Genomic DNA, 56857 nt, shown 5'->3' with positions numbered 1-56857 from the left:
GAGGGCTCTCGACCGGAGCCCCCGGCGGCGGTGAACGCCGGTGGTGTTCGGCTTCGGGAGCCCATGGATGAGGCACGCACGACGACGGATCGTCCAACGGGGGGCGCGGATAGCGGCCGTCGGGGGGCTGCTCTGCGGGGGCCTGATGGTGTCGCGCGCTATGGCGAGCGAACCGTCCGACCCGTCGGGTGCCACGGAGAGTTCGGCCCAGGCCGCCGCGGACAGAGGGGCTCAGCTGGTGTCCACGCTGGGAGCCTCCCGTACGGCCGGCAGCTGGATCGCCGACGACGGGCAACCTGTCGTCGCGGTGACCGACACGGGCGCGGCGGCCGAGGTGAAGAAGGCGGGTGCCCGGCCCAAGGTCGTGGACCACAGCATGCAGGACCTCAAGTCCGCTACGCAGACCTTGAGTTCGGCGCCCCGGGTGGCGGGCACCGCCTGGGCCGTCGACTACACGAACAACGAGGTGGTGGTGCGGGCCGACAGCACGGTCTCCGCCTCCGACTGGTCGCGTATGACGACACTGGCCGAGGACCTCGGTGACTCCGTGCGCATGGAGCGGACCGAGGGCACGTTCACCACACGGCTGAACGGCGCCGATCCCCTTCTCTCGACCGGCGGCCGCTGTTCGGCGGGCTTCAACGTGACCAACGGGCAGGGCGAGTTCATCCTCACAGCCGGGCACTGCGGGCCGGCCGGGTCCCTGTGGTTCGCCGACAACCAGGGCACGCAGCAGGTCGGCCAGACGATCACGACATCGTTCCCCGGCGACGACTACTCCCTCGTTCAGTACGCCAACGGCCAGGCCCCGCAAGGCGACAACATCGTGGGCATCGGCGGCGGAAAGGGCGTACGGATCTCTGGCGTCGCCGATGCGACCGTCGGCCAGCGGGTCTTCCGCAGCGGCAGCACCAGCGGGCTCCGCGACGGTCAGGTCACGGCGTTGAACGCGACGGTGAACTACCCGGAGGGCACCGTCTCCGGGCTCATCCAGACCACCGTGTGCGCCGAACCGGGCGACAGCGGCGGCCCGTTGTTCTCCGAGGGCATCGCGCTCGGCGTGACCTCGGGTGGCAACGGTGACTGCACGGCGGGCGGTACGACGTTCTTCCAGCCGGTCACCACGGCGCTGACGGAGCTCGGTGTGACGCTGGCCGGACTGCCGCAGGCCTCCGCCGATCCCGCGGCCCAGGCATCCACCCCGCCGTCCACCTCGGCCCCGCAGGGGGCGGCTGCCGCGCCGGGCTCCGCCGCGCCAGGTTCTGTCGAGTCGGTGGGCGCGGCCGGCGCCGCCGAGACGCTCATCACACGCCTCACGGATCCCAGGAACATTGGCCCGGGACTCCTGGTCATCGCGGGAAGTATCGTCGCGCTGGTGGCCACCCGCTATATCCGCTCGGAGCAGGACCGCAGTCGCTATCGGCGGCAGTACTCGCAGAGTTGGGGGTGACTCGGCTCACATGGGACAGCGGGCGGTTCGCAGTACGGGGGCTGATGCCCGGCTCGTCACGCGGCCCGGGTGGGCGTGTGCGGGGCGGCTTCCGACCACTCAAGGACGAGCCGCTGGTACTCCCGGCGCTCGTCCATGCTCAGCGTCCCGCCGGTTCGGAACCAGAGGGCTCGGATCTCCTCATTGACCTCGGTGGCGGACCGCTCGGAGGCGGGTTCAGGAGTGGTGGACATGGTGTGAAGCATACGGAACCTGGCGTGAAGACGATGTGAGTAAAGGTACGCCGGGCGACATTCCGGACCGTGAAGCTCATCACTCACGCCTCCGCCGACCCCAGGACCAGCACCTGGATCGCCAGTACCGCGGCTCCGCGCGCCCAGTCGTGGAAGTCGGACACCTTCGTCTCCAGGTGGACCGGATCGGCCTGCGGATGGCGGCCGGCGAGGATGGTCTCCTCGACCAGCGGGCCCGCCACGTCGACGAGCCCGACGCCCTCCCCGGCGAGGAGGATCTTCTGCGGCATGACGAAGTTGGCGATCTGTGCGACCAGGGTGCCGAGGGCCCGGGCCGCCTCGTCGACGACCCGGGAAGCCATGGGGTCACCGGCGGCGGCGCCGGCGAGGATCTCCTCGTAACTCATGTCGTGGCCGGTGGCGGCACGGAGCTGATAGCGGATGCTGGGGATGGTGAGCAGTGAGACGGCGCTGCCACGGCCACCGTCGGGGGTGAGCGGGCCGTCAGGATTCACCGGCCAGTGGCGGCCGACGCCCCTGCCGTCCTCGGCGCTCGCGACTCGTTTGCCGCCGAGGACAAGGCCGTAGCCGATCCCGGCGCCGATGGTGAGGACGACGAAGCGGTCCAGGCCACGCCCCGCGCCGAACCAGCTCTCCGCTTCGACCAGGGCGGCGACGTCGTTCTCGACGACCACCGGCAAGCCGGTGCGTTCCTCGACGAGTTGGGCCAGCGGGACGTCGCTCCAGCCGAGGAAGGCCGACTCGGCGACGACGGCACGCTTCTCCGCACGGCCGCCCACGCCGATGCCGATTCCGGCGAGGCGGGGAAAGTCACGGGCGAACCCCTCCGTCATCTCCCTTAGCAGATCGGCGACTTGGCTCGGTTCGTGCGTGGTGAGCGGACGGTCGCGGCGAGCCACGATGTCGCTCCTGAGGCTGGTGACGACGCCGTAGACCATGTCCCCGGTGATCTTGAATCCGGCGAAGAAGCGGGACTCGGCGACGACGTCCAGTGGCTGCGAGGGACGGCCCTGCCGTATTTCGGGGGGTACGGAGTCCTCCGCCGACCCGATCAGCAGGCCCGACTCGATCAGCGGTTTGGTCAGCCGGGTGAGGCTGCCGGCCGAGAGGTTGAGCCGGCGCGCGATCTCACTGCGGGACAGCGGACCGTGGACGAGCACCTCGATCGCCACCGCGCGCTCGCCGGGACTCAGCGGCGGCCAACCGTCGGCAGATGTGGTCATCGGCGTCTGACTCCCCGAGTTTTTCTTTCGCCTTGGAAGTAACGAGGTCACCATAAGTCGCCTATCCAGGTCAGGCAAAGACTCCTACCTGACTCTTGACGCCAGGATTCTTCCGAGTCAAAAGTAAGTAGCCGGGGCGAGTCGCGGTCTGCCTACTCGGCGGGCCGGCCCGGTCCCACCCGTAAGCAGGCGACCACAGCGAAGGGTGTCACCCGCATGACGTTCTCTCTCGGCATTGTCGGAGCCGGGCAGTTCTCGGGCCAGTTCGCCAAGCTGTTCCTCGCCCATCCGGGCGTGGACGAGGTGTTCGTGACGGATCTCCTGCCGGAGCGGGCGGAGCAACTCGCGGCCGCCGAAAGGCTGTCGGGCACCTTCCCCTCGTACGAGGCGATGCTGGAGTCGAAGTCGGTGGACGCCGTCGCGATCTTCACCCAGCGCTGGACCCACGGGCCGCTGGTGCTCCAGGGGCTGAACGCCGGAAAGCACGTGTACTCGGCGGTGCCCATGGCGATCACCACGGACGAGATCGCGGCGATCATCGACGCCGTGCGGGCGACCGGACTGACGTACATGATGGGCGAGACCAGCCAGTACAACCCGGCGACGGTCCATGCCCGCAACCAGATCGCCGACGGCGCCTTCGGCCGGATCTTCTACGCCGAGGGCGACTACGTCCACGACATGGATCTCGGGTTCTACGAGGCGTACCAGTACAGCGGCGGCGAGAACTGGAAGGCGACCGCCAGCTATCCCCCGCTCCTGTACCCGACGCACTCGGTGGGCGGGGTGCTCGGAGCCTGGCGGACGCACGCGGTGAGCGTGTCCGCGATCGGGGTGCGCGACCAACGCGGCGACGGTGTGTTCGACGAGGAGGTCAGCCAGTTCGGGAACGACTTCTCCAACGCGACCGCCCTGTTCGAGGTCGCGGGCGGCGGCGCGTTCCGTACGAACGAGTTCCGGCGGGTCGGCTATCCCTCGCACATCAGGGAGTCGCGTTTCCGGTTCTTCGGCACGGAGGCGAGCATGGAGCAGCTCGCCACGGTGGCCCTGTGGCAGGACAAGAAGGGCGTGCGGGACATCAGCGAACTCCTGGAGCCCAAACAGACGTTGGCGCCTGACGATCCCTCGCTCCAGCACATCGCGCCCGCGCTGCGAGCCGTCTTCACGTCCGGGTCGGCGCCCGTGCACGACCGGGCGCGGCTGCCCCGGGAGTTCGACCACCTCCACAACGGACACGAGGGCAGCCACCACTTCCTGGCGGACGATTTCGTGACCGCGGTGAACACCCGGAGCCTGCCGTCGGTGAACGCGTGGGTGGCCGCCCGTTACACCCTGCCGGGCATCGTCGCGCACGAGTCCGCGCGGCAGGGTGGGGTCAGGCTGGACATCCCGGACTTCGGGGACGCCCCGGTGTGACCTCCGGTCGGTGTGGCGTCGGCGTGACCTTCGGACGGTCTCGGGCCGGTGTGACCTCCGGGCGGTCTCGGGCCGGTGTGACCTTCGACCGGTCTCGGGCCGGGTGCCGTCAGGTGCCCGGCTTGCGGCCGTACACGTAGACGTCGTCGCCGTTCTTCAGCAGCGACCAGTATTTCTTGGCGGTGGCCGTGGTCATGTTGACGCAGCCGTGCGAGCCCGGCGGATTCCACATGCTCAGGCCGACCGAGTGGAAGGCCTGGCCGCCGTCGAAGAACTGGCTGTAGGGCATGGGCACGTCGTAGATGCTGGAGACGTGGTCGATGTCCCGCCAGTAGATCTTCTTCAGCCCGGTGCGGGTCTCGTAGTTGTTGCGGCCCGTGCGGACGGGCACCGGCCCGTAGACGAGCCTGCTGCCGTCCTGGATCCAGCTGAGCTGGAGCGTGAGGTTGACGCAGGCGATGCGGCCCTTGTTGACCGGGCACTTGCCGTCCTTGTTGGGCTTGTTTCCGACGGCCTTCTGCTTGTTCATCAGGTCCATCACGCCCCAGGTGACGGATCCCGCGTACCCGATGTTCGGGGTGATGCCGTGCTTGTTCTGGAAGGCCTGGATCGCCTTGCAGTCGGCGGTGGACTGCCGTCCGTCGACCGGGCGGCCGAGGAACTTCTCGACCTGCTTCTGGTACGGGCCGACGCTCGTCGTACAGCTCGCGGCCTGCGCGGGCGCCGCGCCCAGCACGAGTGTCAGCGGCGCGACCAGTCCGGTGATGCCGAGCGCGATGGCTCCGCGTCTGCGTATGTCCCCCATGACGGACCTTTCCCTTGCGTTCTCTTCGCATCTTTCGCGATGTCCGACTGCTAGACCCGCGTCGGCGGGTGTGCGTTGTAGGGGCTGGTCAGGCTGCGACGAAACGGTGACATTGTCCGGCGCCGAGCAGCCCCTGAGCAGATCCACCGCCCGCGTGAGCCGTGCCGTGCACTGGACCAGTTTCCCTCAATTGGACCGGGATTCTCGCGTGCCGTCCGCCTACCCTGCCGCCATGCATCGCACACTCGCCGACGACCTCGACCGGCTCCCCGAGCTTCTCCAGTCCGCACGTGACTTCGCCGCGGAGGAGGTGAGCGGGCTGGCCGACCGTCCTGTGGCGCAGCTCGGCAAGGCGCCCGACCGCGAGCCCCTGCCTGCCGAGGGGACCGGTACCGAAGGCGCCCTTGCCCGTTTCGCCGAGCGCTGGGCCCCGGGCTTCTCCGGCTCAGCCGGCCCGCGCTATCTCGGCTTCGTCACGGGTGGCGCGACGCCGGCCGCGCTCACCGGGGACTGGCTGACCAGTGCGTACGACCAGAACGCGTCCGGTGGCGGTGACTCGTCCGCGACCGCCCTGGAGCACGAGACGCTGGGCTGGCTGCGCGAGCTGTTCGGGTTGAGCGAGGAGCACAGCGGTGCCTTCGTGACCGGGGCGACCGTCTCCACCACGGTCGGTCTGGCCATCGCGCGGGAGTGGCTCGGCGAGCGCCAGGGGGTGTCCGTGTCGGAGCAGGGCGCGGCTGCGCTCGGTCCGGTCGATGTGCTGTCCGGCAGTCCGCACTCCAGCGTCACCAAGGCGCTGTCCGTGCTCGGCATCGGGCGGGACCGGTTGCGCTCGGTTCCCGTGCTGTCCGGGAATCGCGAGGCGATCGATGTCGAGCAGCTTGCCGCCGCCCTCGACGCGCTGGGCAGCCGCCCGGCGATCGTCGTGGCGAACGCCGGGACCGTGAACACCGTCGACTTCGACGATCTGCGGGCCATCGCCGCGCTCAAGGAGCGGTACGACTTCTGGCTGCACGTGGACGCCGCGTTCGGCGGCTTCGCCGCGCTCTCGCCCTCGTACGCGCATCTCGTCGAGGGCCTCGACGCGGCCGACTCCGTCTGTGTCGACCTGCACAAGTGGCTCAACGTCCCCTACGACGCGGCCGTCCAGTTCACCCGGCGCCGGGACCTCCAGGTGCGGGTCTTCCACAACGCCTCGCCCTATCTCGGCCTGCCCACCGGCGACCCGGACTTCCTCCATCTCACACCGGAGAACTCCCGCCGGCTGCGCGCCCTGCCGACCTGGTTCGCGCTCACGGCGTACGGACGTGCGGGGCACCGCGAGATCGTCGAACGGAACGTCTCACTCGCCCGGCAGCTGGGCGAACGCATCGCGCAGGAAACGCGGTTGAGACTCCTCGCGCCGGTCCGGCTCAACGTCGTCTGCTTCACGCTCGCCGAGGACGCGGGCAAGGAGCGGGTGCATGAGTTCGCCCGGTCGATCGCCGCCTCGGGCGAAGCCTTCGTCACGCCGACGTTCTACGCCGGGACTCATGCGCTGCGGGCGGCGTTCAGCAACTGGCGTACGTCCGAGGCCGATGCGGATCGGGTGTTCGAAGCCCTGAAGGTCCACAGTGGTGTCGGACGGTCCTAAGAGTCGCCCCGTTGCCGGATCGCCTGCCGGAAGCCGGTGTTGACCGCCAGCAGACCCCCGTCCACGCACAGCGTCGTGCCGGTGATCCAGGCCGCGTCCCGGGAGGCGAGGAAAGCGACGGCGGCCGCGATGTCCTCCGGCTCGCCAACCCGTCCCAGTGGATACAGCCCGGCCGCCGTCTCAAGATCGGCTTCGCGTCCTTCCCACCCCCTGGTGCGGACCGTGCCCGGTGCCACCAGGTTGACGCGCACACCACGCGGGGCCGCGTGCCCGGCCAGGGTGCGGGTGAGTGACACCAGGCCTGCCTTGGCGGCGCTGTAGGCGTGGTTGCCGAAGTCCTGGAGGCCGTTGACCGAGCCGATGCTGACGACGGCGCCGTGGCCCGAGGCCACCAGGTGCGGGAGGGCCGCGCGGGAGCAGCGGTAGGCACCGGTCAGGGTGAGGTCGAGGTCGCGGGCCCACACCTCGTCGGGCTCGTCCTCGAAGAGCGGGGCATCAGGGGTGCAGCCGTACGCGTTGTTGACCAGCACATCCAGCGAGCCGAAGGCGTCCACGGCGTACGCGACAGCCGCCTCGACCGACGTCCGCTCCCCCACATCACAGGTGAACGCTTCGGCCCGCGCGCCCAGTTCGCGGATCGCCGCCGCCGTCTTCTCCGCCTCGGCCAGGTCCACATCGGTGACGAGTACCTGGCCACCCTCCTCGGCCAACCTACGGGCGGTGGCCGCGCCGATACCCCGGGCCGCCCCCGTGATCAGAACCCCATAGCCCTCGAAACGCCTCATCGCAGTCATGCGACGGACGGTAGTGCCGAGATCGTCAGGGCGACAGATACCCTGCGCTCAAGTCCACGGATACCGTGCGCCCATGTCCGCGTTCATACAACAACTCCCGGCGCTGATCGGCGTGGTCGTCGGTGCTCTCGGCTCCTATCTGGCCGTCATGCGAGGCGAACAGGTCCGCTTCCGGCGCGAACGGGCGGCGCGCTGGGAGGAACGGCGGCTCGCGGTGTACTCGGACTACGCGACGTCCCTCAAGAAGGCCGTCACTCTGACGTACCGCATCGCCTCCCACCTCGGGAACGACCCTCACCCGCACCCTTTGTCCCCCGAGGATGCCGCCCCTCTGCTGGCCGAGGCCACCGTCGGCCGGGACCCGGCGGGCGAGACACTGTTGCTGCTGGGTACACAGGAGGTGGTGGACAAGGCGCGGGTCTGGGTCCTCTCGGTCATCGAGATGGAACGGTTCCTGAGCGAGCGCGTCCACGATCCGCAGGCATGGCAGGTCCTGCTGGACCGCCGGCGCGCCGGGCGCGAGGAGTACTACGCGGCGGTCCGCAGGGATCTGGCGCTCCCGCCCGGCCACTCGGCACGATGGGAGGTCCCGCCGCCCAGCGCACGCGCCTGACCTCAGCGGTACCCCGTCGTGTCTGCCGTCTTGCCCGCGTCCTGGACCTCGACCATGTAGCGCCAGGCGTCAGGGCGGCTGTCGTCGTGGTCGGTGAAGCCGTACACCTGGGCGAGTTGTCCGCTGGAGAGTGAGTCGCCGTTCCAGCGGGCGACGTCCGGGTCGGCGGCCAGCGCGGCGACGGCGCGGCCCACGTAGAAGGGTGTTTCGGAGATACCGAAGTGCGGGACGCGCTCCAGGGCGTCGCGCCAGTTCTCCTCGGTCACGCCGAAGGTCTCGAGCATCATCTCCGAGCGGAGCCATCCGGGAGTGAGGGCGACCGCGGTGGCTCCGCGCGGGCCCAGTTCGTGGCCCAGTGCGAACGCCATGCGCAGGACGGACGACTTGGCGAGGTCGTAGAAGAAGGAGACCCGGTAGGTGTTCCGGTTGTACTCGGCGGTGCCGTCGGTCATCTCCACGACCAGGCCGCCGGGGTTGCGGAGCAGCAGGGGCAGCGCGTGATGGCTGGTGATCGCGTGGGTCTCGACGGCGAGGCGCAGCAGCCTGAGGCCCTTGTCGAGGTCGTGTTCCCAGACCGTCGACTCCCACTCGAAGAGCGTCTCGCCGCCCCAGATGTCATTGACGAGGACATCGAGGCGGCCCTGTTCGTCCGCGATACGGGCGACCAGGGCCTCGACCTCGGACGGGACCAGGTGGTCGGTGGGGATCGCGATGCCGCGGCCTCCCGCCGCCGTGACCAGCTCCGCCGTGTCCTCGACGGTCTCGGGGCGGTCGTACTCCGATCGCTTCGCGCGCGTGCTGCGGCCGGTCACGTAGACGGTGGAACCGGCCGCACCGAGCTCCACGGCGATCCCGCGACCGGCGCCCCGCGTCGCCCCGGCGACGAGTGCGACCTTGCCTTCCAACGTGTTCTGCAGCGGCCCCGACATGTCCGACCTCCGTGCTCGTAGATCTCACGCGATGCCTTCACGCATGCGTCCCTACGAGGGTCCCGCGAAAGCCGGACATCTCCTGTCGTCTTTTCCGGCGCGTCGAAGCCGATGCCACTTGGCCGGTTCGGTCAGTGGCCGCGCGCGATCCACTCCTCCAGGTGTGGGGCCTCGGCTCCGATCGTGGTCGAGTCGCCGTGTCCCGTACGGACGACGGTGTCGGCGGGAAGGGCGAGCAGCCGGTCCCGGATCGAGTCGACGATCGTCGGGAAGTCGGAGTACGAGCGGCCGGTGGCACCCGGGCCGCCCTGGAAGAGCGTGTCGCCGGTGAAGACGGTGCCCAGGCCCGGGTCGTACAGGCAGACCGCGCCCGGGGCGTGTCCCGGGGTGTGCAGCACGGTCAGGTCCGCGCCGGCCGCCTCGATCACCTGGCCGTCCTGGAGCCAGGCGTCGGGGAGGCGGTCCGGGTGGGTCTGCTTCCACAGCGGCAGATCGTCGGGGTGGAGCCAGATCGTGGCGCCGGTGCGCTCCGCGAGGGCGGGAGCGGCGTCGATGTGATCGTTGTGGGCGTGTGTGCACACGATGGCCAGCAGGCGCCGGTCGCCCACCGCCTCGGCGATGGCGTCGGCGTCGTGGGCGGCGTCGATGACGATCGCCTCGTGATCGTTTCCGACGATCCACACATTGTTGTCGACGTCCCAGGTGCCGCCGTCGAGCGAGAACGTGCCGGAGGTGACGAGATGCTCGATGCGAGCGGTCATCACAGCACCACCACCGAACGCAGCACGTCGCCGTGGTGCATCCGCTCGAAGGCGGGCTCCACCGCGTCCAGGGCGATCGTCTCGGTCACGAACGCGCCCAGGTCCAGGCGCCCTTGCAGATGCAGGTCGATCAGCAACGGGAAGTCGCGGGAGGGCAGGCAGTCGCCGTACCAGGACGACTTGAGGGCTCCGCCGCGCCCGAAGACGTCGAGCAGCGGCAGTTCCAGTTTCATTTCCGGCGTCGGTACGCCGACGAGCACGACCGTGCCCGCGAGGTCACGGGCGTAGAACGCCTGCTTGTACGTCTCCGGACGGCCCACCGCCTCGATGACGACGTCGGCGCCGAAACCGCCGGTGAGCTCGCGGATCGCCTCGACAGCGTCCGCCTGGGCGGAGTTGACGGTGTGCGTGGCGCCGATCTTCGAAGCGGTCGTCAGCTTCCTGTCGTCGATGTCGACCGCGATGATCTTCGCGGCGCCGGCGAGGCGGGCCCCCGCGATCGCCGCGTTGCCGACCCCTCCGCAGCCGATGACGGCGACGGAGTCGCCCCGGCCGACGTTCCCGGTGTTGATCGCGGCGCCGATGCCCGCCATGACTCCGCAGCCGAGGAGCCCGGCCACCGCCGGGGACACGGCCGGGTCGACCTTGGTGCACTGTCCGGCGGCGACCAGGGTCTTCTCGGCGAAGGCGCCGATGCCCAGGGCCGGGGACAGCTCCGTGCCGTCGGTGAGCGTCATCTTCTGCTTGGCGTTGTGCGTGTTGAAGCAGTACCAGGGCCGCCCGCGCAGACACGTACGACAATTCCCGCACACCGCACGCCAGTTGAGGATGACGAAGTCGCCCGGCGCGACGTCGGTGACGCCGTCGCCGACCGACTCGACCACGCCCGACGCCTCGTGGCCCAGCAAGAAGGGGAAGTCGTCGCTGATACCGCCCTGTTTGTAGTGCAGGTCGGTGTGACAGACCCCGCAGGCCTGGATCTGTACAACGGCCTCTCCCGGCCCCGGATCCGGCACGACGATGGTCTCGACACGCACCGGCTCGTTCTTGCCCGGTGCGATCACGCCCCGTACTTCCTGCGCCATGTTGATCAGCCTTCCGTAGGTCGAGGTCCACGTTCCCTCAGCCGACCCTACGGCGTGACCGACTGGTAGAAGGCCAGGTGGTGCGCGGCGGCCTCGGTCCAGGTGTGGCGGGCGGCCAGCTCCCGGCCGGCCGCCGTGCGGGCGGGTTCGTACGAGTCGAGCGCGCGGCCGAGTTCGGCGGCGAGGGACTGCGGTGAGTCCGCGAACCGGGCGGCCGGGCCGAACACCTCACGCAGCACGGGAAGATCCCGGACGACCAGCGGGACCCCGGCCGCGAGTGCCTCCATCGCGGCCAGCCCGAAGCCCTCCTTCAGGGACGGGAAGGCGAAGGCGTCGGCGGCGGCGACGAGTGAGGGCAGTTCGTCGTCGGCGACGGCTCCCAGCACCAGGGGCTGCACGCCCAGCTCCGCCGCCCGGGTTTCCCAGCGGGTTCGGTAGTCGCGGTAGTCGAAGAGGGTCTCGCCACCCGCGATCACCAGCCGTATGCCGGGGTGTCCGGTACGCATCAGCGCGTACGCCTCCAGCAGGTCGAGCGAGCCCTTCCGCGGCTCGATGCCGCCGACGGTGAGGACATAGGGGCCGAGTCGGGAGCGCCAGGCCGCGCGCGCCGCCCGGTCCGTGGTGGCGAAGCGCTCGTACGCCACTCCGTTGGGGATGACCGCGGGTTTCAGTCCCCACCCGTCGGCGAGTTCGTCGGCGACCGACCGCGAGACGCAGATGTGCGCGTACGGCTCGACGACGGCCCGTTCGTGGCAGGCGGCGAGCTCGGGGGTGGTGAATTGGTCGAGGTGGTGGACGGTGCGGATGCAGCGGCCCGCGGCGTTGGCGCTGATGCAGTCCTGGGCGTGGACGATGTCGTACGGGGCGGGGTCGAAGGCGTCGCGGAGGGTGGCGATGGAGCGCAGGATGCGCGCGCCGACGGTCTCGGCCGGCGGGCCGTCGGGGAACGGTACGACGCGCAGGCGCACGGCCGCGTCCACGGGCCGGAAGAAGCCGGAGTCGCCGCCCCGGCCGAGCGTCCAGACCGTGACGTCCTCGCCGGCCGCGGCCAGCGCCTCGGCGAGGGCGAGGGTGTGTACGACGCCGCCGCGCGGCTTGGTGGAGTAGCTGAGCAGCGCGATCCTCACGAGGAAACCTCCCGGTAGGCGGCGGGGCGTTGCTCGCCGAGGTGGCGGTCCATCCCGACGACGACGCTGATCAGCGCGGTCCTCACGAAGGAACCTCCCGGTACGCGGCCGGGCGGCGCTCGCCGAGGTGGCGCAGGACGCGGCGGGCGCGGTCCATCTCGGCGGCGACGTCGACCTCGGCGACCGCGAGGCCCGCCTTGGCCCAGGTGCGGGCGAGGATGTCGCCGCCGGGGCCGACGACCTTGGACTGGCCGAGGAAGCGCATGCCGCCCATGGCGCCGGTCTGGTTGGAGGAGGCGAGGACGACCTGGTTCTCGGCGGCGCGGGCCTGGTCGTACAGGTCGAAGAGTTTGGCCTGCCGGTCCTGAGCCATGCGCGGGGCACGGTTGGTGATGCTGGTGGGCCAGGCGGAGAGGCAGGCGAGGATCTCGGCGCCGTCCAGGGCCAGTGAGCGGGCGGACTCCGGGAACGTCTTGTCGTAGTCGATGAGCATGCCGATCCGGCCGACGGGGGTGTCGAAGGCGTCGAAGCGGTCGCCCGGCGCGTACGCGGCGACCTCACCGGCCGGGAGGTGGACCTTGCGATGGCGGCCGAGGACGCCGTCGCCGCTGACGCACACGGCGGCGTTGTAGTGCTCGGTCCCGCCGTCCTCGCAGTAGCCGACGCAGACGACCATCTCGGCGGCGAGGCGGGCGACTTGGAGGATCAGCGGGTCGTCCGGCTTGAGCGCGGGCGGCAGGGCGTCGGGGTCGGGGTGGCGCAGGTCGGCGAGGTAGCCGCCGAGCGCGGCGTCGGGCAGGACGAGCAGTCCGGCGCCCGAGCCTCGGGCGTCCTCGATGATCTTCGCGATGCGTGCGAGGTCGAACTCCAGGTCGCGGCCGAAGTGGGCGGCGGCGGCCGCGATCCGGATGGTGCTCATGGGCTGACTGCTCCTGCGTACGTGTAGGTTTCCGGGCGCCGGTCGCGCAGGTGCCCCATCGAGCGGCGGGCGGTCTCCAGGGCCTGCGCGACGTCGAGTTCGGCGATCGCCAGACCGGACCCGACCCCCGTGTCGGCGAGGATCTCACCGCCGGGGTCGACGACCTTGGCGCTGCCGACGAAGCGTAGCGACCCGAAGGTACCTGCCTGGTTGGCGGAGATCCACACGATCTGGTTCTCCAGGGCACGAGCCCGGTCGAAGAGATCGAAGCGGCGCTTCCAGCGGTCGTTGACCAGGTCCGTGGTGGCGTGGGTCCTCGCGCCGGGCCAGGCCGAGACACAGACTCCGATCTCGGCGCCGTCCAGCGCCAGCGCCCGTGCGGACTCCGGGAACGCCTTGTCGTAGCAGATCATCATGCCGATCCGGCCGACCGGTGTGTCGAAGGCGTGGAAGCGGTCTCCGGACGCGTAGCTGGCGTCCTCACTGAGCGGCTGGTGGACCTTGCGGTGATTGCCGAGCACGCCGTCGCCGTTGACGCAGACGACGCTGTTGTAGCGGGCGTCGCCGTCGGCCTCGCAGTAGCCCGCGACCACCGTCAACTCCCCGGCCAGGGCGGCCAGTCGGCGGATCTCGCGGCCGTCGAGGGCGAGCGCGGGCGGACCTTCGTCGGACGCGGAGTCGTCGAGGCTGAGCAGATAGCCGCCCAGGCAGGCCTCCGGCAGGGCGAGAAGCCCTACGCCCTCGGCCCGCGCCTCCTTGATCAGCCGCTCCACGACGGCGAAGTCCTCTTCGAGGTCACGGCCGAACTCGGCGGAGACGGCGGCCATACGAAGAGTGCCGGTGCGAAGGGTGCCGGTGCGAAGGGTGGCTGGGCGGGGGGTGGCTGGGCGGGGGGTGCTCGTCCGGCTCACGCTTGTGCGGTCGGTGCTCATGCGATCGGTGCGCGTGCCGTCCGTACTCACGCCGTCCGTACTCACGCCGTCGGTACTCGTGCCATCCGTACTCATGCCATCCGTGCTCACACGGTCCCGGCTCACGCCGTCGTGCCTCGTGCCGTCCGTACTCATGCGGTCCCCATTCCGGTCACCGGTCCGGTGACGGCTTCGGTGATCTCTCCGTCGGGCCAGCGCAGCCCGACGCCGTGTCCCGCGGTCAGCTCTCCGCAGCGGGCCCCTGTGGCGGGACCGGCGGGGAGGGGCGGCGCGTCCGGCTCGTCGGCGGTGAGCATCGCGAAGCCGGGGAAGCAGGTGAGCCAGTCGCCCATGGCCGCCGCTGCGGGGCGCGGCACGGCGGCCACGTCGAGCACGGCGCCGCAGCCGCTCGCCTCGGCGAGCATGCCCAGGGTCCCGGCGATCCCGGCCATCGACACGTCCTTCGCGGCGGCGGGCCGAACCGCTGCCACCGCCCCCGTCATGGTGCGGAGTTCGTCCCTCCGGCGGTGACTGGACGAGTCCCACTGGCGCCCCCGGTACCCCTGGCGCCAGCCGCCGCCCAGGTCCGCTGTGAGCCGCACCGCGTGCCCCGGACGCCCGCCGCCGCCCGGCACCGGGTGGTCCGTGCGGCCGAGCGCGGTCACGGACAGGGCGGCTGGCACGCCGAGTTGGGTGTGCCCGCCGAGGACCGGGACGCCGTACGCCCGCGCCGCCCGGCCTAGCCCGGCGAGGATCCGCGCCGCATGCCAGGCGTCCTTCGCGCCCACCGCGTCGAGCAGCCCGACGGGCGAAGCGCCCATCGCCGCAAGGTCGTTGACGTTGACCAGGACTGAGCACCAGCCCGCCCAGTCGGGGTCCCGCTCGACCATGGACGGCACGATCGCGTCGCAGGCGGCGATCACATCCGTACCGGCGACGGGTGCGCCGTCGTCGCCCACGTATCCGAGTGGCGCCGGCGTCAGTGCGCGGAGCAGGGGGCCGAGCGGGGCCTTGGTGGCCGCGGTCTGCGCGGCGATGCGTCCGATCGGCCACCGCATGAGGACATGCGGACGATCCGCGACGACGACCTCCCTGACGGGCTGCCAGCCAAGTCGCTTGAACAGCAGCTGATTTCGGACCTGGACGGTGGCGTCGAAGCGCAGGACGCCCTCGGCCTCCGCCCGTGCGCAGGCGGCCCGCACCAGGGCGGCGCCGATCCCCCGCGGGCCCCTGGCGCCGGGCGCGACGACCAGCCGGCCGCCCGCCCACCAGCCGAGGTCCGGGCCGTCGTCCACTGGGCCGAGCCGAACGCCTCCGAGGACGGCGCCTGATCGGTCCTTGGCGACCAGGACCAGGGTGCGGGAGTCGTCGTCGCGGTCATCGAGGTCATGCCCCGCGAAGATCCCCTGTTCGTGGACGAAAGTGTCCCGGCGCAACCGCCCATAGGCTCTCAACTCACCTTTGGACGACGCCTCTTCGATATGGAAGCCAGGCTGCCGTGCGAGTGTGCTGAGGTCGCCGAGCAGCGCGAGGATGTCCTCCGCGCGTTCCTCCGCCACAGGCACGGTCGTTGTCGCTCCGTCGAGGTACACGGCTCACCCACCCGCCGTCCTGAGCACACTGCACGCCCCGCAGGCCGCACAACCGGCCTGCTGGTCCGCGCCGTTCATCTCCGCCGCGCGCAGTTTCGCCGCGACGCCCTCGGTGACGTACCGCAGCAGCGCGGCGCTCGGGGCCTCGGCGCCGTCGCGGGCGGCCAGCGTGCCGCCCATCGGGCGGAAGGGAACAACGAACGGATACACGCCGCGGTCGATCAACCTCCCTGCTCCCGCGATGAGTTCGTCGGGATCCTCACCGAGACCGACGAGCAGGTACGTGGAGACACGGTTGGGCCCGAACACCCGGACCGCCTCGTCCCACGCGGCCTCGTACTCCTCCAGGGGCACGGTCGACTTGCCGGGCATCCAGCGCCGCCGTACCGCGTCGTCGAGGGACTCGACATGGATACCGATGGCCGTCGCCCCGGCGTCGTGCAGCTCTCGGATCCACACCAGGTCGCCGGGTGGTTCGCACTGCACCTGGACGGGCAGTCCCGGCACGGCTTCGAGGACGGCACGCACGGACCGTACAAGATTGCGGGCGCCCCGGTCCGGCCCTGTCGTCGTGCCGGTGGTCATGACCATCTGCCGTACACCGTCCAACCGGACCGCCGCCTCGGCGACTTCGGCGAGCTGCGCCGGGGTCTTGGCGGCGACCGTCGCACCGGAGCGCAGGGACTCCTCGATGGTGCAGAAACGGCACCGGTCGGACTCGGCATAGCGGATACAGGTCTGCACGACGGTCGTGGCGAGGACGTCGGCGCCGTGGAGGCGGGCGATGTGCTCGTACGGGGTGCCGTCGGCGGTGGTCAGGTCGTAGAACTTGGGACGCTGGACGGCGGTCAGCGTCAGGCCGGTGTCGTCGTCGCCGAGCCATACCCGGCCGTCCCGGACCGAGTACGGGCTGTCGGGGTTGCGGGGCAGCGCCGCGTTGGCACCGTCGACAAGGACGTGCCCGTCGTCGCTGGGTCCGGCGCCGTCGGGACGCCGTACGGGAGCCTCCAACCGGACTCCGTGGAGGGCGAGTTCGGCGCGGGTCGTGATCCGCACGTCGACCGGACCCGTCCCCTTCGTCTCTGTGTCGGTGCCAACGCTCACGGCTTGCCTCTCAGAGCTGGTAGGTCGAGTTGATGATGGCGCCCTTGCGCGCGTAGTGGATCAGCGCGTCCTGGACGTCGAGCGGGTGGGTCGGGATGACGCCCTCGATCAGGTCCTCCTCGCGGGCGCCGTGCAGGGACAGACCGAAGCGGCAGCAGTAGACCTTGCCGCCCTCCCCGAGGAACGTCTTGAGCTGGTTGTTGATGTTGTGCTCGCCCGGGAAGGCCGAGTTGCCGACGGTCGGAAAGCCGCGCGTGGCAAGGCAGTTCAGCGAGCCTGGCCCGTAGAAGTAGATGGCGGTCTCGAAGCCCTTGCGCAGGGCGCGGGTTGCCTGCAGGACGGCGACGAAGGAGACCGAGGACTCGTGAGCGATGCCGTGGACGAGGGTGAAGTACGTCTCGCCGTCCTCGGCCTTGTAGTCGGGGAAGACCTTGGTGTCGCCGTAGATGCTGGTGCCCTCGGGGAGGGACGGGTGCGGGATCTCGGTGAGGGACTTCTGCTCGATCTCGCTGAGTTCGACGGTTTCCGACATGGCTGTCTCCTTGGGACGTGTGGGTGAGCGAGGGTTGTACGGGGTCGGAGAAGGTCGTACGTGGGTGAGGGGTGGGCGGGTCAGTCGTAGAGCGTGGCGAACGTGTCCCGGAAGACCCGCTCGCCGAGTTCGCCGCCGCCGGCCGCGGCGGTCATCCGGGCGTACTCGCCCGCGAAATCGCCCCAGGGCTGGTCGCTGGCGAAGAGCACCCGGTCGTGGCCGATACCGCGGTGCTCGATCTCCCGGGCCAGCCAGTACGGGGCGAAGCCGATGGCCCAGGAGAGGTCGGTGTAGACGCGCTTGCCCGACTCGATCCAGTCGAAGAAGCGGGAGCCCACGAGTTTGATGTGACCGCTCATCCCGCCGCCGAAGTGGACGAGATGGACGGGGACTTGGTCGGCGTACCAGTCGACGAGGTGGCCGACCTCGTCGATGTCGGAGGCGGCGCCGGGCGAGGTGTGCACATGCACCACGAGATCCAGGCGCTCGGCTTCTTGGAAGATCCGGTCGAGGAGCGGACGGCAGGCGGGGTCGGTGGGGCGCCCGCCGAGGAGAAAGCTGAGCTTGAGGGCGCGTACGCCGTCCTCCCTGGCCAGAGAGAGGGCGTGCGTGGTGCGGTCCTCGTCCGCGGGGCGCGGGGAGACCCACAGGCCTGCCCGGATGCGGTCGTCGGTCTGGGCGGCTTCGATGGCCAACTCATTGAAGGAGAAGGCGATGTCGGGATCGGGGACGCCGTAGTTGGGGAGGACGAGGGCGCGTTCGGTGCCCTCGGCGTCGAGGTCGGCGAGGAGTTGCTTGACGGTGGCACGGGCGGTGGTGTCCGGGTTGACGGGCGGGCCGCCGTAGAAGGGGTACGCGGGCAGGACACCGATGTGGCGGTGTGCGTCGAAGACCATGTCCGTGCTTTCAGCCGACGGGAAGGGCGGAAGCGAGCTCGGTGGGGGCGCCGGTGAGGGTGCCGCAGACATCGGCGAGGCGGCGCGAGGCGTCGATGTGACCTGCGAGGAACTCGGCGTCCCGGCCGACGGCTTCGAAGCGCCCCGAGCCCCACGAGAACTGCCAGGGCAGGCCCAGGAAGTACAGGCCGGGCGTGCTGGTGACGCCTCTCCAGTGCATGGGGTAGCCGCGGCCGTCGAAGACGGGTATCTCGATCCACCGATGGTCGCGGGTGAAGCCGGTGGACCAGATGACGGAGGTGATCCCGACCTCGGCCAGGTCGAGCGCGGCCGGCTGCTCGGCCGGCTCCCACACGGGTACGTAGCGGGCCTCGTCCGGCGCCGACAGGCCCCGCGTCGTGATGTGCGCGTCGATGGCGTCCTTGATGCCCTCGGCCACGGCATCGGCCCGGTCGAGGTTCACCTTCAAGTCGTCGGCGAACTCCAGGATTCCGCTGTCGATGCCGGTCAGCCGTCCGTACAGGCGCATTCCGTCGCGGGCGAAGGCACGGAGGTCGATGTCTCTGCCTCCGTCGCGCCCGGTGACGTAGTGGTTGACGCGCATCCGGACGGCGGCCGCGTCGTCGAAGTGGTCGATGCCCTTCGCGTAGTGGCCCATCTCGTCGAGCCAGGCGACGCAGTCCCGGCCGCGGTAGAAGCGGGCCACCCGGGGTGCGCTGCCGACGGCCAGGTGGACCTGGCGCCCCGCGAGGTGCAGATCCTCGGCGATCTGGCAGCCGGACTGTCCGGTGCCCACCACCAGGACGGCCCCGGCGGGGAGTTGGGCAGGGTTGCGGTAGCGGGAGGAGTGGAACTGCTCGACCCTGCCGGGCAGCCGCTCGGCCATCCGCGGGACGGAAGGAGTGTGGTAGGGGCCGGTGGCGACCACCACCTGATCGGCGGTGAACTCCCCCGCACTGGTGGCCAGTTCGAAGACGCCACTCGGAGAGCGGCGCAGCCCGGTGACGGACACGCCCTCGACCAGCGGCGGTTCGAAGCGGGCGACGTACTCCTCCAGATAGCGCACGATCTCCGTGCGCACCATGAACCCGTCCGGATCGGGCCCGGCATAGGGGTGACCGGGCAGTCTGCACTGCCAGTTGGGAGTGACGAGGCAGAAAGAGTCCCAGCGCCGCTCGCGCCACTCGTGGCCGACCCTGTTCGCCTCGATCACCACGTGCTCGATACCACGCTCGCGCAGACAGTGACTGACGGAGAGTCCCGCCTGGCCACCACCGACGACCGCCACCGGATAATGGGCTCCGTACAGCTCAGGCATGAAGTCCTCCATGCGCGGGGCGAGGTTGTCGGGGGCGACCCTCTCGGGTCTCGCACCTCGCCGCTGCTTGTGAGGACCACTTCAGCCACGGCCGATTGCCGAATGACTTCATCCGGAACAAAGCGGGGTTACCAAAACCTCACTTGTTGCCTGGCAGGCAAGTTCTCGGCACTGCTCCTCGTCGCCGGCCTTCGTTCCCCGCTTTCGTTCCCGGCTTTCGTTCCCGGCCTTCTTCACTGACGCCATCGAGATGCCGCGCGCGCAACGTCGACCCGTCTCACCGACGTAGCCTGAACGCACCGCACAGACCCCGCACAAGGAGCGCCGTGAGCACTACCGCAGCCAAGCCCGAGGCACCCGCGTGGCGCCTGCTGTTCGGGTATGTACGACCGCATCGATGGGCGCTCCTTGCGGGCGGGTTGCTGGCCCTCACGACCGGGGCCACCGGGCTGGTGCTGCCGCTGGTGGCGCGCGGACTCATCGACGATCTGTCGCACGACCGCCCCATCACCGGGGCGCTTTTCGGCATGGCTGCGCTGGTGGTGACCAACGCGGCGGTGGGCGCGTCGGGTTCGTACGTTCTGCGGCGCACCGCCGAGTCGGTGGTGCTCGGCGCGCGGCGCGCCCTGTCGTCGTATCTGCTGCGGCTGCGCATACCTGCCGTGGACCGCAGCGAGCCGGGCGACCTGATGGCCCGGATCACCTCCGACACGACATTGCTGCGCGAGGTCACGACGGATTCACTGGTCGGCTTCGGCACCGGAGGACTCACCCTCGCCGCGACGGTGGTGATGATGGGCCTGGTCGACCCGGTGCTCCTTGGCGTCACGCTGGCCGTGATCCTGTGTGCGGGCACCGTCCTCGGCGTGATCGTGCCGCGCATCAACCGGGCGAGCAAACGGGCGCAGGACGCGGTCGGCGTGATGGGCGCCTCGTTGGAACGGATCCTCGGCGCGCTCCGCACGATCAAGGCGTCCGGTGCCGAGCACCGCGAGGAGCAGGCCATCCACGCGGCCGCCGAGGAGTCGTGGCGGCAGAGCGTGCACGCCGCCAAGTGGTCGGCCGCCGCGGGCAATACGGCCGGTCTGGCGATGCAGATCGCGTTCATCACGGTGCTGGCGGTGGGCGGCGCCCGCGTCGCGACCGGCGCCATCGACGTCGGCACGCTCGTCGCGTTCCTCCTCTACGTCTTCTATCTGATGTCGCCGATCCAGCAACTCGTCGGTGCGATCACGCAGTACCAGACCGGCGCCGGCGCACTCGCCCGCATCCAGGAGGCCCTGCGGCTCCCCGCCGAGCCCTCCGCCCTGCCCGCGCCACTGCCGTCCCCGAACGCCGAACCCGCCGCGCTCACCTTCGACGACGTGCGCTTCCGGTATGCCGACGATCTGCCGTACGTCCACCACGGTGTGACGTTCGCCGTCCCGGCCCGCGGCATGACGGCGTTCGTCGGACCCTCCGGCGCGGGCAAGACGACCGTCTTCTCCCTCATCGAGCGGTTCTACGACCCCGAGGCGGGCGCCATCACGTTCGACGGCCGCCGGTTGGAGGACTGGGATCTGCCCGAGCTGCGTTCCTCGATCGGTTACGTGGAGCAGGACGCGCCCGTCCTTTCGGGCTCCCTCCTCGACAACCTGCTGCTCGGCAACCCGGACGCCGACGGCACTGACGTCACACGCGTGCTGAAGACGACACGTCTCGACGGACTCGTCGCCCGGTTGCCGCTCGGCCTGGACACTCTGGTCGGCCACCGCGGCACCAAGCTGTCCGGCGGCGAGCGTCAGCGCGTCGCCATCGCCCGCGCCCTGCTGCGCCACCCCCGCCTGCTGCTCCTCGACGAGGCGACATCGCAGCTCGACGCCGTGAACGAGGCCGCGCTGCGCGACACGGTCGCCGATGTCGCCCGTACGACGACGGTCCTCGTGGTCGCGCACCGGCTGTCCACGGTCACGATGGCCGACCGGATCGTCGTCATGGACGCGGGCCGCGTCCGCGCGGTGGGCACCCACCGCGAACTCGTGGCCGGGGACCCGCTCTACGCGGAACTGGCGGCCACGCAATTCCTCGCCACCGTCGGCTGACCGGCCGGCCCGGCCCCCGGTGCACCTGCCCGGGGGCTCCCGCTCCCCGCGTCTAGAACGGGAAGTGCGCCTGCTGCGTGGCGATGGTCACCCAGCGGGTGTTGGAGAACGCCTCCAGGCCCCAGCGGCCGCCGAAGCGCCCGTAGCCGGAGGCCTTGACGCCGCCGAAGGGCGCGTGCGGCTCATCGGCGACGGACTGGTCGTTGATGTGCACGATGCCGGTGCGGATCCGGCGGGCCACGGCCAGCCCGTGCGTGGCGTTCTCGGTGATGACTCCGCAGGTCAGGCCGTTGTCGGTGTCGTTGGCCACGGCGACGGCGGCGCTGTCGTCGGCGAAGGTCTCGATCACGCAGACCGGGCCGAACGCCTCCGCGTAGTAGATGTCCGCGTCCTTCGTGACACCGGTGAGGACGGTCGCCGGGTGCACCGCACCCTCCGGCTCCCCGCCACCGGTGAGGACCGTGGCGCCCTTGGCCACCGCGTCCTTGATGAGCGCGGCGACCCGCTGTGCGGCGGCGGCGCTGACCAGCGGACCGACCACCGTGTGCGGGTGGGCGGGGTCGCCGGCCTGTAGCGAGGCGACCTTCGCGGCGAACTTCTGCGTGAACTCCTCGGCGAGCGACTCGTGTACGAGGATGCGGTCGCCGGACATGCAGATCTGGCCGGAGTTCATGAACACGCTGAAGGTGACGGCGTCGACCGCGTAGTCCACGTCGGCGTCGTCGAGCACGACGACCGCGTTCTTGCCGCCCAACTCCAGTACGGCGGGCTTGAGATGCGTGGCCGCGTGCGTACCGATGATCCGGCCGACGCCGGTGGATCCGGTGAAGTTGACGGCGCGCACCCGCGGGTCGGCTATCAGCACCTCTGCGATCTCGGCCGCGTCCTCACGGGCGTTGGTGACCACGTTCAGCACACCGTCCGGCAGCCCGGCCTCGCGCAGCACATCGGCGACGAGCAGCGCGCACGCGATCGGCGCGTCCTCGCTGGGCTTCACGACGACGGTGTTGCCCGCGGCGAGGGGAGCCGCGACGGCACGTACGCCGAGGATGACGGGCGCATTCCAGGGCGCGAAGGCGGCGACGACTCCGAGCGGTTCGCGGATCGCGAGGCCCAGGGCGCCCGCCTCCTGGGCGCTGAGCACCTCACCGCGCGGAGCGGTGATCGCGGCGGCCGCCTCGCGCAGGATGTTCGCGGCGAGACCCACGTTGAAGTACGCCCACGGGCGGGTACCGCCTGCCTCGTGCGCCATCAACTCGGCCACCTCCTCCCCCCTGGCGTCAAGGAGGTCGGCGGCCTTGAGGAAGATCGCACGGCGCGCGAAGGGCGCGAGCGCGGCCCACTCGGCGAAGGCCGCGTCGGCGGCGTCCACGGCGCGGGCGACATCCTCGGGACCGGCCGCGGCGACGGTCGCGTAGACCTCTCCGGTGTAGGGGTTGATGTCCTCGGCGGTGCGGCCGGAGGCGGCGGGCACGTCCTTGCCGCCGATGAACAGTTCACGGGTGATGGCCATGGCGGGTTCCTTCGGTACGTAGCGACGGCGGTACGCAGTTATCAACAAAATCAGTAGAGAGCTCACGTCGGCAACAGTCGTTCGTCACGTGAAGCCTAATTCACTAACCTACTAGGTAGGATGCTCGGACCGGACCCCGCGAAAGTCAAGGGCATACGCGTCTGCCCCCGGCACCGGGGTGCCGGGGGCAGACGAAGCTGTCGAGCGCCGGGAGACTACGGCTGAATGGCCGGGAGCACCCCGGTGACGGGAGCGACCAGGTCGGTCAGCTGGTGCATCTCGTTGAGGCCCTCGTTCAGACCGTTGAGCCCGGCCAGCTGGCTGGAGACCTTCGGAAGTGCGGCCTGGTACTCCGCGGGAATTTCGCTCACAGCGAGCCGGTCGAGCTCGGTGATGGGGTTCAGCGGCTTCGGCGCCTCGGAGACGGCGGCGTTCGCCATCGGCGCGGCAAGGCCCGTGACACCGACGGCGAGACCAACGGCGGCGACAATACGTCGTGTTGAGATCATGCTTTCAGCAACGGCTCGGGGCCCCGGGCGGACACGGCTGTTCCTCGCCGCTCACCCGTGAGGCTCACAGGTCCTGCTGCGCTTGCCGCGCACCCCGTGGCGGAGGAGTCTCGAAGGAGAGGCCCTTCGCGGCCCGCTCCTCGTTGGGCCGCGGCCTTCCAAGGAGGTCATCATGGGCACCGCGGCAGGCCCCGCCTTCGACACCGAAGCGCTACGCCGGGGCATTGAAGGACACAGCGCGGCAGATCTGCTGTCGCTCTACGCGGACGACGCGGAGCTCCGTGTCGTCGACCACAACACCCAGCCCAGCCATCCGATGGTCAAACACGGTCGCGACGAGATCGCCGGCATGCTCAACGACGTATACAGCCGGGACATGACCCACAAGCTGGAGCGGTGCGTCGTCCAGGGCGACCAGGTCGCCTTCACCGAGTCCTGCCAGTACCCGGACGGCGTGAAAGTACTGGCCAGCTCAATGGTCTCGCTGCGCGACGGCAAGATCGTCGAACACACGTTGCTGCAGGCATGGGACGAGTAGGAAAGACCTGGCCGAAGGTCCGGATCAGATCGAATCTGACCTGGACCTTCTCGGCGAGCGCGGGGATGGGCCGGTCACGGGCGCACCGGAATCGGTGGCCGCGGCCGCTGTCCGCGGCGGGGGTACGGGTATCCGCTTCCGTGCTGCGCTCAGCACTGCACGGAGCACGTACTCCCTCGCCCCGAACACGCCGGAGCCAGCCGCACTGAACTACGCTGGCCGGCGGGCCGTGACTGGCGCTGAGGTGGAGTACCACCGGGGAGCGGTCTGACGAACGGGTCTTTGCCGCGCGCCTGGGCGATCGTGTCAGTGACGCTCAGGAGTGGCTCATGTCCCAGGCCCAGCTCATGGACGGCGCCGGTCTCGCGCGCCGCATCGTCGAGGAGACCGCGAAGCGCGCGGCCGACCTCAAGGACCGCACGGGTGTGTCGCCGTGTCTGGCGACGGTACTGGTCGGCGAGGATCCCGCCTCCGTCACCTACGTCCGGATGAAGCAGAACCGCAGCCGCAAGGCCGGTATCGAGTCACGGCACGTCGCCCTGTCCGCGGGCACCACGACGGCGGAACTGGTCGGCACGCTGGGCGCGCTGTCCGACGACCCCACCGTGCACGGCATCCTGCTCCAGCACCCCGTCGGTCCGCACATCGACGAGCGCGCCGCCTTCGAGGCCATCGCGCCGGAGAAGGACGTCGACGGGGTGACCCTGAGCTCGTACTCGGCGATGAGCTTCGGGCTGCCCGGCTTCGTGTCCTGCACTCCGGGCGGCATCATGCGCCTCCTCGACGAGTACGACGTGGACCCGGCCGGCAAACGCGCCGTCGTCGTGGGCCGCAGCGCGATCCTCGGCAAGCCCGTCGGCATGCTGCTGCTCGGCCGCGACGCGACGGTGACGTACTGCCACTCCCGTACGACCGAGCTGTCCTCGGTCGTACGGGAGGCGGACATCGTGGTGGCCGCCGTGGGGCGACCGCGGCTGATCCGCGGCGAGGACATCAAGCCGGGCGCCGTCGTCATCGACGCGGGCTACAACCCCGGGAACGTCGGCGACGTCGACTTCGACACCGCCCGCGACCGGGCCTCGCTGATCACGCCGGTGCCGGGTGGCGTCGGCCCCATGACGATCGCGGTCCTGCTGGAGCAGACCGTCACGGCGGCGGAACGATCTCGCTAGTGCGGTGAGCCCAAAAGATCCAGATGCGCGCGCAACTCTTGCCCTCGCCCTCCCCGTCGGCCGAACTATGATTCGGCCTCGGGACTCCAAAATCCTTGGAGAGTACGCATGAGTGATGTGAGCACCGGCACCGGCACCGGCAAAGTGGTCGTGAACAGGGCGATGTCGCTGGACGGCTTCATCGCCGGTCCTGGCCACGCGATGGACTGGATCGCCGAGTACCTGACTGCGGACGTGTTCCCGGAGGTCATGGCGGCCACAGGCGCCATGCTCGTCGGCCGGGGCACGTACGAGGTCGCCAAGGGCATGGCCGAACAGGACACCACCTACGACGGGGGTGCACAGTTCGTCCTCACCCACGAGCCTCCCGACGAACCGGACCCCACCGTCACGTTCCTCACCTGTGGAGTTGAGGAAGCCGTCGCCACGGCGCGCAGCGCCGCGGGCGGCAAGAACCTGGAGATCCTCGGTGCCGACGTGGCCGCCCAGTGCCTACAGCTCGGGCTCGTCGACGAGATCCTGGTGTATGTCCTGCCTGTGCTACTCGGCGACGGTGTCCGCTTCTCGCCCCCCAGCCTCGACAAGATCGAGCTGGAGCCATTCAGCAACACCCAGTCGGGTGCCGTCACGATGCTCCGATTCCGCGTGCGAAAGCAGGCGCGGCCCTCAAGCAGCCAGTAGGACTCGGTCAGGTGACCAGCGGTCCTAGGGCGAGTGCTATCTGCGCGGATTGATGCTGGATGGGCGGCACGAGTCGATCCAGGCGATGGCTGCTCGGCTGCCACGAACAGGGCCGGGACGAGCCCGCTACGGAGGATCCCGCCGGAAACAGACGGCACCGCCGGCGCGCTCGACGCGGGCCGGTTTTATTCGGTTGCAGCTCCCCGTGTCCGCCCCTCAGCATGGGCGAGACACCGGGAGCTGCCCGGTGCTCCACGAGAGGAGGCACGACCGTGAACACGACTGTCCTCGGCCTGCCCGCAGACCGCCTCCCTCTCACTTCATGGAGCACCTCCAGCGATGTCTCACGACGATCTCTCGCAACACCCTCAGCACCCGGCATTTCCTGACGCCCTCATCACCGACGCCCACCGCTCCGGCCCGCCGCCGGACGACTTGGGCGACGTCGACGACCGGTTCGTCTTCGACTTCCGTTCCTACGACGACCTCGAGGACGGCCAGCGCTGGTCGACCTGGCTCAGCGTCGAACCCCTCTGCCGCGGCCCCGAGCCGCTCCCGGACTGGGTGGTGACCTCGCAGGGCGCGATCGACACCGAGCTCGGCGTCCTCAAGACCGGCAAGGAGGCCGACGTCCATCTCGTCGAGCGCGCCGACCCGCTCGACGCCGCCGCCGGCGTGGTCATGGCGGCCAAGCGGTACCGCTCTCCAGAGCACCGGACCTTCCACCGCTCCGCGTCCTACACCGAGGGCCGCTCGATGAAGCGCTCGCGTGACGAGCGGGCCGTCAAGCGGAAGAGCACCTTCGGTCGGCAGGTCGCGGCCGGCGAGTGGGCGGTGTCCGAGTGGGGTGCGCTGGTGCGGCTCTGGGAACTCGGGCTGCCGGTTCCCTACCCGGTCCAGATCGACGGCACCGAGATCCTGATGGAGTGGATCACCGTCGTCGACGAGGACGGCACCGTCGGGACCGCCCCCCGGCTCGCCCAGACCCGACCCTCACCCGAGCTGCTGACGGCGTACTTCGAGCAGCTCACCGATGCGCTCGCGACGATGGTGCAGAACGGCCTCGTGCACGGCGACCTCTCGGCGTACAACATCCTCGCCGCGGGCGAGCGGCTGGTCATCATCGACCTGCCGCAGATCGTCGACCTGGTCGGCAACCTCAACGGAATGGGCTTCCTCCAGCGCGACTGCGCCAACATCTGCGCCTGGTTCCGCTCGCGGGGCCTCGACGTCGACGAGCACGCACTGTTCGCGGAACTGATGGCGCACGCCTTCTGACGGGCGGCCAGCCAGTGCTTTGATCGCACAGGTTCGCCGGGTCGTTCAGGCTTCGGTGGCGAGAAGGGCGTCCGCCCCAGCGGACGCCCTTCTCGCTGCCGAAGCGCGCGCGGTCCCCTGGGCAACCTAGGCGGACAGGCGCTCCGGGTTCGGCTCCGCCCGCTCGACCGTGCTGCCCTCCGGGGCCGACGTCGCGGCCGTGGTCCGCCGCTGGGCGATACGCAGCAGGGCAAGGAGGGCGATGAAGCACATGCCGTAGACGGTGAGCAGGACCGAGGACTCGTAGATGTCGGCGGTGCGCCAGGTCACGCCGGCAGCGTCGGTGACGGTGGTGTGCCTGCCGGTGACGAACTCCGAGAAGAACGAGATCGTCGTCGCCGCGTAGAGGAGTACCCCCTGCAGATCACTGACCGTGGTCGACTCCAACTGCGCGGTCGGCAGCGGACCGCGGCTGCGCAGGTAGAGGGCGAAGACCTGCATGAACAGGTAGACGGTGAAGGTCCACCCTAGGAAGTTGCCCAGCGGGACTCCGAAGAATCCGCCGCCGTTCTCCCACACCCAGTGGCCCTCGATGGTCGAGAAAGTGGGGTCCATGGCAAGGTCCCAGGCAGTCATGGCGAACGCGCCGACCACGGGGGTTCCGATGGTGGTCAGCCAGGACGAGTTGCGACGCACATCGCCGAGCAGCACGGTGGCCACGATCCAGGCGAGGTAGCCGGTGGCCAGATAGGCCGGGCCGATGAACCAGGGCACCTGGAAGATCTTGCCGTCGCCGGTGTAGTGGTACTGGCCGAACGGGAAGCCGGTCTGGATGCTGAGGTTCTCCAGGAGGTTGCTGATCACGAGTCCCGCCACGACGAAGACCCCGATCGCGCGCCGGCCGTAGCGTTGCGCCCCGTGCAGGAACACGAAGCCGACCTGCACCACGATCACCAGCATCGTCAGACCGTGAAAGAAGACCGACAGGACCAGACCGAGGAGGACAACGGCGGTGAGGCACAACACCGTGGTGTTCTTGTTCGAACGTTGGATGGCGGTCATCGAGGAACTCCGGCTTCTGTCGGGCGGTCGTGCATGAGCAGGCCGTTGAGGATCAACGTGCTCATCAGCGTGTGGTCGTCGGCGTCGTCGGTCCGGCCCAACATCCGTGCCAGCGGTGCCTGGCCGTACAGGGCCATCGGCTTCGTGACGGCGAAGTGGAACAGGTACCAGGGGATGTCTCGCAGCGTCCCCGCGCGCACGAGCCGGTCGAAGGCCGGCCGGCCCAATTCGTGCAGCGGGCTCATCAGCGTGTAGAGGTGGGCCAGGCGCGGTGAGTCGCGGCCGGCTTCGTAGTCGATGACCCGCGTGAGGTGGGGACGGCGGGCGGCAGCCTGGTGGAAGGCCCGCACGCCGGCGATCAGCAGGGCGAGGTCGTCGACGGGCTGCTCCTTGGCAAGGGCGGCCATGACCTCATCGGTCTCGTCCTGGATGGCGGTTTCCATGACCGCCCGCCAGAAGGCTTCCTTCGATCCGTACCGGTCGTGGATAAAGGTGTGCCCCATGCCGAGGCGCTCGTTGAGCTGCCGTACGGACACCGCCTCGTAGCCCAGTTCCGCGAAGGCCTCCAGGCCACGCTGGTGGATCTCCGCCAGGTCGGGCCGCGGCGCGTCCGCCGGCGGTCTGCCCGGCCCGCGTTGTGTCTGTGCACTCCGCCTGGTTGCCATGGAACCCCCTGCGCTCGGCGAGGCACCATTCACTTTAATCAGGCAGGTGCCTGATTAACAACTCGGGGCGCGTCCCGCCCACCGGCGCTCCAGTCGTGGAGCGCCGGCATGGAGGCAACCTGTCGGGCCCCTCGGTCAGCCGAACTCCGTCGCGGCCCATGACGCCAGCTCGGTCCGGGCCGAGCTCAGCAGACCGGCGGACGGTGCGGTCGCCCCGTTCGTGACCAGCGCGTAGTGCAAGGTCCCCGAGCCGGGAGCCGTGAGCAGGAGGCGGCGGCTTCCCGTGCCGCCCGGTTCGGGGGCCACCGCGATCGGGGTTGTCGTGGTGTACGCGGGTGGAGTGGTCGTCGTGCCGAGGTCGGAGACGACGGTGGTCGCCGAGGTCGGGAAGGACGCCGGGAGATGGAGTTCCGTGGGAGCGCTCGTGCCGTCGGAACGCCAGACCAGCAGGCTGTACTGGCCCGACCCCACGAGCTGGGAGACGTTGGGCAGGGAGCTCGGGACCGGGTTCCAGGTCAGGGTCGTGGAGCCGTCCCGGGAGCGGTCCTCGTAGGTGAAGGCGACCGTCGTACCCGCCGTGGCGCTGGGGTAGACACGGTCCAGCAGGCGGGCGTCCTGGCGCAGTACGGCCGTCCCCGAGTCGTCGAGGCGCACGGCGGAGAGATCCTCGTCGTTCCAGGCGTCGCCGGTGGTCACGACCTTGTCGGGGTTGTCGTTCATCAGCTCGTGGTGGCGGCTGTTGTAGATGTCCCACTGCCACTGACTGCCGGACAGGACCGGGCCGGAGGCAGCCGGGTTCGACCACCAGGTAGAGCCCTTCTGGCGGGAGTCGAGGGCCTGGTACATCGCCTTCAGGACCGTCGGCGCCTTGTCCGCGACCGATCCGGCCAGCGGATGGCCGAACTCGCTGATGATCGCTGTCGTACCGGCGGCCGAGGCCCGGTCGCGTACCGTCCCGAAGTCGGTTACGTACTGGCCGTCTTCCGCCTTGCCCCACATGAAGATGCCCGAGATCGCCTTCTGGTCGTAGAAGTGGGTGTTGAAGACATAGCGCGAGCCCAGCGTGCCCGCGTCGAGCAGGCCGCCCTCCTGCTTCTGGAAGTCGATGTTGGCGTTCCAGAAGAGGTTCGGTTCCACGAAGGCGGGCTTGGCCTGCCAGCCGGCCGCGTCCATCCGGGCCCGGAACTTCGCGTAGAACGGCCAGAGCACGTCGCGTTCCCAAGTGCGGCTCGTCTCACCGGAGTCGTACGTGCCCGCGTGCGGTTCGTTGAAGGGATCGAAGCCGACGACCCCCGCGAACTGGTCGGCGGTGAGGTGCTGTTTGACGTAGGCCATGGTCGCCTGGGCCGTGGTGAGGAAGGCGTCCTGGAGGCCGTACTCGTTGTGCCAGAAGTCGTACGACGCCTGCTTCACGGCCTCGTTCGTGGTGATGTTCTGGCCCCAGAGGATGCAGATCCCGCACGACTCCTGGGGGTAACCCCCGGCATCCACTGCCCACTTGGGGGCGCCGTCGCCGGTGTACCAGCTGCCCGCGTTGAAGAGGTAGCGGGAGTAGAGGTCCTGGTGGAAGTCCGGGTACACGCGGATTCCCGCGTCGAGGAAGGCGCCGATCTGGGCGGTGGCCGCCGCGAGATAGGTGGAATCGACCTGGCCGCGTACGGGTTCGGCCTGCGCCCAGGAGAGCAGGAAGCGTACGGAGTTGCCGCCACCGAGAGCGCGCAGCGCCGTCGCCGACTTCCTGGCGTCGGCGACCGACGCGAAGGGCAGTCCGCTGTTCTCCTCCAGCTTCGTCTCGCCGGAGACGTTGTAGCCGCGCAGTACGACCTCGCGGCCGAGCCCGTCGGTGAAGTGGCCGTCCTCGACGGTGAGGGTGGCGGCCGCGGATTCGTCGAACCAGAGGGAGTCGGGGAGTGGAGCCGCGGCGGCGGGCTGTACGCCCGCCGCCGTGACGAAGCCGGTGAGGAGCACGAGGACGCCGAGCAGACGCGCACGTAACTTCGACATGTTCATTACAGTGCGCGGGCGCATGTCGGACCGTCAACACCCCATGACTCATGAGTAAGCTCCCGGCGCACCCGCCCGGTGTTTCTTGTTTCACCTGCCACCGCGACGCCTTTCGCACCCAGCCGCGACGCCCTCATCACCAGACAGGCGCGCGTCGCGTTCAAACCCCGCGCATGTCACGTTCAGACCCGGCGTTTCACGTTGAGCAGGTACTCCTTCCGGTCGAGCGGATTGAGATCGGTCCGCGGCCGGTCCGGTACCGTCCCGCGGACGACCGGCGCGTAGTGGTCGAAGGCGCACTCCAACTCGCCCTCGCCACGCGTCAATCCGGGTAGCTGCTGCTCCAGTTCATGCACCTTGGCGACCGGGACCCGGCCCTCCAGGACGCTCGTCGCGCCACGCATCTCCGTGGTCTGCGGGGCGGCTCGCTGCTTCGCGAGCACCGGCAGCACGGCACCCAGGGTGTCCGCCGGGGCCTCAAGCCGGAACCGGTGCATCGGCTCGTACACCCGCGTGCCCGCCTCCCGCAGCGCGCTCATCACCACGAGCGGCGTCAGGCCCCGGAAGTCGGCACCCGTGGTGGACATGCTCTTGTCGAAGCCCTGGTGGGCATGGCTCTGCCGTGGCGAGTAGCCGGAATGCGTCATGGTGACCGTGCAGTCGATGACCTGCCATCCGTGGATTCCCTGCTCCAGCGTCTGCCTCACGGTGTCCTCGACCGCCTTGAAGAACGCGTAAGGCATCGCCCCGAGTTCGACCTCAAGGCGGAATTCCACGCCGGAATCGACGGGCGCCGGATCGATGCGCAGTCCGACGGTCGCGAGAAAGGGATGCGAACCCTTTCCGTTGAACTCGACCGCCGTACCGGTGCCGACCAGCCGTTCGATGCACAGGGGTGTTGTCTCACGGAAGAGGACATCAATGCCGAATTCGTCGGCAAGTGTCGCCTGGATGACCTCCTTCTGCACTTCGCCGTAGAGCGACACGGACGTTTCCCCGCGCACTTCGTCCTGACGCAGATTGATCAGCGGGTCCTGCTCGGCGAGTTGGGTGAGCGCGAGATGCAGAGCCCCTTTGTCGTGCGGACGGCTCGGGGCTACCACCGTTTCCAGCGTGGGCGGCGAGAAATAGTGCTCGGCCGCCGACGACTTCCGCGGTACGCCGATGGTGTCGCCGATCCGGATGTCTCCGAGGCCCCAGAGTTTGCCGATCCGCCCCGCGGCCACGGACGTCTCCCGGACGGCTGAACCCCGGTCGAAGACACTGATCGCGGTGACCTTCCCCGCCTCGCCGTCACGGAAGGTCAGCCGGTCGCGCGTCCACAGGTTCCCGGAGAACATACGGGCGTACGCGATCTTCTCCCCCGCGGGTCCGCGCTCGACCTTGAAGACGGTCCCCGACACCGGTCCTTCGACATCTCCCTCACCGGAGGGCAGCAACTCCTTGATCCCGGCGATCAGTTCCGCGATACCGGCGCCCGTCATCGCCGAGCCGAAATACACGGGGTGCACCAACGCCTGCCCGGTCTGCCGGACAAGGGCGGCGCGGAGCCGGTCATCAGGGACACGGCCCTCGACGTACGCGGCAAGCAGGTCGTCGTCGTGCTCGGCGAGCAGGTCGAGCAGTGGCGCCCTGAGCCGGGCGTCGTCGAAGGGAGCGAAGTGGGCGCCGCGCGTGCCCTGTTCGCCGACTTCGCCCATCGGGACGGTCGCGGGAGTGAGCCGCGCGGAGATCCGCTCCAGGACACGCTCGTACTGCGCTCCGGCACGGTCGATCTTGTTCACGAAGACAAGCGTGGGAATCCGCAGCCGCTGAAGCGTCCGCATCAGCACACGGGTCTGCGCCTGTACGCCCTCCACGGCCGAGACGACGAGTACGGCGCCATCGAGCACGCTCAGCACCCGCTCCACCTCGGCGATGAAGTCCGGGTGTCCGGGGGTGTCGATCAGATTGACGGTGACGTCGTCGATCGTGAAGGAGACGACGGCGGATTTGATCGTGATACCGCGCTGCCGCTCCAGCGCGAGGGAATCGGTCTGGGTGCTTCCGTCATCGACGCTGCCGATCTCGTCGATGATCCCGACGGCGTGCAGCAGCCGCTCGGTGAGGCTTGTCTTACCGGCGTCTACGTGCGCCAGAATTCCCAGGTTGAGCATATGCACCGGGTGTCATGTCCTTTGGAGTGGGAGTGATTCCTTCCTGGGCGGACATGAACGAAGTGCGCATTGCTGCTCCTTGATCCCGGCGTAGTGGTCCCGAGCAGTGCAGCAGGTCGCTGTGCGCGACGGCAACGGATTAAAGCTCAGCGGCCGAGCGACTTCGCCTGGAGCGTGGCGATCCTGCCCTGGTCACGGGCCGGATGCGACGCTTGGACCAGCCGCATTCCGATACGTTCACTTCGCGGCGAAGGGAGCCAGCGATGCGTGAGATCCTCCCGGCGCTCAACCGATGGTACGCGGCGGGATCCCCGTTCGGGCTCGCCACCGTGGTCGCCGTCAGCCGCAGTACGCCGCGCGACCCGGGCGCGGCCATGGCCGTGGGCCCCGCCGACGAAGCGGTCGGCAGTGTGTCCGGCGGCTGCGTGGAGGGCGCGGTCTTCGAGCTGGCCCAAGAGGTGGTGGAGTCCGGCGAGGCACTTCTGGAGACCTTCGGGTACAGCGACGAGGACGCGTTCGCCGTGGGGCTGACCTGCGGCGGGGAGATCACGCTCCTCGTACGCCGGGTGACGCGCGAGGAGGATCCCACCTTCGGGGCGGTGGCCGAGTCGGTGGCCGCGGGCCGCCCGGTGACCCTGGCGACGGTGATCGACGGCCCGGCCTCGCGCGGGGCCACGCTCGCGGTGTGGCCCGACGAGGTGGCCGGCTCGCTCGGGTCGACCGGTCTGGACGTGGCGGTCACCGCCGACGCCCGCGGGGAGCTGGCCCAAGGGGCCACCGGACAGCGGCACTACGGCCCGGACGGTGAGCGCCGCGAGGACGCGGTCACCGTCTTCCTGCACTCCTTCGCTCCGCCACCGCGCATGCTGGTCTTCGGCGCGATCGACTACGCCGCCGCCGTGGCCCGCATCGGCGACTTCCTCGGCTACCGCGTCACGGTCTGCGACGCCCGCCCGGTCTTCGCCACCCCGAAGCGGTTCCCGGCGGGCGTCGAGGTCGTCGTCGACTGGCCGCACCGCTACCTCAGCGGTACGACGACGGACTCGCGCACGGTGATCTGCGTCCTCACCCATGACCCGAAGTTCGACGTACCGCTGCTGGAGGAGGCGCTGCGCCGCCCGGCCGCGTACATCGGCGCGATGGGCAGCCGGCGCACGCACGACGACCGGATGAAGCGGCTGGTGGAGGCCGGGCTCGGCGAGAGCGAACTGTCCCGGCTGCGCTCACCGGTCGGGCTCGACCTCGGGGCCCGTACGCCCGAGGAGGTGGCCGTGTCCGTCGCCGCCGAGATCGTGGCGCTGCGGTGGGGCGGCAGCGGGGAGCCGCTCACGGCGACGGGCGGGGCGATTCATCCCCGGCCCGTCGATCCACCACGAGGAGAAGCTCCGTAAGGCGGAGAGCTACGACGTCAGCTGCGCGGGGGCAACCGGTGGAGGCGTACGTCGCCCAGCCGGCCGTCCGTCACCAGCGCCGTCATGTACGTGCAGTGCGGCTGGCGGCGGCGGTCGGTCGGGGAGCCGGGGTTGAGGAGGCGCAGGCCGGTGTCCGTGGTCGTGTCCCAGGGGATGTGGCTGTGGCCGAAGACCAGGACATCGAGGTCGGGGAAGCGCTGGGCGCAGCGGAGCTCGCGGCCCTGAGCGGCGCCCGTCTCGTGGACGACTCCGAGGCGCAGGCCGTCCAGGTCGAGGCGGGCGACTTCGGGGAGGCGGGCGCGCAGGGCCGGCCCGTCGTTGTTGCCGTACACGCCGACGAGCCGGCGGGAGCGGGCCTCCAGGAGGTCGACGGTGTGGGTGTCCACCCAGTCGCCCGCGTGGATGACCACGTCGGCGAGCGGAAGTTCGGCGAGGAGCTGAGCGGGGAGCTCCTTGGCTCGCTTGGGAAGATGGGTGTCGGACATCAGCAGCAGACGCACCCCCTCAGGGTGTCACTCCGCGCGGGGTGTCAGTCGAGGATGATCTCGCTCCACACCTGCTTGCCGCCGCTGACCGGCACCGTCCCCCAAGTCGCCGACATCGCCTCGACGAGGAGGATGCCGCGTCCGCCGGTGGCCTCCCAGCCGATGTTGGTGGGCTTGATCGGGGTACGCGGGGAGTTGTCGGCGACCGCGATTCTGAAGCGGTTGTTGATGAGGGTGAGGTCGAGCCTGATCTGGCCGTCGGTGTGGACGAGGGCGTTGGTGACGAGTTCGGAGACGACGAGGAGTGCGGCGTCCGCGTCGCCGCGCATGCCCCAGCCGCGCAGGGTGCGCCTGGTGAAGCGGCGGGCGTGCCTGACCGCCTCCGGGACACGCCAGACCGTCCAGCTCTCGCGGAGCGGGCGCAGCTCCATGCCGTCGTAGCGCATCAGGAGGAGGGCGACGTCGTCGCCGCGGTTGGCGCCGGCGAGGAGTCGGTCGGCCACGAGTCCGAGGTGGGCGGGGTCGGAGGCGGCCAGTTCTCCTGCGAGCCGGTTCAGACCGTCCTCGATGTCGAGCTCCGCGGACTCGACGAGACCGTCCGTGGTCAGGGCGACGATCGTGCCGGGCTGCAGGCGCAGCGGGCTCATCGGGAAGTCGGCCTGGGTGAGGACGCCGAGCGGTGGGCCGCCCTCGGACCAGGCGATCTCCGTACCGCCGTCCGGGTGGCGCAGCACCGGGGGCAGATGCCCGGCCCGTACGTACCAGGCGAAGCCCTCCTCCATGTCGACGTCGACATAGCAGCAGGTCGCGAAGAGGTCGGTCTCCAGGTCCATGAGGAGCCGGTTGGCGTGCGAGACCACTACGTCCGGGGGGTGTCCTTCGACGGCGTAGGCGCGCAGAGCGGTGCGCATCTGGCCCATGAGGGTCGCGGCCGAGGCGTTGTGTCCCTGGATGTCGCCGATGACGAGGGCGACGTGGTTGTCGGGCAGCGGGATCACGTCGTACCAGTCGCCGCCGACCTCAAGGCCCGAGGTGGTGGGCAGATAGCGGGCGACGGCGACCGCGCCGGGCAGCTTGGGCAGGCGGCGCGGGAGCAGGGTGCGCTGGAGCATACCGATGAGTTCGTGTTCGGCGTCGAAGGCGTGGGCGCGCATCAGGGCCTGTCCGGTGAGGCCCGCGGCCGCGGTGAGCAGGGCGCGCTCGTCGGGACCGAAGTCGTGCGGGGTGTCCCAGCCGATCAGGCAGGCTCCGGCGATGCGGCCGGCGGCGGGCAGCGGCAGGACGGCGAGGCCGCCGGGACCCACGTCGGCGAGGGCGGGCTCCAGGTCCGTCCCGGCGGGCCAGATCGCGGCGCGCCCGTCGCTCAGGGCCGCGGCGAGTGTCGGCATGGCGCGTACGGGCGCGTCGGGCCATTCCGAGCGCCATTCGGCACGCCACAGTTCGGGCCAGGCCTCACGCTCGGGCGGGTCCAGGACGGTGACGATAAGGCGGTCGCCCTCCAGTTCCGCGACGGCGATCCGGTCGGCCCGCAGGGGCTTGCGGAGGGCCGCGACCACGGCCCGGCCCACGTCGCGGACGGTGCCGGCGGTGGCCAGGGCGGCGGCGAGCCGCTGGACGCGGGCGACCTCGTTGCCCCCTGAGCGCAGTTTCGAGGCGTCGGAGACGGTGCCCACGAGCCGTCCGGGGAGGCCCGCGCCGCCGGGCAGGAGGTGCCCGCGCAGGCGCAGCCATTTCTGCTCGCCGGACGGCTGAAGGATCCGGAACTCCAGCTCGCGGTCTCCGATGGACATGTGGTCCGCCTCCACCACGGACATCAGCGAGGGCAGGTCCTCCGGAACGGTCAGCGACAGGAGCGTCTCCACCTTGCCGTCGAAGTCGGCCGGGCTCAGGCCGAAGAGCTCCAGCATCTCCTCGTCGACCTCGACGCGGCCGGTGTCCATGGCGAGGCTGAACGAGCTGGCGGGCAGCTCGTCGGCGTCCGTCTCGGTGGCGGGCGGCGGGCAGACGACCGCCTCGGCGATCAGGGCCAGGCACTCCCGGTCCTCGGGGTCGAAGCCGGCGGCGTTCTCGCTGACGGCGAGCAGACAGCCGTCGTCACGCAGGGGCAGGACGGCCAGCGAGAAGTCCTGGGAGGGCAGTCGCCGGGCGTCGGCGCGGCGGTCGACCTCCTGCGGGCCGAGCCACAGCGGCCGGCCCGAGCGGTGCGCGTCGGCAACCGAGGACCCGCCGGTGACGGGGTAGCCGTCGCGCAGCCCGTACAGCGTTCTCGGCACGCCTGCCGACTCGGCGAGGCGCAGTTCGTCGCCGCTCCGGGTCGGTGAGTAGACCGCGACGACCGTCGCGCCGGTGAAAACGAGGGCCTGTTCGAGTACGCGGCGGAGCCGCTCACGGGGTTCCAGATCGTTTGCGAGCGTTTTGAGGGCAAGTTCGGCGCGCGGCGTTCTCGTTCTGCGTCCCGCAACGTCCTCACTGACCACGTCCGTCATTACAGCGCTTCCGGGGCTCCGGCGCAGCCCCTGTGACCGTTCCGGGCATGTCAGACCTGTGACAAGCCCGCTGCGGGCATGCCAGATCCATGACAAAGGCCGCGGCGGGAATGCCGCAAATGCGAAAAAACCCACCGGCGCGGTCCGCGTGGTGGCCCGGTGGCTCCCGCTCGCCGTGCGCGAGGAGCCGCCACGAGAGAGCCTTGACCTCTGGGACCTGATCACGCGGCCCTGCGAGGAGGTGGCCGACGTGTCCGACTCGCAGGGGTCCGCACAGGCGCCGGCCGCTCGAACAATGCCGGGCGGAAGGCCGCTGCTGTCTCTCGCGCTGGCCGCGATGATGGACGAGGTGCACGCCCACTCCGGCGCCGTGTACCTGCTGGCGCCCGGCGAACCGGTCCTGGAGATGGCGGTCATGGCGGGGCTGCCCAGGGCCTTCGCCGCCCCGTGGGAGCGGGTGGGGCTCAGCTCGCCGATCCCGGTCGCCGAGGCGGCACGGGAGCGGCAGCTGATCTGGGTCGGCGGCGAGGAGCAGATGGCCGGCCGCTTTCCCCGGGTTGCCGTGGTGCTCCCGTATCCGTTCGCACTCGCCGCGCTCCCGGTGGCGACCGAGCACACCGTGTACGGCGCCGTCTACGTGACCTGGCCCGGATCGCATCCGCCGGAACTGTCCGACCGGGAGCGCGACCAGCTCACCGCGGCCTGCGACCGGCTCGCGCTGCGTCTGGAGCGGGCCGCCGAGGCGCACCATCCGGTGCATCCCGAGGCGGATCTGCTCGCGCCGGCCGCCGCGGCGACGATGTCCGGCACGCTCGGCACGGTCGAGGCGGCTCGGATGGTGGCACGGCTGCCGTACGGGATGTGCGCGCTGGACCTGCACGGACGCGTCAGCTTCGCCAACGCGGCGACCGCGGAGCTGCTCGGCGTCCCGGTCGGCGACCTGCTGGGCACCCAGTTGTGGGCGTCCGTGCACTGGCTCAACGACCCGGTCTACGAGGACCGCTATCGCGCCGCGCTGATCAGCCAGCACGTGACGTCTTTCGTGGCCCTGCGGCCGCCAGGCGACTGGCTGTCGTTCCGTCTCTATCCCAGTACGAACGGGCTGACCGTACGGATCTCACGGGCGCGGGCGGCGTCCGAGATGAGGCGCGCCGAACCGGAGCACAGCGACGACCCCGCCCCGGGGCTGGTGACCATCTCCCATGTGCTGAGCCTGGCCAGCGCGCTGACGGAGGCGGCGAGCGTGCAGGACGTGGTGCAGCTGGTCGCCGACGAGATCGCGCCCGCCGTCGGCAGTCAGGCCCTGGTGGTACTCGGCACCCGGGCCGGACGTCTGCACGTGCTCGGGCATCGGGGGTATCCGGACGCCCGCGTCGTGGAGCGCTTCGACGGGCTGCCGCTCGACGCGGAGACTCCGGGTGCTCAGGCGCTGAACAACGGCGTTCCCGCGTTCTTCGACTCCCGTGAGCAGTTGGAGCGCCTCTATCCCTCCCGGCACACGACACCGGACGGCATGGCGGCGTGGGCGTATCTGCCGCTCATCGCCTCCGGCCGTCCGGTGGGCGTCTGTGTCCTCGCGTACCCGGAGTCGCATTCCTTCCCGGCGGACGAGCGTGCCGTGCTGACGAGCCTGGGCGGTCTGATCGCGCAGGCGCTGGCACGGGCGCTCCTCTATGACGCCAAGCTCCGGCTGGCGCACGGTCTGCAGGCCGCGCTGCTCCCGCACTCCCTGCCTTCGGTGCCCTCGATCGAGGCGGCCGCGCGCTATCTCCCGGCCACCCAGGGCATGGACATCGGCGGGGACTTCTACGACCTGGTGCTCTCGCAGGGCCGGGCGGCGGCCGTGATCGGAGACGTGCAGGGGCACAACGTCACGGCGGCGGGCCTGATGGGGCAGATCCGTACGGCTGTCCGCGCGTACACGACCGTCGGCCAGCCGCCCGGGGAGGTCATGCGCAGCACCAACCGGCTGTTGATCGACCTGGGCAGTGAACTGTTCGCGAGCTGTCTCTATCTGTGGCTCGACCCCGCGCGCGAGGTGGCCGTCATGGCGCGCGCGGGCCACCCGCCTCCGTTGCTGCGGCGGCCGGACGGCAAGGTCCGGGTGCTCGACCTGGCCGGGGGGCCACTGCTCGGGATCGACGCCTCGGCGACGTATCCGACGACCGAGGTCCCGCTCACTCCGGGTTCCGTGCTCGCCCTCTATACCGACGGCCTGATCGAATCCCCCGGCGTCGACATCGAGGACGCTCTCGCCGACCTCGGGCGGCAGCTCGCCGAGAAGGGCGACCAGCCGCTCGACGTGCTGGCCGACAGTCTCGTCCAACTCGACGAGGCGGCTACGCAGGAGCGGCCCGACGATGTCGCGCTGCTGCTCCTGCGGGCCCTCGGCTGAAGGCCTGCTGCCTGGACGTGAAGCGGTCCGACCCTCCCGCCGGAGGGCCGGACCTTTCCACTGCCGACCGGGGCCGCTGTATGCCGCGGCCGGGTCAGTGGCTCTGAATCACCGGTGTGGGGGGAACCTGTGTGGGGGGACCGGTGTGGGGGCACCGGCGTGGGGGGAACCTGTGTGGGGGGACCTGTGTGGGGGCACCGGCGTCAGGTGGTCACCGGTGTCAGGGGTTGATGTTCACGAGCCCTGAGCCGTCGTCCAGGCCGCCGTCGCCGTCACCGGCGTTTCCCGACTGGCCCTCGGCGCCGCCGAGCTCGTCACCGCCGGCTCCGGCCTCCTCGTCGCCGGCCGCCGGGGCACTGGCGCCGTCGCTGGGCTCAACCGCTCCGGGGTCTTCCACGCCGGCGCCGTCGTCACCGGCCGCGTCACCCGCGCCGAGCGTCGCGCCGACCGCTTCCAGCGCGGTGGTGACGGGCTGGAAGAAGGTCTCCCCGCCGACGGTGCAGTCGCCGCTGCCGCCCGAGGTCAGGCCGATCGCGCTGCCGTCCTGGGTGAAGAGGGAGCCGCCGCTGTCGCCGGGCTCGGCGCAGACGTCGGTCTGGATGAGGCCGGTGACCGTGCCCTCGGGGTAGTTGACGGTGGCGTCGAGGCCCAGGACGTTGCCGTCGAAGAGGCCCGTGGTGCTGCCCATGCGGAAGACCTGCTGGCCCACGGCGGCTTCGGCGGCCTGCGTGATCTCGACGGTCTGGCCGTCGCCGATGTTGACCGCGCTGGCGGCCACCGTGGCCGGGTCGTCGTACTTCACGAGGGCGAAGTCGCCGTCGCCCGGGAAGGTGGCCTGGTCGACGGTGGCGATCGGTTCGCCGTTCTGCGCGTCCGACCACTCGGTGACTGCGACACCGCAGTGGCCCGCGGTGAGGAAGGCGGGGGTGCCGTCGCCCGCGGTGACATTGAAGCCGAGGGAGCAACGCACGCCGTCGCCGAAGATGGCGTCACCGCCGTCGACGAAGGTCTTGAACGTGCCCGCGGACTTCGTGATGGTCGCCACGCCAGAGCCGAGGCCCTCGACCGTCGACTCCAGCGTGTCCCAGCTGGTGCCCGTGACCGTGGAGTCGGCGGTGACGCGGATCTCGTTGGTCTTCGGGTCGACGGACCATGCCGTGCCCGGGATCGTCGCGTCGGCCTTGAGTGTCGCAGCGGCGTTCTCGAGCGCGTCGGTGCTGTTCTGCACCTGGTTGGGGACCGCGCCGGCCGCCCTGATCTCATTGATCACATTGCTGTTGTCACCGACGACGTTGATGATGATCTGCTGGTTGGCCGCGTCGTAGTACGACCCGGCGAAGGCGTCACCCAACTGGGAGGCGAGCTGCGAGGCCAGGTCCGATACATCGCCCGCCTTGAACGTCTTGGCACTGGCGGTGGCATCGTCCGAGTCCGTCTGGGACGCCATGGCGTTCGGCAGGAAAAGCGCCGCCGCTCCGAGCGCCGCCACGCTGCCTGCCGCTATCGCGGCCTTGCGCTTGGGTATGCGTTTGTGACTCAACTTCTGACCTCCTGGGGACGGGGTCCGTTGCCACCGTCTTGCGGCTGAACTGGGGGGCGCCTGGATGCCTGTTGATACGCACGCGTCACATGGGGTGTTCAACTCCGTTTACACATGGCGTGAGTTAGGCAGGCCAAAGGCGTGGATTGCGAGGCAATCAGGTCCTTCTGTGCGCCCGTCCCGGCCGACAGACCTCATCGGTGAGCCACATGGCACGCTCCGCCAGTGCCCGGTCACAGGCCGTCGACAACTCGTAGCGGAATCCCGGCTTCTGCGAATCTGCACATCGAATGCGCAACCAGGTCACCCCGCGCGACGGATCTCCACAGGGCGCCGGGGCGCGCGGGGCCATTGGGGCGGGAGTGTCCCGTTCGGGAACCGGATGCCGACCGCACGCACACGGTGATGACGCGCAGCCTGTGAAGGACTCGCCATCGAACAGTGCGCGCTCCTGCACGGATGACCGGTTCTGGAGATCAATTGCCCTGGTGGGAGCGCCGGTTGATTGGATGCGTGCCACAGCAGCGTGCTTTGATCCATTGCACCGCGGGGGTCACGGGTCGTTCCAGGGCCTCCCGGCAACGGGTGGCCCGACGCCCGCGGTCGCGGCCGACCGTCTGTCCCCAGAGGGGGGCCGCTCTCCCCCTTATGAATACCCATACGAAGGGAAGTTCCATCATGAACTCCACCCCCCAGGTTGCCACCGCCGAGATCTCGGACGCCGACCTCGACGCCGTTTCGGGCGGTCTGTCCGTGAACGCCGTCGGCACCGTCACGGGCCTCGTGGACTCGCTGGCTCCCGGCGTCACCCCGCTGGTCGGCTCGGTCGTCGGCACCGTCGAGGGCCTCACCGGCCTGAACACGGGTGCGGTCACCGGCCTGGTCGCTGGTCTCTGATCTCAGTCAGAACCGTCGAGTCCCGGAACCGCTCCATGGTTCCGGGACTCTCGGGTGCCGTAAACCTATCGAACAGGTGAGGGAAGTCGCGTGCAGTTCCGCCAACAGGCCCTCGCCAAGCTGCAGTCGCCGGAAGAACTCGACCTTCCGGTGCGCTTCGCCCGCCCCCAGGGCTGGCTCGTCCTGTCCGTGACGGTCGTCGTCATGGCGGCAGCCTCCGTCTGGGCCGTGACGGGCACCGTGGCGTCCACGGTCAGTGCACCCGCCATCCTCACTCACGGCGAGGGCAGTTACGTGTTGCAGAGCCCGGTCGCCGGGCAGGTCACCGCGGTCCTCGCGAAGGAGGGCGAACGCCTCACCGCGAACGCCCCCGTGCTCCAGGTCCGTACCGCGCAGGGCGAGACGGCCGTCGTCCGCACCGTCGCCGCCGGGCGCGTCACCGCCCTGGCCGCCACCATCGGCGCGATCATCTCGACCGGTGCGAACGTCGCGGCCGTCGAGAAGGTCGCCCACGCGAACGATCCGCTGTACGCGACGGTGTACGTCCCCGCCGAGAACGCCGCCACCATCCCCGAGAACGCCGCGGTGGATCTCACCGTCCAGTCGGTGCCGACCCAGCAGTACGGGGTGTTGCGCGGCCATGTGAAGTCGGTCGACCGGACGGTGCAGACCCAGCAGCAGATCGCCGCCTTCCTCGGCGACAGCCAGCTGGGCGAACAGTTCACGAAGGACGGCAGGCCGGTGGCCGTCCTGGTCAGCCTCGACCCCGGATCCCGTACGAAGAGCGGCCTCAAGTGGTCCTCGGCGGACGGCCCGCCGTTCGAGCTGACCTCCATGACCCTGGCCTCGGGTTCGATCCGGCTGGCCGATCAGCGCCCCGTCGATTGGCTCCTCCCGTGACCACCGCGCAGGACACCCGCGGCAGACGCCGCTCCAACCCGCCGAAGCGCCCGGTCCCCAAGGGCAAGGGCAAGACCGTCCGCACCCCCACCGTGCTCCAGATGGAAGCGGTGGAGTGCGGCGCGGCCTCGCTCGCGATGGTGCTCGGCCACTACGGGCGGCACATCCCCCTCGAAGAGCTGCGCATCGCCTGCGGTGTCTCCCGCGACGGCTCGCGCGCGAGCAATCTGCTGAAGGCGGCGCGCAGTTACGGTCTGACGGCCAAGGGCATGCAGATGGACACGGTCGCGCTCGCCGAGGTGCGGGCGCCCGCGATCCTGTTCTGGGAGTTCAACCACTACGTCGTGTACGACGGCACGGGGCGCCGGTTCGGACGGCGCGGCGTGCACATCAACGACCCCGGCAAGGGCCGTCGTTTCGTGCCGATGGAGGACTTCGACACCAGCTTCACCGGCGTCGCCCTGGTCATGGAACCGGGCCCCGACTTCCACCGGGGCGGCCGCAAGCCGGGCGTCCTGGGCGCCATGCCGGCCCGGCTGCGCGGGACTTCGGGCACCATGCCAGCAGCCGTCCTAGCCAGTCTGCTGCTTGTCGTGGTCGGCGCGGCAGTGCCCGCGCTCAGCCGGACTTACATCGACAGCTATCTGATCGGCGGTCAGTCCTCCCTGCTCGGCGTGCTGTTCGCGTCGATGGGCGCCTCGGTGGCGCTGACGGTGGTGCTGACCTGGCTGCAACAGGCGAATCTGCTGCGCGGCCGCATCATCTCCTCGACGCTCTCCAGCGCCCGCTTCCTGCGCCATCTGCTGCGGCTGCCGGTCACCTTCTTCTCCCAGCGCAGCCCGGCCGACCTGGTGCAGCGGCTCCAGTCGAACGACGCGGTGGCCGAGACCCTGTCCCGTGACCTCGCGGCGGCCGGGGTGGACGCGGTCGTGGTCGTGCTCTACGCGGTGCTCCTCTACACCTACGACCCGCAGCTCACGGCCGTGGGAATCGGCGTCGCGCTGCTCAACGTGGTCGCGATGCGGGTGGTGATCCGGCTGCGCTCGACGCGCACCGCGAAGCTGCGTGCGGACAGTGCCCGGCTCACCAACACGGCATACAGCGGGCTCCAGTTGATCGAGACGATGAAGGCCACCGGCGGCGAGGACGGCTACTTCCGCAAGTGGGCCGGGCAGCACGCGACCACGCTGGAGGAGGAGCAGCGTCTCGGCGTGCCGAGCGCCTGGCTGGGCGTGGTCGCGCCGATGCTCGCGACGCTCAACAGCGCGCTGATCCTGTGGATCGGCGGGATGCGGGCCATCGAGGGAGGCATCTCGGTCGGTCTGCTCGTCGCCTTCCAGGCCCTGGTGACCCGCTTCACCGCGCCGATCACCCGCCTCAACGGTGTCGCGGGCCGCATCCAGGACTTCGCGGCCGACGTCGCCCGCCTCAAGGACGTCGAGAACTTCCAGGCCGACCCGCTGTACGACCGCCCCGGCACCGGCGATTCCACCCGCCGCCTGCACGGCCATGTCGAGCTGGAGAACATCACGTTCGGCTACAGCCCGCTCGACAAGCCACTGCTGACCGGCTTCTCACTGACGGTAGGACCGGGCCAGCAGGTGGCACTGGTCGGCGGCTCGGGCAGCGGCAAGTCGACGGTGTCCCGGCTGATTTCGGGCCTGTACGCCCCGTGGGAGGGCACGATCCGCATCGACGGCCGACGCCTGGACGACATCCCGCGCGGCGCCCTCGCCTCCTCCGTCTCCTTCGTCGACCAGGACGTGTTCCTCTTCGAGGGGACGGTCCGCGACAACGTGGCGCTGTGGGACCCGTCGATCCCGGACGAGGCGGTCGTCGCGGCGCTGGAGGACGCGGCGCTGTACGACGTCATCACGCGCCGGCCGGGCGGCATCCAGAGCCGGGTCGAGCAGGACGGCCGGAACTTCTCCGGCGGCCAGCGTCAACGCCTGGAGATCGCAAGGGCGTTGGTACGCAGGCCCAGCATCCTGGTGCTCGACGAGGTGACCAGCGCTTTGGACGCGGAGACCGAGCAGACCGTCATCGACAACCTGCGCAAGCGCGGCTGCGCCTGTGTGGTGATCGCGCATCGGCTCAGCACCGTGCGCGACAGCGACGAGATCGTCGTACTGCAGCACGGCACGATCGTGGAACGCGGGCGGCACGACGCCCTGGTGGCGGCCGGCGGTCCGTACGCCGAGCTGGTCAAGGAGCGATGAGATGACGACGGTCAACGAAGGTGACGTCGTCCTCGGCGCGCTGGGCGGCATGGGCAGCCCCATCGACTGCTCCGCCCTCAACCGCCTTGATCTGGAGGGCCCGCAAGTCCTGTGGCTCGTCGCAGCGGGCGCCATGGACCTGTTCGCGGTCGACGCCGCCCAACAGAGCCACTGGCACCACCTCGGCCGCCTCGAAGCGGGCTCCCTGCTCCTCGGTCCGGTCGCCGGCCCACAACACACCCTGGTCGGGCGGCCGTTGCGCGACTGCGTGGTGCGCCGGATCGGGCTGCGCGAGCTGTACCAGCAGGCCGACACCCAGACCTGGTCGTACGACAGTTACGGCAACGCCCAGTACGTACCACCGACTTCGAGCCCGCTGGAGTACGCCCTCGCACTCGGCGTGGGCCGCAGCCTCTCCATTCTCTTCCAGGCGCCGATGGCCCATGAGAACGCCGCCGCGCTCACGGATGAGGACGTCTTCTGGATGCAGGTACCGCCCGGGAGTGTGCAGTACGGCTCCCTTTACGGCGCGGAGGCGGCAGCCGACCTACTGATGGACTCCGGTGTCTGGCAGCGAATGGTCGACCAGCAGTACCGGCTCCTCACCACACTCGACCGCTGGATCGCGCGGCTGGAGTCGCGCCACGAGGACCGTACGGCGGCGGGCATCAAAGCGGGCGAGGCCGTCCGTGCCCAGGCCGACCGGACGCTGCTCGCGTCGATCGGCAAGCAGTCGGCGAAGCGCCCGACGGCCGCCGACGCGGACGCCACGTACGCGGCCTGCAAGCTGGTCGCCGACGCGGCCGGGATCACTCTCGCGGCGGCCGTGCAGAGCGGCACGGAGAGCGACCGGATCGACCCGGTCGAGCGGATAGCGATCGCCTCGCGCGTCCGCGCCCGTGCCGTACGTCTCGACGGGCACTGGTGGCACGACAACATCGGCCCGCTGGTGGGCCACCGTGCCGTGTCGGGGGCACCGGTCGCCCTGCTCTGGCGGCGCGGCGGATACATCGCCGTACAGCCGTCCTCCGGACGCGAGACGCCGGTCGAGAAGGCCAACGCGGGGGAGTTCGAACCGCAGGCCGTGATGTTCTACCGACCGCTGCCCGAACGGCAGTTGAGCCCGCTGCGGCTGATGAGGTTCTGCCTCCGCGGCACCGGCGGCGACATGCGCAACCTCGCGATCAGCTCTCTGGTGACCGTCGCGATCGGCGCGATCGTGCCGATCGCCACCGGCAAGGTGCTCGGCGAGTACGTGCCGAGGGCCCAGCACAGCCTCATCGCGCAGGTCTGCCTCGCCATCATGATCACCAGCGTCGTGTCGGCGGCGTTCATGCTGCTGCAGAACCTCACCATCCTGCGGCTGGAGGGCCGGATCGAGGCAACGCTCCAACCTGCCGTGTGGGACCGGCTGTTGCGACTGCCCACGAAGTTCTTCACCTCTCGCTCCACCGGTGAACTCGCCAGCGCCGCCATGGGAATCAGCGCGATCCGCCGCCTCCTCGCGGGCGTCGGCCCGACCCTCGCCCAGGCGGGCACGATCGGCGCGATGAACCTCGGTCTGCTGCTCTGGTACAGCGTCCCCATGGCGCTGGCCGCGATCGGCATGCTCGTCGTCATCGCCGCCGGGTTCCTGGGACTCGGTCTGTGGCAGGTGCGCTGGCAGCGCCGCCTGGTCGTGCTCAGCAACAAGCTGAACAACCAGGCCTTCCAGACCCTGCGCGGCCTGCCCAAGCTGCGGGTTGCGGCGGCCGAGAACTACGCGTACGCCGCCTGGGCGGGCGAGTTCGCGCGCAGCCGTGAGCTCCAGCAGAGGGTCGGCCGGATCAAGAACCTCACCACGGTGATGGGCTCGGTGTACCTGCCCCTCTGCTCCCTGCTGATGTTCATGCTGCTCGCGGGCCCGGCGCGCGACTCGCTGTCGGCCGCCGAGTTCCTCACCTTCAACACGTCGATGACGATGCTGCTGATCTCGGTCACCTCGATCACCGGCGCGTGCGTCTCGGCGGCGGCCGCGCTGCCGATGTTCGAGGAGATCAAGCCGGTGTTCGACGCGACGCCCGAGGTGCGCGTGGCGAGCACCCGCCCCGGAGTCCTGTCCGGGGCGATCGAGGCCCGCGGGCTGTCCTTCCGCTACACCGACGACGGCCCGCTGGTCCTGGACGAGGTGTCCTTCGCCGTCAGGCCGGGTGAGTTCGTGGCGATCGTCGGCCCCAGCGGCTGCGGCAAGTCCACGCTGCTGAGGCTGCTCATCGGCTTCGACAAGCCGGTGTCGGGCAGCGTCCTGTACGACGGCCAGGATCTGGCGGCCCTCGACCAGTCCGCCGTACGCCGCCAGTGCGGTGTCGTGCTCCAGCACGCGCAGCCGTTCACCGGATCGATCCTGGACTGCATCTGCGGCACCGAGCCGTACACACCCGAGGAGGCGATGGCGGCGGCCGAGATGGCGGGCCTCGCCGAGGACATCAAGCGCATGCCGATGGGCCTGCACACCATCGTCTCCGGCAGCGGCGCGGTCTCCGGAGGCCAGCGCCAGCGCCTGATGATCGCCCAGGCGCTGATACGCCGCCCCCGCATCCTCTTCTTCGACGAGGCGACCAGCGCCCTGGACAACGAGACCCAGCGCACGGTCATCGAGAGCACCCGGGCACTCAACGCCAGCCGTATCGTGATCGCGCACCGCCTGTCCACGGTGATGGACGCGGACCGCGTCATCGTGATGGAGGACGGCAAGGTCGCCCAGCAGGGTCCGCCCGCACAGCTCCTCGCGGACACGGGCGGGCGGCTGCACGAACTGGTGCGGCGGCAGATGCGGTGAGCGGTCAGTCGAGCCCGGGGACCGGGGCTCCGGAAGGGATCCCGGCCTTGATGTACTGGTGGTAGATCGCCTGCCAGGGGGCGGTGCTCCCGGCGTGCGGTCCCTCGTGCTCCTCACCCCGCGCATGCGCGTCGAGGGCGCCGAGGCACACCTCCCAGCCGGCGCCGTTGCGCGCGGCGGTGTTCTCGGCCTCCAGGACGTTGGTGAGCGTGAACCGGGTGCGCTTCTCGTCCAGTGCCTCCAGGTCGAAGTGCAGCTCGTCGCCGCCCCACTCGAAGGAGAGGTGCCGGGGTGCGTCGACCGCGATGACCCGGCCCGTGGACTCCGGCATGTTCGGGTCACCACTGAAGGTGATGGTCCCGCCGGGGCGCAGTTCGATCTCGGCGCGCGAGGGGAACCAGTGGACCAGCTCGTCGGGGTCGGTCACGAACAGCCAGACACGCTCGACGGGATGTTCGTAGGTCCGGCTGAAGCGGACGGCGGGGCGGCCGTCGTCGAGGGTGAGGTAGGTGCCGGTGGGGGCGGTGGATTCGGCGGACATGGCGGCTCAGTCCTTCGGGGAGGAGTCTGCTGGGGCTTCGGGCGCGGCCCGCTCAAGGGGCCCGGCCGGAATCGCGTGGTCGTCCGACGGCTCCCCCGCCGCCCGGTCCAGGCGACGGCCAAGGGCGTCGAGACTCTCGTTCCACAGCTTCCGGTACGGGGCCAGCCAGGCGTCGAGCTCGGCGATCGGGGCCGGGTCGAGCGCGTACACACGGCGCTGCGCGTCCTGCCGTACCCGTACCAGCCCGGCGTCGCGCAGCACCCGCAGATGCTTCGAGGTGCTCGGCTGACTGAGTCCGCACGCCTCGACGATCTCACCGACGGGCCGCGGGCGCTCAAGGAGCAGCGCGACGATGGCACGCCTGTGGGGGTCGGCGAGTGCGGCCCAGAGAGGGTCATCGGACATGTCTCCAATATGCCTCCGCGGTTATATTCCCGTCAAGGAATACCCCGCCGGTCACAGCCTGTCGGCCGCCCGACACTCCAGCGAGACGTGGGTCACTCATCGAAACGTTGCAGTTTCGATAGGGGAGGGTCTAGTCTCGACGTGTACGAAACGGTTTCGTTTACCTGCACGAAACCCTGAGCGACTTCCCTGGAGTGGTTCCCTCATGCCTCAGACCGTGACCGAAGGTGCCCGCACGGGTGCCGTGGACGCCGCGCCGGCGCAAGCCTCGAAGCGCTGGTGGATCCTCGCGATCATCGGGATCGCGCAGCTGATGGTGGTCCTCGACGCCACCATCGTGAACATCGCCCTGCCGTCCGCCCAGGCCGACCTGGGATTCTCCGACGGCAACCGGCAGTGGATCGTCACCGCCTACTCGCTGGCCTTCGCCTCACTGCTCCTGCTCGGCGGACGCATCGCCGACCTCTTCGGACGCAAGACCGCCTTCCTCATCGGTGTCTCCGGATTCGCCGCGGCCTCCGTACTGGGCGGCGCCTCGACCAGCTTCGGGATGCTCGTCACCGCCCGCGCCCTCCAGGGCGTCTTCGGAGCACTGCTCGCACCGGCCGCGCTCTCACTGCTGAACACGACGTTCACCGAGGCGAAGGACCGCGCCAAGGCGTTCAGCGTGTTCGGCGCCATCGCCGGCGCCGGTGGCGCGCTGGGCCTGCTGCTCGGCGGTGTGCTGACCGACGCGCTCGACTGGCGCTGGACTCTCTACGTCAACATCATCTTCGCGATCATCGCCTTCGCCGGCGGCTGGGTGCTGTTGAACAACCACCGCGACGCCGCGAACTCCAAGCTGGACCTGCCGGGCACCCTGCTGGTCTCCTCCGGACTCTTCGCCCTGGTCTACGGCTTCTCCAACGCCGAGACGCACGACTGGAGTTCGCCCGCCACCTGGGGCTTCCTGGCCGCGGGCGGGGTACTGCTGACGGCGTTCGCCCGCTGGCAGATGCGTGCCAAGCACCCGCTGCTGCCGCTGCGCGTACTGCTCGACCGCAACCGCGCCGCTTCGTTCATCGCCATTCTGATCACCGGCGCGGGCATGTTCGGCGTCTTCCTCTTCCTGACCTACTACCTCCAGCTGAACCTGGGCTTCAGCCCGACCAAGACGGGCGTGTCGTTCCTGCCGATGATGGCGGCCCTGATGGTCATGGCACAGGTCTCCACCACCATCCTGGTGCCGCGCGTCGGGCCGAAGGTCGTCATCCCGGCAGGCTTCGCGATCGCCGCCGCCGCCATGGTCTGGCTGACCGGCATCGATGTCGGCTCGTCCTTCTCGACCGCCGTGCTGCCTCAGTTGATTCTGATCGGCGTGGGACTCGGCATCGTGATGCCGCCCGCGATGTCACTGGCCACCAGCGGGATCGCGGCCGAGGACGCGGGAGTCGCCTCCGCGACGGTCAACACCATGCAGCAGGTGGGCGGTTCGATCGGTACAGCGCTGCTCAACACACTGGCCGCGAGCGCCGCGGCGAGCTACCTGGCCGGCAAGAACCCGGCCGACAAGCTGGTCCAGGCGCAGTCGACGATCGAGAGCTACACCACCGCCTTCTGGTGGTCGGCCGGCTTCTTCGCCGCAGGCTCGGTGATCACCTTCCTGCTCTACCGCAGCGGGAAGCTGGAGCAGAACGTCAACGACGCCGCCGCACCGGTCGTCCACATGTGATCGCGCCCTGACCCAACGATCACCCCTGAACCGAGGGGCCGCCGTCTGCAGGGAGACGGCGGCCCCTCATCCCTCTTTTACGGGGCGGCCCTTCCTACCTTTACGGGGCGGCTCTTCCTCCTTTTACGGAACGGCCCCTCGTTCGCCTCCGGTAGCGGGCCGTCGCGGCCGCGAGGCGAGCCTGCTGGGCCAACTCGTTCTGCGGTACGGCGGGCCGGTACACAACGAGTCCCCGCTCCCGCTTCTCCAGCCTCAACTCGCCCGGTGTGGGGGCGACTTCACCGTCGTATGCGAGGGTGTCCGCGCCGGTGAGACCCTCCAGCCCGACCCAGGAGACGCGTTCGGCGCTGTAGACCCGGGAACGGCCGAGAGCCCCGGCGAACGCGGAGACGATGACCCGGGTGCGGGCGAGCCGGTGGTCACCGTCGATCAGGCGCAGGTCCAGGAGTCCGTCGTCCAGGCGCGGCCGGAAGGCGGGGGCGAAGCCGTCGGGGACATAGCGGCCGTTGCCCGCGAAGAGCAGCCACAGGCGCCGGGGGCGGCCGTTGATCCGCAGCTCGATGGGGGTCGCGGTGCGCAACACCCGGGTGAGGGCGACGGCGGCCGCCGGCCACTTGCCCCACCGCTCCTCCAAGTGCTGGCGGATCCGGACGAGTTCGGGGTAGAGGCCGATGCTGAAGGTGTTGAGGAACCGCACCTCGTGCCCGGCCACCGGGCGCGCCACGCCGATGTCCACGGCCACCGCCTCACCCCGGACGACCGCCACGGCGGTGTCCTCGAAGTCGGGTACGCCCACGTCCTGCGCGAAGTGGTTGAGCGTGCCGCCGGGGAACACCGCCAGTGCGAGCCCCCGTTCGGCCGCCGCGCGCGCCGCCGCGTTGACACTGCCGTCTCCCCCGCACACGCCCAGCGCGCCGCCCGCCGCCGCGGCCCGCTCGACCGCCTCGGCGAGCAGCTCGGCGAAGTCGTCGTCCGGGGCGCGTTCGATCAGCTCGGCCTCCGGCAGCAGTCCGCGCAGCCGTTCGGCGGGCGGCAGTCCCGTCGTGGGTGCGCCGGTGCCGGCCCGGCTGTTGACGAAGACGACGAGTCCCCGGCCGCCGGGCAGCGCGGGCGCGTCGGCCTCGGGCCGCTCCCGCTCCGGCCGTGCGGGGCGCGGCGGCCACCAGCGGCAGGTCAGCGCGGCGGCCCCGGCGCCGATCGCGATCCCGGCCAGCACGTCTCCTGGGTAGTGCACGCCGACGTAGACACGCGAGAAGGCGACCGAGGCGGCGAAAGGTGCGACCAGAGCCCCGTATCCGGTGGATTCCAGGGCGACTCCGGTGGCGAAGGCCGCGGCCGACGCGGAGTGCCCGGAGGGGAACGACGTGGTGTGCGGCTGACGTCCGAGGCGCCGGATCGACGGCACGCGGTCCAGCACCGGACGGGGGCGGCGGGCACTCCACTTGACGACCGTGTTGACGGTCAGCGAGGCGAGGGCGAGCGAACCGGTACCGCGCACGGCCGCCCGCCGGGCGGTACGGCCGCCGGCGAACGCGAGTGCCGAGGCCGCGCCGAACCACAGCCGCCCGTGGTCGGCTCCACGGCTGAGCCGCCGCAGTGCCGGATCCGCAGCCGGGAACCGGGAGGCGGCCACCCGCCGGAACAGCCGCAGATCCAGTTCGCCGAGTGTGCCCATGGCCCCACTCCTACCGGGAACGGGGGTGGATCGGCATCCGGTGCACCTCCAACCGGAGCAGCACAATCCGGCAGTGGCAGGCGAAGCCGCGTTCCCCGGGCGACGTGTAGGTTCTCACCTTCGGTGTCCTGCGCCGACGCTGTGACCTGTGGGTTCCTCGTCACTCTCACGACGTATCGGCCGACGGCTGTCTCGGATCAGTGTCATGTCCTGCGACTGTCCAGCAGGCTGCACTGCCTGCCCAGGAGTGTCACGACCAATGGGACGGTCTCAGCCGTATCGCTCGACGAGCGCGTTGCCGATCGAGGCCAGGTGGTCTCGGACACCCGGAGGGCCGGCCACCTCCAGCCATTCGACCATCCAGGCGAGCTCGCCGGCGAGCGCGTACTCGTTGTGGCCGCGGATCACGACCTCGATGCGGTCGTCGGTCGTGGAACCTCCCACCTGGAGCCGATCGCCGAGCGCCATCCGCAGCAGGCCTATCCCGTGGGGCGCGCATACCGCCTGGATCTCAAGGGGCGTTCGCTTGCGGTCGACCTCGTCGGCGATCTCGCGCCAGCTCTCGGCAAGGTCGAAGTCATCGGGTCGGGTCACGGGATCGTCGGTCGGGTCGGCGGACGACACGCGGTCGATCCTGAAGGTCCGCCGGCCGGCCTCGGTGTTGGAGACGAGGTACCACGACGGACCTTTGGCGACGATGCCCAGTGGGTGGACGGTTCTCTCGCTTTCGGCGCCTTCGCGGTCTACGTAGCGGAGCCGCACCTGGACGCCGCGGATCACCGCGTCCTGGAGTTCGTCGAGGAAGCGAGGTGGTCGGTGCTCGACCCGACTCGTCCCCCATCGTTGCGGGTCCATGACCAACGACGACGCTGCTGCCTCGGCCTGCACCCGGAAGGGCTCCGGCAGGGCGTGGACGAGCTTGCGCAGGGCTGCTTTCACGGCCGGCGTCGCAGCCGAGGCCGGGCCGGCAACCAGGAACAGGGCGCGGGCCTCGCTCGCGGTCAGCCCGGACAGGTCGGTGCGGGCGCCGCCTACGAGGCGCCAGCCGCCGCCTCGGCCCTGCGTGGAGTACACGGGCACCCCGGCCATGGCCAGGGCGTCGAGGTCGCGGCGGGCGGTGCGCTCGGAGACCTCCAGCTCTTGGGCGACCTCTGCTGCTGTCACCTGCTCGCGCCGTTGCAGCAGGAGGAGGATGGCCACCAGCCGGTCGGTTCGCATACCGAGAAAACTCTCACGTAAACCGGTCATGGTGTGACCGGTTTCGGTCGGCAAGATGGCGACATGACCTCACCGACGACTCCCACTACCCACGACCGCATTGGCCCTCGGCCTGTCAGGGGTACGCCGACGCTGTCTTCGGGAACCTTCGTCGCCTGATCGCCTGAGAAGATTGAGAGGAAATTCAATGTTCAATCCGACCGATTTCCCCGAGCCCACCCTTGTTTCAGTCAACGGTGTGGAACTTGAAGTCTTTGAAGCAGGCCGAGAAAATGCGGGGAAACCCATTGTGCTCTGTCATGGCTGGCCGGAGCACGCCTTTTCTTGGCGCCATCAGGTGCCCGCCCTCGCCGCAGCGGGCTACCATGTCATCGTCCCGAACCAGCGGGGTTATGGGAACTCATCCCGCCCGGCCGAAGTGACGGACTACGACATTGAACATCTGTCGGGTGATCTAGTCGCGCTTCTCGATCACTACGGATACGAGGATGCCACCTTTGTCGGCCATGACTGGGGTGCAATGGTCGTCTGGGGACTGACCCTGCTGCATCCGAACCGTGTAAACAAAGTGATCAACCTGAGCCTGCCTTACCAGGAGCGCGGGGAAAGGCCCTGGATCGAGTTCATGGAAGATGTGCTTGGCGGCGACTTCTATTTCGTCCACTTCAATCGGCAGCCAGGCGTCGCGGACGCCGTGTTCGACGAGAACACCTTCCAGTTCCTTCGCAACATGTACCGGAAGAACGAGCCTCCCAGGGAACCTCAGCCGGGTATGGCGCTGATCGATCTCGCCAGAGCCGAGACGCCACTCGGTGATCCCGTCATGAGCGAGCGCGAACTGGCCGTTTTCGTCTCCGCCTTCGAATCGACAGGGTTCACAGGCAGTGTGAATTGGTACAGGAACCTTGACCGCAACTGGCGCTTGCTGGCGGACGTGGACCCGATCATCCAGCAGCCCACGCTCATGATCTACGGCGACCGGGATATGATCCAGAGGTCTGAGAAACTGGCGAAGTTCGTGCCCAATGTGGAAGTGGTCAATCTGGATTGCGGTCATTGGGTCCAGCAGGAAAAGCCGGAAGAAACAAACCAGGTGATTACAAAGTGGCTGGAACAGCAGGATGCCAGCTAGTGTCTCGTGATCCGGTTCGTATCACCTGAAGCTCTTCGAGTCGTCGGGCGGCGTGTGAATCTCTCTTCGATCGGGGCCCGAGCAGCAGCGGCCACCGCCCGGTGATCTGACAGCGGCACGGAAAACCCGAACGGGCCGGAGGGAAAACCCTCCGGCCCGTTCTTCGCATGTACAAGATAAAAACGTGGCCGAGGTGAGCGGGACGACGAAGCCCGCGGCGGGCAGCAGCCCCGCCGTTCCCGTCCAAGCCGCTGGTGAAGGCGAGCTGGGTCAGGATCAGCAGGCGCAGCAGGGGGACAGCTACGACCAGGTGCGGCAGCGCGGGGCGGTCTTCTCCCCGCGCCGGGAGCCGCCGCCCTATTTCTATGATCAAGCACCCTACGCAGTAACGCCGAGGGGCGGCCGGACAGCCCCACTCCGTCCGGCCGCCCCTCGGTACGAGATCGCGCGGCACTCGCGACGAGGCCCGCTTTCCCCAGTCACGGGCTCTCGTTCGACGCCCACGGGGACCGCGTGATCCCGGTCTGTCAGAACGTGAAGACGTTCATCCCGTAGGAGTTCTTCACGCACTCGTTGGCGAAGGTGCGCTCATAGGCGACCCGCTTGCCCTGCCACACGCCGTCGACGGTGACGACGACGGGGTCGAACTGCTTCGTACACATCGCGCCGGCTCTCACGGACAGGGCGTTGAAGTCGCCGCCGGTTTCCCGGAGTTCGGCGCAGGCCCGCGGAGCGTCGGGGTGGGTGCCGGAGGCGGTCGGGGCGCAGTTCAGGGTGACGGCGCGCTCCGCGGTGGCGGTGGCCGCGCTGTGACCGTGGCCCACGCTGAGCACGAGGGCGGAGGGGGCGTAGAGCGCGGACGGGCCGGGGCCCGGGGCGGCGAGGGCGGTTCCGCCCAGTGGTCCGCAGACGGCGGTGGCCGTCAGGGTGAGAGTCGCTGCCCAACGCGCGGTGGTCGGCATTGTGTGCATCCTTCCGCTCGATTGAATGCGAGACCGGCTCGGTCGGTGCCGGTTCGGCGAGCGCGAGTCTGCCGACTCCGGACCGGAAACACACATCCGACCCACTGGTTTCAGTAACTTTGAGTATTGAATCAGTGGCGCGAAGTCACAGGATTCGAACGCACAAGCCCCGAAGCGAGCGCTTACTGATCGTCGGGAGTGCCTTCCTGGCCGGATTCCACCCGCTCAGCAATAGGCCTGAAACATTCCGCTTCAGCTCATGGCGGACCCCTTGCTCACCCCCTTGCGTTCTCCTCATCCGCGAGTAATCGTCATTACATGATTACAACGGAGCAGCACGAGAAGCTGCGCGGCTGGTTCGCCGGCCGCCTGCCCGACGATCTCTTCGAGAGCCTGACGGAGGTGACGGTCGACCGCGAGGAGATCACCGTCGTCGGCCGCATCCCCGAGCCCCGGGTCACCGAGGGCGCCTCGGACGCCGAGAAGGAGGCGGCCCTCCAGGCCCGTATCCAGGAATTCCGGGAGCGCACCCGCGAGCAGCGGGTCGAGGTGGCGCGTGCGGCGGAGCACCGGTTCCGCAAGAAGGTCTCCTGGGGTGTGGAGTGCGGGGGCGAGCGTGCCCTGTTCACGCACATCGCCGCGCCGGTCATGACCCGGCTGCGCCAGCCCGAGCGCCAGGTCCTCGACACCCTCATCGCGGCCGGTGTGGCCCGCAGCCGCAGCGACGCCCTCGCCTGGTGCGTACGCCTGGTGCAGCGGCACACCGACGACTGGCTCACGGAGCTGCGGGACTCGCTGGAGCACGTACAGCGGGTCCGGGCCCAGGGTCCGGACGCCGAGCCCCAGGACGCCCCGGCCCCCGACGACAAGGAGTGACTCCGGCCCCACTCGCCATGGAGCAATCGTCCAGCCAAGTCGCGAAATATGGATGATCCGTCCTCTGGTGCCGCGACGGCGTGCCGACTTACAACGGCTAACACAAAGAGGTGGATCGGTCCTGGCTGCCGTGACTGGTGCGGGAGTTGAGCGTTCGGTCTGGTGTGGGGACGTCGCCGTGGATC

The 56857-nt window shown here is 69.9% G+C and carries 47 protein-coding genes and 1 riboswitch; of the genes, 18 read left to right on the top strand and 29 right to left on the bottom strand.

The features are described from left to right. The first annotated feature begins 67 nt into the window (after positions 1 to 67). On the top strand, positions 68 to 1450 hold the full coding sequence (locus tag AB0N66_RS37720; RefSeq protein WP_365443752.1) for a S1 family peptidase: 1383 nt from the start codon (positions 68 to 70) through the stop codon (positions 1448 to 1450). Positions 1451 to 1506: 56 nt separating this feature from the next. Here AB0N66_RS37720 and AB0N66_RS37715 read toward each other — a convergent pair whose 3' ends face one another. Beyond that, positions 1507 to 1695 (bottom strand): hypothetical protein, encoded by a 189-nt coding sequence (locus tag AB0N66_RS37715; protein ID WP_365443749.1) that lies wholly within the window; start codon positions 1693 to 1695, stop codon positions 1507 to 1509. 71 nt (positions 1696 to 1766) lie between these two features. Then, positions 1767 to 2927 (bottom strand): ROK family transcriptional regulator, encoded by a 1161-nt coding sequence (locus AB0N66_RS37710; RefSeq protein WP_365443746.1) that lies wholly within the window; start codon positions 2925 to 2927, stop codon positions 1767 to 1769. 216 nt (positions 2928 to 3143) lie between these two features. Between AB0N66_RS37710 and AB0N66_RS37705 the strand changes: the two genes are divergently transcribed. Further along, positions 3144 to 4343 (top strand): Gfo/Idh/MocA family oxidoreductase, encoded by a 1200-nt coding sequence (locus tag AB0N66_RS37705; RefSeq protein WP_365443744.1) that lies wholly within the window; start codon positions 3144 to 3146, stop codon positions 4341 to 4343. A gap of 109 nt (positions 4344 to 4452) precedes the next feature. Here the strand turns inward: AB0N66_RS37705 and AB0N66_RS37700 are convergent, their stop codons facing one another. After that, positions 4453 to 5148, bottom strand: coding sequence for a L,D-transpeptidase family protein (locus AB0N66_RS37700; RefSeq protein ID WP_365443741.1), 696 nt, complete (start codon positions 5146 to 5148; stop codon positions 4453 to 4455). A gap of 232 nt (positions 5149 to 5380) precedes the next feature. Between AB0N66_RS37700 and AB0N66_RS37695 the strand changes: the two genes are divergently transcribed. Continuing rightward, the gene (locus AB0N66_RS37695) at positions 5381 to 6781 is read left to right on the top strand and encodes a pyridoxal-dependent decarboxylase (RefSeq protein ID WP_365443738.1); all 1401 of its coding nucleotides are present in this window, start codon (positions 5381 to 5383) and stop codon (positions 6779 to 6781) included. Here the strand turns inward: AB0N66_RS37695 and AB0N66_RS37690 are convergent. After that, a complete protein-coding gene (locus AB0N66_RS37690; protein WP_365443735.1) occupies positions 6778 to 7575 on the bottom strand; it encodes an SDR family NAD(P)-dependent oxidoreductase in 798 nt (265 codons plus the stop codon). The genes AB0N66_RS37695 and AB0N66_RS37690 overlap by 4 nt on opposite strands. Positions 7576 to 7648: 73 nt before the next feature. Between AB0N66_RS37690 and AB0N66_RS37685 the strand changes: the two genes are divergently transcribed. After that, positions 7649 to 8188: a hypothetical protein gene (locus tag AB0N66_RS37685; protein ID WP_365443732.1), complete on the top strand. Its 540-nt coding sequence runs from the start codon at positions 7649 to 7651 to the stop codon at positions 8186 to 8188. Between the two features lie 2 nt (positions 8189 to 8190). On the opposite strand, the gene AB0N66_RS37680 is transcribed toward AB0N66_RS37685, so the two are convergent. The 11 genes from AB0N66_RS37680 to AB0N66_RS37630 all read right to left on the bottom strand — a co-directional run bounded on the left by AB0N66_RS37680 (position 8191) and on the right by AB0N66_RS37630 (position 19362). Next, positions 8191 to 9117 carry an SDR family oxidoreductase gene (locus AB0N66_RS37680; protein WP_365443729.1) on the bottom strand — a complete coding sequence of 309 codons (927 nt, stop codon included), beginning with the start codon at positions 9115 to 9117 and terminating at the stop codon, positions 8191 to 8193. Positions 9118 to 9248: 131 nt separating this feature from the next. After that, on the bottom strand, positions 9249 to 9878 hold the full coding sequence (locus AB0N66_RS37675) for an MBL fold metallo-hydrolase (RefSeq protein ID WP_365443726.1): 630 nt from the start codon (positions 9876 to 9878) through the stop codon (positions 9249 to 9251). After that, the gene (locus tag AB0N66_RS37670; protein WP_365443723.1) at positions 9878 to 10963 is read right to left on the bottom strand and encodes an S-(hydroxymethyl)mycothiol dehydrogenase; all 1086 of its coding nucleotides are present in this window, start codon (positions 10961 to 10963) and stop codon (positions 9878 to 9880) included. Before AB0N66_RS37670 ends, AB0N66_RS37675 begins: the two co-directional genes overlap by 1 nt. 47 nt (positions 10964 to 11010) lie before the next feature. Further along, positions 11011 to 12090, bottom strand: coding sequence for an MSMEG_0565 family glycosyltransferase (locus AB0N66_RS37665; RefSeq protein ID WP_365443720.1), 1080 nt, complete (start codon positions 12088 to 12090; stop codon positions 11011 to 11013). A gap of 82 nt (positions 12091 to 12172) precedes the next feature. Next, complete coding sequence (locus tag AB0N66_RS37660) at positions 12173 to 13009, bottom strand: carbon-nitrogen hydrolase family protein (RefSeq protein WP_365443717.1); 837 nt, start codon at positions 13007 to 13009, stop codon at positions 12173 to 12175. Continuing rightward, positions 13006 to 13836: a carbon-nitrogen hydrolase family protein gene (locus AB0N66_RS37655; RefSeq protein ID WP_365443714.1), complete on the bottom strand. Its 831-nt coding sequence runs from the start codon at positions 13834 to 13836 to the stop codon at positions 13006 to 13008. The genes AB0N66_RS37660 and AB0N66_RS37655 overlap by 4 nt, the downstream gene beginning before the upstream one ends. A gap of 236 nt (positions 13837 to 14072) precedes the next feature. Continuing rightward, complete coding sequence (locus tag AB0N66_RS37650; RefSeq protein ID WP_365443711.1) at positions 14073 to 15485, bottom strand: MSMEG_0567/sll0787 family protein; 1413 nt, start codon at positions 15483 to 15485, stop codon at positions 14073 to 14075. 30 nt (positions 15486 to 15515) lie between these two features. After that, positions 15516 to 16616 carry an MSMEG_0568 family radical SAM protein gene (locus AB0N66_RS37645; RefSeq protein WP_365443708.1) on the bottom strand — a complete coding sequence of 367 codons (1101 nt, stop codon included), beginning with the start codon at positions 16614 to 16616 and terminating at the stop codon, positions 15516 to 15518. A gap of 10 nt (positions 16617 to 16626) precedes the next feature. Beyond that, positions 16627 to 17148 (bottom strand): MSMEG_0572/Sll0783 family nitrogen starvation response protein, encoded by a 522-nt coding sequence (locus AB0N66_RS37640; protein WP_365443705.1) that lies wholly within the window; start codon positions 17146 to 17148, stop codon positions 16627 to 16629. An 80-nt stretch (positions 17149 to 17228) separates the two neighbouring features. Further along, a complete protein-coding gene (locus AB0N66_RS37635; protein ID WP_365443702.1) occupies positions 17229 to 18044 on the bottom strand; it encodes an amidohydrolase family protein in 816 nt (271 codons plus the stop codon). Positions 18045 to 18054: 10 nt separating this feature from the next. Then, positions 18055 to 19362, bottom strand: coding sequence for an MSMEG_0569 family flavin-dependent oxidoreductase (locus tag AB0N66_RS37630; protein WP_365443699.1), 1308 nt, complete (start codon positions 19360 to 19362; stop codon positions 18055 to 18057). A gap of 326 nt (positions 19363 to 19688) precedes the next feature. On the opposite strand from AB0N66_RS37630, the gene AB0N66_RS37625 reads away from it, so the two are divergent. Next, entirely contained in the window at positions 19689 to 21443 is a 1755-nt protein-coding gene (locus AB0N66_RS37625; RefSeq protein WP_365443697.1) for an ABC transporter ATP-binding protein, read from the top strand. 52 nt (positions 21444 to 21495) lie between these two features. Here AB0N66_RS37625 and AB0N66_RS37620 read toward each other — a convergent pair whose 3' ends face one another. Continuing rightward, entirely contained in the window at positions 21496 to 22956 is a 1461-nt protein-coding gene (locus AB0N66_RS37620) for an aldehyde dehydrogenase family protein (protein WP_365443694.1), read from the bottom strand. Between the two features lie 215 nt (positions 22957 to 23171). Further along, positions 23172 to 23465, bottom strand: a complete 294-nt coding sequence (locus AB0N66_RS37615) for a hypothetical protein (protein ID WP_365443691.1) — start codon at positions 23463 to 23465, stop codon at positions 23172 to 23174. A gap of 172 nt (positions 23466 to 23637) precedes the next feature. On the opposite strand from AB0N66_RS37615, the gene AB0N66_RS37610 reads away from it, so the two are divergent. The 4 genes from AB0N66_RS37610 (at position 23638) to AB0N66_RS37595 (ending at position 27134) form a co-directional block, all read left to right on the top strand. Further along, on the top strand, positions 23638 to 24003 hold the full coding sequence (locus AB0N66_RS37610) for a nuclear transport factor 2 family protein (protein WP_365443687.1): 366 nt from the start codon (positions 23638 to 23640) through the stop codon (positions 24001 to 24003). Positions 24004 to 24222: 219 nt separating this feature from the next. Next, positions 24223 to 24309: riboswitch (ZMP/ZTP riboswitch) on the top strand. A gap of 23 nt (positions 24310 to 24332) precedes the next feature. Further along, positions 24333 to 25175: a bifunctional 5,10-methylenetetrahydrofolate dehydrogenase/5,10-methenyltetrahydrofolate cyclohydrolase gene (locus AB0N66_RS37605; protein ID WP_365443684.1), complete on the top strand. Its 843-nt coding sequence runs from the start codon at positions 24333 to 24335 to the stop codon at positions 25173 to 25175. A 108-nt stretch (positions 25176 to 25283) separates the two neighbouring features. Continuing rightward, positions 25284 to 25856, top strand: a complete 573-nt coding sequence (locus AB0N66_RS37600) for a dihydrofolate reductase family protein (protein WP_365443681.1) — start codon at positions 25284 to 25286, stop codon at positions 25854 to 25856. Between the two features lie 339 nt (positions 25857 to 26195). Continuing rightward, positions 26196 to 27134: an RIO1 family regulatory kinase/ATPase gene (locus tag AB0N66_RS37595; protein WP_365443678.1), complete on the top strand. Its 939-nt coding sequence runs from the start codon at positions 26196 to 26198 to the stop codon at positions 27132 to 27134. Between the two features lie 126 nt (positions 27135 to 27260). Here the strand turns inward: AB0N66_RS37595 and AB0N66_RS37590 are convergent, their stop codons facing one another. The 4 genes from AB0N66_RS37590 to AB0N66_RS37575 form a co-directional block, all read right to left on the bottom strand. Next, a complete protein-coding gene (locus tag AB0N66_RS37590; protein WP_365443675.1) occupies positions 27261 to 28175 on the bottom strand; it encodes a carotenoid biosynthesis protein in 915 nt (304 codons plus the stop codon). Continuing rightward, complete coding sequence (locus AB0N66_RS37585) at positions 28172 to 28840, bottom strand: TetR/AcrR family transcriptional regulator (protein WP_365443672.1); 669 nt, start codon at positions 28838 to 28840, stop codon at positions 28172 to 28174. The genes AB0N66_RS37590 and AB0N66_RS37585 overlap by 4 nt, the downstream gene beginning before the upstream one ends. 135 nt (positions 28841 to 28975) lie before the next feature. Further along, positions 28976 to 30850, bottom strand: a complete 1875-nt coding sequence (locus tag AB0N66_RS37580; RefSeq protein ID WP_365443824.1) for a cellulase family glycosylhydrolase — start codon at positions 30848 to 30850, stop codon at positions 28976 to 28978. Positions 30851 to 31026: 176 nt separating this feature from the next. Beyond that, a complete protein-coding gene (locus AB0N66_RS37575) occupies positions 31027 to 33006 on the bottom strand; it encodes a translation factor GTPase family protein (RefSeq protein ID WP_365443669.1) in 1980 nt (659 codons plus the stop codon). A gap of 257 nt (positions 33007 to 33263) precedes the next feature. On the opposite strand from AB0N66_RS37575, the gene AB0N66_RS37570 reads away from it, so the two are divergent. After that, complete coding sequence (locus AB0N66_RS37570; RefSeq protein ID WP_365443667.1) at positions 33264 to 34391, top strand: XdhC/CoxI family protein; 1128 nt, start codon at positions 33264 to 33266, stop codon at positions 34389 to 34391. Between the two features lie 17 nt (positions 34392 to 34408). On the opposite strand, the gene AB0N66_RS37565 is transcribed toward AB0N66_RS37570, so the two are convergent. Next, on the bottom strand, positions 34409 to 34912 hold the full coding sequence (locus tag AB0N66_RS37565; protein WP_365443664.1) for a metallophosphoesterase: 504 nt from the start codon (positions 34910 to 34912) through the stop codon (positions 34409 to 34411). A gap of 29 nt (positions 34913 to 34941) precedes the next feature. Further along, positions 34942 to 37383 carry a SpoIIE family protein phosphatase gene (locus tag AB0N66_RS37560; protein ID WP_365443661.1) on the bottom strand — a complete coding sequence of 814 codons (2442 nt, stop codon included), beginning with the start codon at positions 37381 to 37383 and terminating at the stop codon, positions 34942 to 34944. A gap of 295 nt (positions 37384 to 37678) precedes the next feature. Here AB0N66_RS37560 and AB0N66_RS37555 point away from each other — a divergent pair, with 295 nt between their 5' ends. Next, positions 37679 to 39778: a SpoIIE family protein phosphatase gene (locus AB0N66_RS37555; RefSeq protein WP_365443821.1), complete on the top strand. Its 2100-nt coding sequence runs from the start codon at positions 37679 to 37681 to the stop codon at positions 39776 to 39778. 220 nt (positions 39779 to 39998) lie between these two features. Here AB0N66_RS37555 and AB0N66_RS37550 read toward each other — a convergent pair whose 3' ends face one another. Further along, positions 39999 to 41318 (bottom strand): S1 family peptidase, encoded by a 1320-nt coding sequence (locus tag AB0N66_RS37550; RefSeq protein WP_365443658.1) that lies wholly within the window; start codon positions 41316 to 41318, stop codon positions 39999 to 40001. A 678-nt stretch (positions 41319 to 41996) separates the two neighbouring features. Here AB0N66_RS37550 and AB0N66_RS37545 point away from each other — a divergent pair. The 4 genes from AB0N66_RS37545 (at position 41997) to AB0N66_RS37530 (ending at position 48152) form a co-directional block, all read left to right on the top strand. Next, the gene (locus AB0N66_RS37545) at positions 41997 to 42215 is read left to right on the top strand and encodes a type A2 lantipeptide (protein ID WP_365443655.1); all 219 of its coding nucleotides are present in this window, start codon (positions 41997 to 41999) and stop codon (positions 42213 to 42215) included. A gap of 90 nt (positions 42216 to 42305) precedes the next feature. Continuing rightward, a complete protein-coding gene (locus AB0N66_RS37540; RefSeq protein ID WP_365443652.1) occupies positions 42306 to 43115 on the top strand; it encodes an HlyD family efflux transporter periplasmic adaptor subunit in 810 nt (269 codons plus the stop codon). Continuing rightward, on the top strand, positions 43112 to 45334 hold the full coding sequence (locus AB0N66_RS37535) for an NHLP family bacteriocin export ABC transporter peptidase/permease/ATPase subunit (RefSeq protein ID WP_365443649.1): 2223 nt from the start codon (positions 43112 to 43114) through the stop codon (positions 45332 to 45334). Before AB0N66_RS37540 ends, AB0N66_RS37535 begins: the two co-directional genes overlap by 4 nt. 1 nt (position 45335) lies before the next feature. Further along, entirely contained in the window at positions 45336 to 48152 is a 2817-nt protein-coding gene (locus tag AB0N66_RS37530) for an NHLP bacteriocin export ABC transporter permease/ATPase subunit (protein ID WP_365443646.1), read from the top strand. 4 nt (positions 48153 to 48156) lie between these two features. Here AB0N66_RS37530 and AB0N66_RS37525 read toward each other — a convergent pair whose 3' ends face one another. Both AB0N66_RS37525 and AB0N66_RS37520 read right to left on the bottom strand, forming a co-directional pair. Further along, positions 48157 to 48693, bottom strand: coding sequence for an SRPBCC family protein (locus tag AB0N66_RS37525; RefSeq protein ID WP_365443643.1), 537 nt, complete (start codon positions 48691 to 48693; stop codon positions 48157 to 48159). 6 nt (positions 48694 to 48699) lie between these two features. Next, complete coding sequence (locus tag AB0N66_RS37520) at positions 48700 to 49098, bottom strand: metalloregulator ArsR/SmtB family transcription factor (RefSeq protein WP_365443640.1); 399 nt, start codon at positions 49096 to 49098, stop codon at positions 48700 to 48702. Positions 49099 to 49303: 205 nt separating this feature from the next. On the opposite strand from AB0N66_RS37520, the gene AB0N66_RS37515 reads away from it, so the two are divergent. Then, the gene (locus AB0N66_RS37515) at positions 49304 to 50809 is read left to right on the top strand and encodes an MFS transporter (RefSeq protein ID WP_365443637.1); all 1506 of its coding nucleotides are present in this window, start codon (positions 49304 to 49306) and stop codon (positions 50807 to 50809) included. 100 nt (positions 50810 to 50909) lie between these two features. Here the strand turns inward: AB0N66_RS37515 and AB0N66_RS37510 are convergent, their stop codons facing one another. Continuing rightward, positions 50910 to 52484: a phosphatase PAP2 family protein gene (locus AB0N66_RS37510; RefSeq protein ID WP_365443634.1), complete on the bottom strand. Its 1575-nt coding sequence runs from the start codon at positions 52482 to 52484 to the stop codon at positions 50910 to 50912. A 270-nt stretch (positions 52485 to 52754) separates the two neighbouring features. Beyond that, positions 52755 to 53702, bottom strand: a complete 948-nt coding sequence (locus AB0N66_RS37505) for a WYL domain-containing protein (RefSeq protein WP_365443631.1) — start codon at positions 53700 to 53702, stop codon at positions 52755 to 52757. A gap of 187 nt (positions 53703 to 53889) precedes the next feature. Between AB0N66_RS37505 and AB0N66_RS37500 the strand changes: the two genes are divergently transcribed. Then, positions 53890 to 54834, top strand: a complete 945-nt coding sequence (locus AB0N66_RS37500; RefSeq protein ID WP_365443628.1) for an alpha/beta hydrolase — start codon at positions 53890 to 53892, stop codon at positions 54832 to 54834. 527 nt (positions 54835 to 55361) lie between these two features. Here AB0N66_RS37500 and AB0N66_RS37495 read toward each other — a convergent pair. Further along, complete coding sequence (locus AB0N66_RS37495; protein WP_365443625.1) at positions 55362 to 55796, bottom strand: protease inhibitor; 435 nt, start codon at positions 55794 to 55796, stop codon at positions 55362 to 55364. A 318-nt stretch (positions 55797 to 56114) separates the two neighbouring features. On the opposite strand from AB0N66_RS37495, the gene AB0N66_RS37490 reads away from it, so the two are divergent. Beyond that, complete coding sequence (locus AB0N66_RS37490; RefSeq protein ID WP_365443622.1) at positions 56115 to 56672, top strand: hypothetical protein; 558 nt, start codon at positions 56115 to 56117, stop codon at positions 56670 to 56672. Positions 56673 to 56857: the final 185 nt, after the last annotated feature.

It is taken from the genome of Streptomyces sp. NPDC093544 (genome assembly GCF_040683495.1).
Lineage (GTDB): Bacteria > Actinomycetota > Actinomycetes > Streptomycetales > Streptomycetaceae > Streptomyces.
Note: the sequence above shows the minus strand (reverse complement) of the source record. Positions and strands in the feature narration are given on the sequence as shown.

What these genes read in the sequence shown, in the direction of transcription:
- AB0N66_RS37720 (WP_365443752.1), top strand. Translation starts at nt 68, where the DNA reads ATGAGGCACGCACGACGACGGATCGTCCAACGGGGGGCGCGGATAGCG.
- AB0N66_RS37715 (WP_365443749.1), bottom strand. Translation starts at nt 1,695, where the DNA reads ATGCTTCACACCATGTCCACCACTCCTGAACCCGCCTCCGAGCGGTCC.
- AB0N66_RS37710 (WP_365443746.1), bottom strand. Translation starts at nt 2,927, where the DNA reads ATGACCACATCTGCCGACGGTTGGCCGCCGCTGAGTCCCGGCGAGCGC.
- AB0N66_RS37705 (WP_365443744.1), top strand. Translation starts at nt 3,144, where the DNA reads ATGACGTTCTCTCTCGGCATTGTCGGAGCCGGGCAGTTCTCGGGCCAG.
- AB0N66_RS37700 (WP_365443741.1), bottom strand. Translation starts at nt 5,148, where the DNA reads ATGGGGGACATACGCAGACGCGGAGCCATCGCGCTCGGCATCACCGGA.
- AB0N66_RS37695 (WP_365443738.1), top strand. Translation starts at nt 5,381, where the DNA reads ATGCATCGCACACTCGCCGACGACCTCGACCGGCTCCCCGAGCTTCTC.
- AB0N66_RS37690 (WP_365443735.1), bottom strand. Translation starts at nt 7,575, where the DNA reads ATGACTGCGATGAGGCGTTTCGAGGGCTATGGGGTTCTGATCACGGGG.
- AB0N66_RS37685 (WP_365443732.1), top strand. Translation starts at nt 7,649, where the DNA reads ATGTCCGCGTTCATACAACAACTCCCGGCGCTGATCGGCGTGGTCGTC.
- AB0N66_RS37680 (WP_365443729.1), bottom strand. Translation starts at nt 9,117, where the DNA reads ATGTCGGGGCCGCTGCAGAACACGTTGGAAGGCAAGGTCGCACTCGTC.
- AB0N66_RS37675 (WP_365443726.1), bottom strand. Translation starts at nt 9,878, where the DNA reads ATGACCGCTCGCATCGAGCATCTCGTCACCTCCGGCACGTTCTCGCTC.
- AB0N66_RS37670 (WP_365443723.1), bottom strand. Translation starts at nt 10,963, where the DNA reads ATGGCGCAGGAAGTACGGGGCGTGATCGCACCGGGCAAGAACGAGCCG.
- AB0N66_RS37660 (WP_365443717.1), bottom strand. Translation starts at nt 13,009, where the DNA reads ATGAGCACCATCCGGATCGCGGCCGCCGCCGCCCACTTCGGCCGCGAC.
- AB0N66_RS37655 (WP_365443714.1), bottom strand. Translation starts at nt 13,836, where the DNA reads ATGGCCGCCGTCTCCGCCGAGTTCGGCCGTGACCTCGAAGAGGACTTC.
- AB0N66_RS37640 (WP_365443705.1), bottom strand. Translation starts at nt 17,148, where the DNA reads ATGTCGGAAACCGTCGAACTCAGCGAGATCGAGCAGAAGTCCCTCACC.
- AB0N66_RS37635 (WP_365443702.1), bottom strand. Translation starts at nt 18,044, where the DNA reads ATGGTCTTCGACGCACACCGCCACATCGGTGTCCTGCCCGCGTACCCC.
- AB0N66_RS37630 (WP_365443699.1), bottom strand. Translation starts at nt 19,362, where the DNA reads ATGCCTGAGCTGTACGGAGCCCATTATCCGGTGGCGGTCGTCGGTGGT.
- AB0N66_RS37620 (WP_365443694.1), bottom strand. Translation starts at nt 22,956, where the DNA reads ATGGCCATCACCCGTGAACTGTTCATCGGCGGCAAGGACGTGCCCGCC.
- AB0N66_RS37615 (WP_365443691.1), bottom strand. Translation starts at nt 23,465, where the DNA reads ATGATCTCAACACGACGTATTGTCGCCGCCGTTGGTCTCGCCGTCGGT.
- AB0N66_RS37610 (WP_365443687.1), top strand. Translation starts at nt 23,638, where the DNA reads ATGGGCACCGCGGCAGGCCCCGCCTTCGACACCGAAGCGCTACGCCGG.
- AB0N66_RS37605 (WP_365443684.1), top strand. Translation starts at nt 24,333, where the DNA reads ATGTCCCAGGCCCAGCTCATGGACGGCGCCGGTCTCGCGCGCCGCATC.
- AB0N66_RS37600 (WP_365443681.1), top strand. Translation starts at nt 25,284, where the DNA reads ATGAGTGATGTGAGCACCGGCACCGGCACCGGCAAAGTGGTCGTGAAC.
- AB0N66_RS37595 (WP_365443678.1), top strand. Translation starts at nt 26,196, where the DNA reads ATGTCTCACGACGATCTCTCGCAACACCCTCAGCACCCGGCATTTCCT.
- AB0N66_RS37590 (WP_365443675.1), bottom strand. Translation starts at nt 28,175, where the DNA reads ATGACCGCCATCCAACGTTCGAACAAGAACACCACGGTGTTGTGCCTC.
- AB0N66_RS37585 (WP_365443672.1), bottom strand. Translation starts at nt 28,840, where the DNA reads ATGGCAACCAGGCGGAGTGCACAGACACAACGCGGGCCGGGCAGACCG.
- AB0N66_RS37580 (WP_365443824.1), bottom strand. Translation starts at nt 30,850, where the DNA reads ATGAACATGTCGAAGTTACGTGCGCGTCTGCTCGGCGTCCTCGTGCTC.
- AB0N66_RS37570 (WP_365443667.1), top strand. Translation starts at nt 33,264, where the DNA reads ATGCGTGAGATCCTCCCGGCGCTCAACCGATGGTACGCGGCGGGATCC.
- AB0N66_RS37560 (WP_365443661.1), bottom strand. Translation starts at nt 37,383, where the DNA reads ATGACGGACGTGGTCAGTGAGGACGTTGCGGGACGCAGAACGAGAACG.
- AB0N66_RS37555 (WP_365443821.1), top strand. Translation starts at nt 37,679, where the DNA reads ATGCCGGGCGGAAGGCCGCTGCTGTCTCTCGCGCTGGCCGCGATGATG.
- AB0N66_RS37545 (WP_365443655.1), top strand. Translation starts at nt 41,997, where the DNA reads ATGAACTCCACCCCCCAGGTTGCCACCGCCGAGATCTCGGACGCCGAC.
- AB0N66_RS37530 (WP_365443646.1), top strand. Translation starts at nt 45,336, where the DNA reads ATGACGACGGTCAACGAAGGTGACGTCGTCCTCGGCGCGCTGGGCGGC.
- AB0N66_RS37525 (WP_365443643.1), bottom strand. Translation starts at nt 48,693, where the DNA reads ATGTCCGCCGAATCCACCGCCCCCACCGGCACCTACCTCACCCTCGAC.
- AB0N66_RS37520 (WP_365443640.1), bottom strand. Translation starts at nt 49,098, where the DNA reads ATGTCCGATGACCCTCTCTGGGCCGCACTCGCCGACCCCCACAGGCGT.
- AB0N66_RS37515 (WP_365443637.1), top strand. Translation starts at nt 49,304, where the DNA reads ATGCCTCAGACCGTGACCGAAGGTGCCCGCACGGGTGCCGTGGACGCC.
- AB0N66_RS37510 (WP_365443634.1), bottom strand. Translation starts at nt 52,484, where the DNA reads ATGGGCACACTCGGCGAACTGGATCTGCGGCTGTTCCGGCGGGTGGCC.
- AB0N66_RS37505 (WP_365443631.1), bottom strand. Translation starts at nt 53,702, where the DNA reads ATGCGAACCGACCGGCTGGTGGCCATCCTCCTCCTGCTGCAACGGCGC.
- AB0N66_RS37500 (WP_365443628.1), top strand. Translation starts at nt 53,890, where the DNA reads ATGTTCAATCCGACCGATTTCCCCGAGCCCACCCTTGTTTCAGTCAAC.
- AB0N66_RS37495 (WP_365443625.1), bottom strand. Translation starts at nt 55,796, where the DNA reads ATGCCGACCACCGCGCGTTGGGCAGCGACTCTCACCCTGACGGCCACC.
- AB0N66_RS37490 (WP_365443622.1), top strand. Translation starts at nt 56,115, where the DNA reads ATGATTACAACGGAGCAGCACGAGAAGCTGCGCGGCTGGTTCGCCGGC.